33 protein-coding genes and 2 pseudogenes are annotated in these 42,297 nt (G+C 70.5%); 20 read left to right on the top strand and 15 right to left on the bottom strand.

Features of this window, described 5'->3' with window-relative positions:
• Window positions 1–95: 95 nt before the first annotated feature.
• From ACIRFL_RS38235 to ACIRFL_RS38215, 5 genes and pseudogenes are all read right to left on the bottom strand, one after another.
• Window positions 96–1,100, bottom strand: a pseudogene (locus ACIRFL_RS38235) (sugar-binding protein); the annotation flags it as partial.
• A gap of 966 nt (window positions 1,101–2,066) precedes the next feature.
• The gene (locus tag ACIRFL_RS38230) at window positions 2,067–2,933 is read right to left on the bottom strand and encodes an alpha/beta fold hydrolase (protein ID WP_404038537.1); all 867 of its coding nucleotides are present in this window, start codon (window positions 2,931–2,933) and stop codon (window positions 2,067–2,069) included.
• 166 nt (window positions 2,934–3,099) lie between these two features.
• The gene (locus ACIRFL_RS38225; protein WP_404038535.1) at window positions 3,100–4,104 is read right to left on the bottom strand and encodes an NADP-dependent oxidoreductase; all 1,005 of its coding nucleotides are present in this window, start codon (window positions 4,102–4,104) and stop codon (window positions 3,100–3,102) included.
• Between the two features lie 134 nt (window positions 4,105–4,238).
• Window positions 4,239–5,294 (bottom strand): aldo/keto reductase, encoded by a 1,056-nt coding sequence (locus ACIRFL_RS38220; protein ID WP_404038532.1) that lies wholly within the window; start codon window positions 5,292–5,294, stop codon window positions 4,239–4,241.
• 57 nt (window positions 5,295–5,351) lie between these two features.
• Entirely contained in the window at window positions 5,352–6,044 is a 693-nt protein-coding gene (locus ACIRFL_RS38215; protein ID WP_404038530.1) for an SDR family oxidoreductase, read from the bottom strand.
• A 114-nt stretch (window positions 6,045–6,158) separates the two neighbouring features.
• Here ACIRFL_RS38215 and ACIRFL_RS38210 point away from each other — a divergent pair, with 114 nt between their 5' ends.
• Window positions 6,159–6,719 (top strand): TetR/AcrR family transcriptional regulator, encoded by a 561-nt coding sequence (locus ACIRFL_RS38210; RefSeq protein WP_404038527.1) that lies wholly within the window; start codon window positions 6,159–6,161, stop codon window positions 6,717–6,719.
• Window positions 6,720–7,343: 624 nt separating this feature from the next.
• Window positions 7,344–8,834, top strand: a complete 1,491-nt coding sequence (locus tag ACIRFL_RS38205; protein WP_404038540.1) for an ATP-binding protein — start codon at window positions 7,344–7,346, stop codon at window positions 8,832–8,834.
• Window positions 8,835–9,152: 318 nt separating this feature from the next.
• Here the strand turns inward: ACIRFL_RS38205 and ACIRFL_RS38200 are convergent, their stop codons facing one another.
• Entirely contained in the window at window positions 9,153–9,785 is a 633-nt protein-coding gene (locus ACIRFL_RS38200; RefSeq protein WP_404038524.1) for a DUF4241 domain-containing protein, read from the bottom strand.
• Window positions 9,786–10,664: 879 nt separating this feature from the next.
• Between ACIRFL_RS38200 and ACIRFL_RS38195 the strand changes: the two genes are divergently transcribed.
• Genes ACIRFL_RS38195 through ACIRFL_RS38180 form a run of 4 tightly spaced genes read left to right on the top strand, consistent with a single transcriptional unit; the run spans window position 10,665 to window position 18,986 of the window.
• The gene (locus ACIRFL_RS38195; RefSeq protein ID WP_404038521.1) at window positions 10,665–12,218 is read left to right on the top strand and encodes a TIGR02677 family protein; all 1,554 of its coding nucleotides are present in this window, start codon (window positions 10,665–10,667) and stop codon (window positions 12,216–12,218) included.
• Window positions 12,215–13,561 (top strand): TIGR02678 family protein, encoded by a 1,347-nt coding sequence (locus tag ACIRFL_RS38190; protein ID WP_404038518.1) that lies wholly within the window; start codon window positions 12,215–12,217, stop codon window positions 13,559–13,561. The genes ACIRFL_RS38195 and ACIRFL_RS38190 overlap by 4 nt, the downstream gene beginning before the upstream one ends.
• Window positions 13,558–17,715 (top strand): TIGR02680 family protein, encoded by a 4,158-nt coding sequence (locus ACIRFL_RS38185; RefSeq protein ID WP_404038515.1) that lies wholly within the window; start codon window positions 13,558–13,560, stop codon window positions 17,713–17,715. Before ACIRFL_RS38190 ends, ACIRFL_RS38185 begins: the two co-directional genes overlap by 4 nt.
• Window positions 17,712–18,986: a TIGR02679 family protein gene (locus ACIRFL_RS38180; RefSeq protein ID WP_404038512.1), complete on the top strand. Its 1,275-nt coding sequence runs from the start codon at window positions 17,712–17,714 to the stop codon at window positions 18,984–18,986. The genes ACIRFL_RS38185 and ACIRFL_RS38180 overlap by 4 nt, the downstream gene beginning before the upstream one ends.
• A gap of 292 nt (window positions 18,987–19,278) precedes the next feature.
• On the opposite strand, the gene ACIRFL_RS38175 is transcribed toward ACIRFL_RS38180, so the two are convergent.
• The 3 genes from ACIRFL_RS38175 to ACIRFL_RS38165 all read right to left on the bottom strand — a co-directional run bounded on the left by ACIRFL_RS38175 (window position 19,279) and on the right by ACIRFL_RS38165 (window position 22,345).
• On the bottom strand, window positions 19,279–20,157 hold the full coding sequence (locus tag ACIRFL_RS38175) for a helix-turn-helix transcriptional regulator (RefSeq protein WP_404038509.1): 879 nt from the start codon (window positions 20,155–20,157) through the stop codon (window positions 19,279–19,281).
• Window positions 20,158–20,227: 70 nt separating this feature from the next.
• Complete coding sequence (locus ACIRFL_RS38170; RefSeq protein WP_404038506.1) at window positions 20,228–21,481, bottom strand: MFS transporter; 1,254 nt, start codon at window positions 21,479–21,481, stop codon at window positions 20,228–20,230.
• A gap of 177 nt (window positions 21,482–21,658) precedes the next feature.
• Window positions 21,659–22,345, bottom strand: coding sequence for an NADPH-dependent F420 reductase (locus tag ACIRFL_RS38165; RefSeq protein ID WP_404038503.1), 687 nt, complete (start codon window positions 22,343–22,345; stop codon window positions 21,659–21,661).
• Between the two features lie 496 nt (window positions 22,346–22,841).
• On the opposite strand from ACIRFL_RS38165, the pseudogene ACIRFL_RS38160 reads away from it, so the two are divergent.
• The 3 genes and pseudogenes from ACIRFL_RS38160 (at window position 22,842) to ACIRFL_RS38150 (ending at window position 24,521) form a co-directional block, all read left to right on the top strand.
• Window positions 22,842–23,637: pseudogene (locus ACIRFL_RS38160) on the top strand (zinc-binding dehydrogenase).
• 21 nt (window positions 23,638–23,658) lie between these two features.
• A complete protein-coding gene (locus ACIRFL_RS38155) occupies window positions 23,659–23,790 on the top strand; it encodes a hypothetical protein (RefSeq protein WP_404038500.1) in 132 nt (43 codons plus the stop codon).
• 236 nt (window positions 23,791–24,026) lie between these two features.
• A complete protein-coding gene (locus ACIRFL_RS38150; protein WP_404038497.1) occupies window positions 24,027–24,521 on the top strand; it encodes a hypothetical protein in 495 nt (164 codons plus the stop codon).
• Between the two features lie 94 nt (window positions 24,522–24,615).
• Here the strand turns inward: ACIRFL_RS38150 and ACIRFL_RS38145 are convergent, their stop codons facing one another.
• On the bottom strand, window positions 24,616–25,578 hold the full coding sequence (locus tag ACIRFL_RS38145) for an LLM class flavin-dependent oxidoreductase (protein WP_404038494.1): 963 nt from the start codon (window positions 25,576–25,578) through the stop codon (window positions 24,616–24,618).
• 154 nt (window positions 25,579–25,732) lie between these two features.
• Between ACIRFL_RS38145 and ACIRFL_RS38140 the strand changes: the two genes are divergently transcribed.
• The 6 genes from ACIRFL_RS38140 (at window position 25,733) to ACIRFL_RS38115 (ending at window position 32,216) form a co-directional block, all read left to right on the top strand.
• On the top strand, window positions 25,733–26,122 hold the full coding sequence (locus ACIRFL_RS38140; protein WP_404038491.1) for a hypothetical protein: 390 nt from the start codon (window positions 25,733–25,735) through the stop codon (window positions 26,120–26,122).
• Window positions 26,123–26,540: 418 nt separating this feature from the next.
• The gene (kdpF, locus tag ACIRFL_RS38135) at window positions 26,541–26,630 is read left to right on the top strand and encodes a K(+)-transporting ATPase subunit F (protein ID WP_009326374.1); all 90 of its coding nucleotides are present in this window, start codon (window positions 26,541–26,543) and stop codon (window positions 26,628–26,630) included.
• An 8-nt stretch (window positions 26,631–26,638) separates the two neighbouring features.
• On the top strand, window positions 26,639–28,300 hold the full coding sequence (gene kdpA / locus ACIRFL_RS38130; RefSeq protein WP_404038488.1) for a potassium-transporting ATPase subunit KdpA: 1,662 nt from the start codon (window positions 26,639–26,641) through the stop codon (window positions 28,298–28,300).
• A gap of 74 nt (window positions 28,301–28,374) precedes the next feature.
• Complete coding sequence (kdpB, locus tag ACIRFL_RS38125; RefSeq protein WP_404038485.1) at window positions 28,375–30,474, top strand: potassium-transporting ATPase subunit KdpB; 2,100 nt, start codon at window positions 28,375–28,377, stop codon at window positions 30,472–30,474.
• Between the two features lie 5 nt (window positions 30,475–30,479).
• Window positions 30,480–31,148: a potassium-transporting ATPase subunit C gene (locus tag ACIRFL_RS38120; protein ID WP_404038482.1), complete on the top strand. Its 669-nt coding sequence runs from the start codon at window positions 30,480–30,482 to the stop codon at window positions 31,146–31,148.
• 384 nt (window positions 31,149–31,532) lie between these two features.
• A complete protein-coding gene (locus ACIRFL_RS38115; RefSeq protein WP_404038480.1) occupies window positions 31,533–32,216 on the top strand; it encodes a response regulator in 684 nt (227 codons plus the stop codon).
• A gap of 21 nt (window positions 32,217–32,237) precedes the next feature.
• Here ACIRFL_RS38115 and ACIRFL_RS38110 read toward each other — a convergent pair whose 3' ends face one another.
• Together ACIRFL_RS38110 and ACIRFL_RS38105 are read right to left on the bottom strand one after the other, a co-directional pair.
• A complete protein-coding gene (locus tag ACIRFL_RS38110) occupies window positions 32,238–33,080 on the bottom strand; it encodes an FkbM family methyltransferase (protein ID WP_404038477.1) in 843 nt (280 codons plus the stop codon).
• Between the two features lie 130 nt (window positions 33,081–33,210).
• The gene (locus ACIRFL_RS38105; RefSeq protein WP_404038475.1) at window positions 33,211–33,639 is read right to left on the bottom strand and encodes a hypothetical protein; all 429 of its coding nucleotides are present in this window, start codon (window positions 33,637–33,639) and stop codon (window positions 33,211–33,213) included.
• Window positions 33,640–34,040: 401 nt separating this feature from the next.
• Between ACIRFL_RS38105 and ACIRFL_RS38100 the strand changes: the two genes are divergently transcribed.
• Window positions 34,041–34,760 carry an FAD binding domain-containing protein gene (locus ACIRFL_RS38100; RefSeq protein ID WP_404038472.1) on the top strand — a complete coding sequence of 240 codons (720 nt, stop codon included), beginning with the start codon at window positions 34,041–34,043 and terminating at the stop codon, window positions 34,758–34,760.
• Window positions 34,761–34,768: 8 nt separating this feature from the next.
• On the opposite strand, the gene ACIRFL_RS38095 is transcribed toward ACIRFL_RS38100, so the two are convergent.
• Window positions 34,769–35,851, bottom strand: coding sequence for a fatty acid desaturase family protein (locus tag ACIRFL_RS38095; RefSeq protein WP_404038469.1), 1,083 nt, complete (start codon window positions 35,849–35,851; stop codon window positions 34,769–34,771).
• Between the two features lie 216 nt (window positions 35,852–36,067).
• Here ACIRFL_RS38095 and ACIRFL_RS38090 point away from each other — a divergent pair, with 216 nt between their 5' ends.
• Together ACIRFL_RS38090 and ACIRFL_RS38085 are read left to right on the top strand one after the other, a co-directional pair.
• Complete coding sequence (locus ACIRFL_RS38090) at window positions 36,068–36,886, top strand: SAM-dependent methyltransferase (RefSeq protein ID WP_404038465.1); 819 nt, start codon at window positions 36,068–36,070, stop codon at window positions 36,884–36,886.
• A 660-nt stretch (window positions 36,887–37,546) separates the two neighbouring features.
• Entirely contained in the window at window positions 37,547–38,827 is a 1,281-nt protein-coding gene (locus tag ACIRFL_RS38085) for a cation:proton antiporter (protein WP_404038462.1), read from the top strand.
• A gap of 71 nt (window positions 38,828–38,898) precedes the next feature.
• Here the strand turns inward: ACIRFL_RS38085 and ACIRFL_RS38080 are convergent, their stop codons facing one another.
• Both ACIRFL_RS38080 and ACIRFL_RS38075 read right to left on the bottom strand, forming a co-directional pair.
• Window positions 38,899–39,558, bottom strand: a complete 660-nt coding sequence (locus tag ACIRFL_RS38080) for a response regulator (protein WP_404038459.1) — start codon at window positions 39,556–39,558, stop codon at window positions 38,899–38,901.
• A 3-nt stretch (window positions 39,559–39,561) separates the two neighbouring features.
• A complete protein-coding gene (locus ACIRFL_RS38075; protein ID WP_404038456.1) occupies window positions 39,562–40,509 on the bottom strand; it encodes a histidine kinase in 948 nt (315 codons plus the stop codon).
• Window positions 40,510–40,776: 267 nt separating this feature from the next.
• Here ACIRFL_RS38075 and ACIRFL_RS38070 point away from each other — a divergent pair, with 267 nt between their 5' ends.
• Both ACIRFL_RS38070 and ACIRFL_RS38065 read left to right on the top strand, forming a co-directional pair.
• Entirely contained in the window at window positions 40,777–41,058 is a 282-nt protein-coding gene (locus ACIRFL_RS38070; RefSeq protein WP_404038453.1) for a DUF3040 domain-containing protein, read from the top strand.
• Between the two features lie 494 nt (window positions 41,059–41,552).
• Window positions 41,553–42,297 (top strand): cation:proton antiporter (locus ACIRFL_RS38065; RefSeq protein WP_404038450.1); only part of this gene is annotated, 745 nt, incomplete at its 3' end.

Raw genomic sequence — 42,297 nt, 5'->3', positions numbered from 1 at the left:
ACTCTGGCGGATAGTGCTTCATGACCACGGGACATCCGTTCTCCTGGACTCAAGATCCAAGTCTCTCGGGTGTCCAAGATCCGGGGTCAAGCCCCCGGGGAGATCCGGGGGTTCCAGGTCTCCCGGAGCCGGCCCTCGGAGTCGTACAGGTACGAGGCGATGGACAGGACGTTAGAGCTGGTGGCCCCTGGTTCGGTGGCCCACAGGCGAATAGCTTTGACCTGGCCGACCACATCGCCGAACGACTGCGTGGTGGCGGTGGTGGACTGTGGGTACTGGAACTCAAGCACGCGGCAGCCCTTGGTGGCCGGATCCGCGGCGCAGTCGGCGGCGGTGGCAGCCGAGGTCGGGACGACGATCCACTTGGGGCGGGCGACGGACTCTCCGTTGTGGGTGGTCTTGGTGGAGATCACCTTCGTTTCGGTGTTCGTGAGGCCGTCCCTGAGAGTGGAGGACACCTGCCAGGTCGGCACGGCCGCATCGATCTTGGCGAAGCTGGTGACCGTGCCGACGTTGTCGGACAGGGTGAAGCTGGCAGTCACACTGCCGGTCAGCACCAGGTGCTCGGCGCCGGGCTCGGGAACCCACCCGCTCTGAGCTGCGTTCGCGGTGAAGCGGATCTCCTTGCCGTTGGCGTCGACGACGGTCACGGCGGTATCGGAGATCTTGCGGATGTGGGAGTAGTCCGACTGGGTCAACTCAGCCGTCGTGCCGGCGACCCACTCCTTGCCGAAGATCGGGGCCTGGCCTTCCTGCTGTGCGCCCAGGCCCGGAGTACGGGAGGATGCGGTGCGGGTGACGGCCAGGCCGAAGACCGTGGCGTCGGTGGCTGACAGGCCGAAGTCTCCGGTGAGAAGGTTGACCGAGCCCGGCCCGATGCCCTGGGTGGCCGCGCCGGTGGCGTTGCGGTCCACGACCACGGACAGCGGCTGCGTCGCTCCCGTCGCGGAGTTTGGGCCGGTGAAGTCTGCCTTGATCTGGACCGTGCCGTCCGGGTTGACAGTGTCGGTGGCGTTCCACACGAGCGCTGGGCTCTTGCCGCCGTTCAAGGCCACGGGCCAGGCAGGCAGCGGGGTGCCTGCTGCAGTGACGTCGCCAGCCGTTGTCGCCCACCGCATGGAGGAGCCCATGCTGACCCCACGGACGAGCAGCGCCGAGAGCGGCTTGCCCCCGGCTGGGCCCTGACCTGGCGGGTCTGGGCGCGGGCGTGGCTGAGGTAGTCCGGCATGAACACCTTGGCCTCGGGGGAGCCATCGCGCAGCCAGGTGGGAGGGGCGGGATGCTGGCTGGTGGACCAGTAGCCGAGGATCTATCCCGGACCGCCGGCTCACTGCCAGGCTCTGTCAAATAAGCGGCTCTGGCTGAACCGCCGACTTGTATGGGGGTATCGGGACGCGGTCGGGTTGGCCGCTCGTAGCGTGCCGTAGGACGTCGGGCCGGGTGACTCGTGAACCGTCTGCCGCTCTTCGGGGCTGGCTCTCCCGGGGTATGGCGGAGGTCGAAGTGCTGGTGTCCGTGTTCGTCTTTCCCCGGGCGGACGCCGATGTCGTGGATATCGAACGGCACGGCCTCGTAGTCGGGCCACGGTGCCACGGCCTGGGGTGGGAACCCCGGGGCTCCTCGTACAGCTCCCGCAACGTCGCCTCTGCCGGGAACTCGTCGGCGGAATGGGTGTGCCCGCCCCTGGGCCTGCTTCGTCTGCTTGTGCCCCTTTGGGGGCGTCAGCGCTGATTGGAAGGTGACCTTGGCGGCGCCGTCGATCTCCCGGTCCGCGGGGATCGACTTCTGCACCCCCGCCCGCCGCCGGTCACCGGCCCAGGGTGTGTTCGGCAAATTTGATCTGTCGGAGCTTCTCCGGACCGGGTGCGGCGGAAGCTCGCCCTGAGTGAGGTCCCTTCCAGTGGGCCATGCCGGTCTGGCGGGGCTGGTCGGTGCGCATCTTTAGCAGGATCGAGAAAGTGAGGCGCTTCCTCTGCATGTCAGCTGAGTGGCGGACGGTGAGGAGTTCGCGGTGCTGCTCCTCTCTTCGTGGTCACCGTACGCGTGGTTGCGGTGTTCGCCGCTGGTCAACGGGCGAGGAACTCGACCGCGAGGGGGGCGAACTGCTGGTGGTACTGGAAGATGCCGCCGTGACCGGCGTTGGGGAAGATGACCAGCTCGCTGTCCTTGATGCGTCGGTGCAGATCCTCGGAGAGGACCGAGGGCACCATGCGGTCGTTGTCGCCGTTGGCGATGAGGGTGGGCTGGGCGAGCTGCGACAGGTCGTCGGGGGAGGAGCGCCCCCACTTCTTGATCGCCTTCAGCTGCGTCCGGAATGCCCTGACCTTGATGTTCGTATCGCGGTCGGCAGTGCGCTCCTTGAGCCGGTTGACGAACGCGCGCGCGGCGGCCTTGCCGGTGGTGTTGCGGTTGAAGAACAGGAATTCCTTGGGGTCCGACCGGGTCAGGGTGGCGCGCAGCATGTCCCAGTACGTGGTGCCGGCGACCTTGTCGATGTCCTTACCGCCCCTGGGTCCGGTGCCGGTGAGGATGAGTTTGCGGACGAGCTCGGGGTGCTTGACCGCGAGGGCTTGGGCGATGAAGCCACCGAGGGAGAAGGAGAAGACGTCGATCTTGTCGAAGCCGAGGGCCGTGATGAAGGTGTAGGCGTCATCAGCCATGGCCTCGACACTGTCCGGCACCTGGCCCGTGGACGCCCCGACACCGCGCTGATCGAAGGCGATGACGTGGCGGCCCTTCGCGATGGGGTCGATGATGCGCGGGTCCCAGTTGTCCAGAGTGGCGGCGAGGTGCACGAAGAACACGACGGGGACGCCGCCCTGGGGCCCTAGCTCGCGAAAAGCGTAGGCAAAGCCGCCGGCGTTGACGGTGCGAGTCGGTGCATGGGCATACGAGGTGATGACGGGTTCGTTATGGGGGCGGGTGTCGCTCATGATGGTTTCTCCTGCTGGTTGCCCGCCGCGGGGTGGTGGCGGGTCTGCTGGGGCTGATGGAGACGGCCCTTCCGAACCCGGTCGCCTTGCCCGTGACCGAACGCATCACGTCTTGCTCGGCGCGGTTGGTGATCTTATGGACCTGGTCGATGCTGACGTGCCGGCCCTACATCATGGAGACGACGACCTTGCCGGCCTTCGCCCGTCCCTTCTCGACGTATTCCATGGCCTGGAGGGTCTCTTCGAACGGGAAGACGCGGTCGATGACGGGGCGGATCTTCCCGGTGTCGAAGAGGGGAGTGAGTTCGCGCAGTTGGTCGCCGCTGGCTTTCATGAACAGGAAGCAGTACGTAACTCCGAGGCGCTTGGCCTGGCGACGGGTCTTGAAGCTGAGCGCGGTCATGGCCAGGCGCAGGACCGGGTTGGCGCCGAGTTCGCGGGCGAAGGCCGGGTCGGGCGGGCCCGCGACGGAGATGGCCGTGCCGCCGGGCTTGAGGATGCGCAGGGACTTGGCGAGATTGTCGCCGCCGAGACTGTCCAGGACGACGTCGTAGTCGTCGAGGAGGGTCTCGAAGTCCTGCATGCGGTAGTCGATGACCTCGTCGGCGCCGAGTTCCTTGGCGAGGTCGACCTTGGCGGTGCTCACGGTGGTGGCCACGTGCGCGCCGAGCGCCTTCGCGAGCTGGACGGCGATGGAGCCGAGGCCGCCGGCGCCCGCGTGGATGAGGACATTCTGGCCGGGTTGTACGTGGGCTCGCTCGACCAGGGCCTGCCATGCGGTCAGGGCGACCAGAGGAAGGGAGGCGGCCTCGGTCATGGTGAGCGTGGCGGGCTTGGGTGCCAGGTCGTCTTGGTGGACGGCGATGAGTTCGGCGAAGGTGCCGATGCGGTCCTTGTCGGGCCGGGCGTAGACCTGGTCGCCCACCGCGAAGCGGGTGACGGACGGCCCGACCCGGACGACCGTTCCTGCGAGGTCGTTGCCCAGAACGAGCGGGAGACGGTAAGGCAGGAACGCCTTGAAGTCCCCGTTGCGGATCCTGACGTCCAGCGGGTTGACGCCCGCCGCGTGGATCTTGACCAGGACGTCGTCGACACCTACCTGGGGGTCGGGCATGTCGGCAGCACGCATCCCGGCCTGGTCGCCGTAGTGCTCGACGGTAAAAGCCCTCATCGTCGTCTCCGTTCGTTTTCCGTCCGTGAAAGGTCGGGCCTTTTGCTCGTCAGAGCTTCTCCCAGTACGAGACAGTTTGTGTCGCTCTCCTGGCTGGGGCGCGGGCGCACCACGTCCTCAGCCGCGTTCACCCGTCAGGCCACCGGCACGACCGGGGCGGCGACGCGGTCGGCGGCGCCTCCCTGGAGGCGGTCCAGGGAGGCGGCGATCCCCTCGTGGGGCATACCGAGCGGCACCGCGCTGACCTCGGTCAGGCGGGTGTACTGATCATCGGTCAGGTGGACTTCGAGGGCGCCGAGGTAGCTGTCGAGCTGGGAGAGGTTGCGCGGGCCGATGATCGGGACGAGCGTGGCCACGGAACGGGCGGCGCGCTCGCGCACCCAGGCCACCGCCACCTGGGCGGGCGTCACGCCGGTCTCCTCGGCGATCGCCAGGACGGTGTCGACGACGGCGGTCTTCTGGCCGGTGCTCTCGGTGTGGATGACCATGCCCAGGTCGCTCAGGCGTCCCTCGGTGGAGCTGCGGTATTTGCCGGTGAGCAGTCCGCCGCCGAGCGGGGACCACAGGGCGGCGCCGAGCCCGAAGCTCTCGGCCATGGGCAGGAGCTCACGGTCGGCGGTGCGCTCGACGAGGCTGTACTCGTGCTGGATGCCCACGATCGGGGCCCAGTTCTTCAGATCCGCGAGGGTTACCGCGCGCGAGACGCGCCAGGCGGGGAAGTTGGACAGCGCGGCGTGGTGGATCTTGCCGGCGCTCACCAGGTCGTCGAGTCCGCGTAGGAGTTCCTCCATCGGAGTGAGTTCGTCGGGAAAGTGCACCCATAGCAGGTCGATGTAGTCGGTGTCCAGGCGCTTCAGGCTGGCCTCTACGGAGGCGACCATGTTCTTGCGGCTGTTGCCGGTCTTGGAGATGTCCGGCTGCGGGGCGGCACCGAGGGTGAACTTCGTGGCCAGGACGAAGTGGTCGCGGTCGGCGGAGATCAGCTTTCCGGTCAGTTCCTCCGACTCGCCGAACTGGTAGCCGTCCGCGCTGTCGAGGAAGGTGCCGCCGGCCTCGGCGAATCGGTCGAAGATCCGGCGGGCCTCGTCCGGCTCGGCTCCGGCGCCCCAGCCGGTGCCGAAGTTGGCGGTGCCGAGCGCGTACTCGGACACGCGCAGTCCGGTCCGGTGTCCGAAGGTCGTGTAACGCATGAGATTTCCTTGCATGAGGGGCGGGAAGGCGGTCGCGTCGGGGTGGAGGGGTGAGCGTCAGCCCGCGGTCGGCTGGGGTGCCGCGGACAGGCTCTGCTTGACGTACCGGCTGGTCTCGTCGGCGAGGATCTCGGGCAGACCGGTCTCGATCCCGTCCAGGGCCTGGGCCGCGACGTCGGCGGCGGCGACCTTCTGATCGGCGGGCACGACGGCGGCCATGTCGGTGTCCATGTAACCGACGTGCAGCGCCGAGACGGTGATCCCGCGCGGCGCCAGCTCCTCACGGGTCGCGTCGCTCAGCGCCCAGGCGGCGGCCTTGGAGGCCGCGTAGGAGCCGAGGCCGGCCGGGTGGAACCAGGACAGGGCGGACAGGACGTTGAGTACGGCGCCTCCGCCGTTGCCCTCGATGACGGGGGCGAAGGCGCGGGTCGCGACGAGCGGGCCGAAGAAGTTGGTCTCCATCTCGCGACGTACCTCGTCCAGGCCGCCTCCGACCAGCGTCGCGCCGGTGGAGATGCCCGCGTTGTTGATCAGCAGTGTCGCGTCGGACGCCACGCGGGCGGCCTCCCGTATCGATGCCTCGTCCGTGACGTCCAGCCGCAGCGGGATGACGCCGGGCATGTCGACTGTCTCGGGGCGTCGGGCCGCCGCATAGACCTTCGCGCCGCGCTCGACGAGCTGGGCTGCCAGGTGTCGCCCGAGCCCCCGGTTGGCGCCGGTGACGACCGCGACCGCGTTCTTCAGTTCCATGCTCACTCCTGGTCGTGGCGGGTGCAGTCGGCACCCACAGGGGATTAGATTATGAAGTCAATCTAAACATGGGTCTATGGTAGATGTCAGTCGACATCCAAATGGGAAGTGGTCATGGGTCGCGTATCGCAGGCGCAGGCGGAGGAGAACCGCAGGCGGGTGGTGGACACCGCGTCCCGGCTGTTCCGGGAGCAGGGCATGCAGGTCAGCGTCGCCGACCTGATGAAGGCGGCCGGTCTGACTCACGGCGCCTTCTACAAGCAGTTCGCCTCCAAGGAAGCGCTCGTCGACGAGGCCACCGCTCACGCCTTCGCCGAGCTCGCCCAACGCCACAGCGCCGGGCTCGAGCGGTACGACGGGCAGCGCGCCGCCGCCCAGCAGGCGCTGATCGACACCTACCTCTCCGTCGAGCACCGCGATGCCCCGGCGGACGGCTGCCCGGTCGCCGCGCTCGCCACCGACATCGCGCGCGAGGGCGGGGGGCGCGAGGCCCGTCGCGTCTACGCGGAGGGGGTGGCCGACTTCGCCGATTTCCTGGCCAGTGACGACCAGGACGGCATCGTCCGGCTCTGCACGATGTTCGGTGCGCTGGTCCTGTCCCGTGCCACCAAGGGCTCCCCGCTTTCCGGGGAGATCCTCGCCGCCGCGCATGCAGCCTTGACTGGAGCAGGCTGATCAAGGGCAGCAGGCAGACCGTCCGCCTCGGGAGGACATCGATCGCGGAGGGCGGCCGAGTGGCCGGGACGGGGCGAATGACGGCGTCAGAGGGGCACGGCCGTGACGCTCATATGACGCTCCGGCCCGGGGCAGGCCGTTCCGATGCCCGGAAAAGGCCCCTCTCACCTGCGGCTTTCTCCAGCTGGGGAATCCGGACATGTTCCCGATGACGCACCATGTGGAGTGCGTGGCGATCCTTGAGCCCGCGGGGAAGAACCGCTGACCTGCAGTTCAGCAGGAGCGCCGGTGGGTCTCGACCTGTTTCGCGGTATCCGGCAGGTCAAACCCTTCGGGCCTGCCTCACCTGCGGATTTGTGTTGGAGTGACTGGTGGGAGCGGTTGCGTGATGTCCGATCGTCGGGACTCTTGACGCTCGGCTCTCGTCGGTGAGGCCGACCGAAGCAAGGTGTCGCGACGCACATGACGGCCTTTCGGGGGGAGCCGCTGACATGACTCCGCGGCGGTTAGCGAGTGATCCCTGCTGCCGGTCGTCAGGAAAGTCGGGCTGGACGGATTCTGTCTAAGTAGACTTAGACAGAATCGTGGTCGATCAGGCTGTGGGGAGTTCCGGTGGACGAAGGCATGCTTGCCAAACCCGAGGACGTGGTCGACCGTGATCGTGAGTGGGGTCTGCTCACCGAGTTCGTCACGGATCCGGATCCGGCGATGCGTCTGGGGATCGTGTCGGGGCGCAGGCGGCACGGGAAGTCGTATCTGCTGCAGGCGCTGTCGGAGCGGGTCGGGGGTCTGTACGTCACCGCGGTGCGGGAGGAAGGGCGGCGGCCGGCGATCCAGCGGTTCAGCGATGCCATCGCGGCCCACGCGGGTCTGCGGCCCGGCACGCTGCGGTTGACCGACTGGCGTGATGTCCTGTCCAACGCCCTTGACGTCACCGCGCGATCACAGACTCCGCTGCTGGTGATCGACGAGTTGCCGTATCTCCTCCAGCACTCTCCCGAGATCCCCGGCCTGCTCCAGCAGCTCTACGACGAGCGCCAGCGGGGCACCGGGGCCGGACCTGGAGCGCGGGTGATCCTGTGTGGGTCCGCGATGAGCGTCATGCACGAACTGCTGTCGGGAACGAAGCCGTTGCGCGGCCGTGCGGTGATCGATCTGAGGCTGGGAGCCTTCGACTACCGGGCCAGCCGCGTGTTCTGGCAGATCGACGACCCGCTGACCGCCCTGCAGGTGCACGCCGTTCTCGGTGGCGCTCCCGGCTACCGGCCGGTGGCGGCCCGCCCGCACCCGAACGACGGCTTCGCCTCCTGGCTGACGCGGACGCTCCTGGACCCGGGGCGGGCGGTGTACTCGCGCACGGAGACGGAGTATCTGCTGCGCGAGGATCCGCGGATCACCCAGCACACCCTGTACTACGACATCCTCACCGCGATCGCCCAGGGAGCTACCACCCCCACCAGGATCGGCGCGGCCCTGGAGCGCCAGCGCAACGCCGTTACCCACCCGCTCGACGTCCTGGAGTCCACGGGCTACGTCCAGCGCGAGCAGGACATCCTGCGTCCCCGCCACCCCGTCATCACGCTGGCCGACCCCGTCATCCGCTTCAACCAGCTGATCACCCTGCCGCAGGCGGCCACCGTCGAGCAGGGCTTCGCCGAACAGGCATGGCAGGCCGCCGCGCCGACCTTCAACTCCAAGATCCTCGGCCCCCACTTCGAGGACCTCGCCCGCGCCTTCACCCGTCGGTACGCCCACACCCTGCTTCCCGGCGGCCTGCCCGGCCCGGTCGGCACCACCGAGGTGGCCGACCCGGCGGCCCGCACCCAGCACGAGGTCGACGTCATCGCCCTGGCCCTGGGCGAACGCCCGCAAGCTCCGCGCGCCAGGATCGCCCTCATCGGCGAGGCCAAGGCCACCGCTGCTCGCCGGGGTACGGGTGACCTGCAGCGCCTGGAACACATCCGCGCCCTGCTCACCGACCAGGGCTACGACACCACGGGCACCACACTGGCCCTGTTCTCCCTGCACGGCTTCTACCCGGACTTGATGGAGTCCGCGGCCGACCGTGACGATCTGCTCCTGGTCGACCTGGTGACTCTCTACAGGATCGGCTAGCCACCAGTCCTGTCACGATGTCATCGGCAGCCCCAGCGACGCGATGGGGCGTGCCCGCGCACAGTGTCGGCGGAGGCGAATGGTCTGCCGCGGCCGGTTCAGGCAGTCGTGACGACGATGCCGATGTCGATGAACAGTCGGCCGGTCGTCAGCTTCCAGCGGTGGCGGGTCGTCGGGTGGGTGAGCAGTGCGCGGGACGGGGCGGGCGGACCGCGCGGAAGCCACGGAAGCCGGGGGATTTGGTGGCATGCCGCCTGTCGGCGAATGCGCCCGTACGTCCACGGTGTTGCATGGGGCGACGCCAGAGGTACGACGTGATCACCACGATCGAGACGAGTTCGCCGGTGCCGGAGCGGCCGAGCCATACCGGCCATGTCCCGTCGCCCCCGTGCAGAACGACACCAGGTCGCTTCCGGTCGCCACGTCGACGGCACGTATGCGGCCGTTGCCGATGGACTCGCATGCGCCGTCGTCCTGCTCCTCGTAGTGGCGCCCGACCTTTCCGGACAGCGTCTCCCAGGCCGCGGCGTCCGCGAAGCTGCCGGTCGCTGCGTCGGTGCTGAAGCCGTAGGCGTGGCCGTCGAGGAGCAGACGGGGGTCTTCGCTCTCACTCAGCGCCGACTCCCAGGCGACGGCGGGTTCGTCCCGGATCAACAGGCGCACGGCGGGCTCCTCTGTGACGGGGAACCGATCCTCGCCGTACTCGCCCTCGCCAGCGATCACGGCCGCCTCCAGCGCGTACTCGCCGGGGGGTATGCGCTCGGTGAGTTCCCGGGGCTTCTCGTCGAGAGGGTCCGAGACGGCCAGGCGCCCGCTGGGATGCGCACCATGGCGATGTGCCGCGGCTCGGCTGTCTCCGTCTCGTCCCAGGGCTCCACGGAGAAGGGGTTCCCCGGCTGAAAGAGGTCGTCGACGGGCAACTCCATACGCATGGGTTTCGACGGGCGCCACAACGATGCGGGTTCTTCGTCGCCCGCGAAAGCCACCTCCTGTGCTGTGGCGTCACCAGGCTCGGGCCCGTCCGACGGCCGGGACGAGTCGGCCGCCTGGACTCCGAACCCGCACCGGTCGTGCCACCGCCGCTCGTCCGGCACATCGGCCAGGGTGTGGAACGACCCGCCGTTCCGTCCATGTTCCTCCAGCACCTTGCTGCCTCGGCAACCGGGGAGGAGTTCCACCGTGAGCCGCCAGGCGTCGGGCGCCAGGTCCGGCTGTTCCGGTGAGGCGTACCGCTGTTCCACGCACTGCCGCAGGAACAGACGGTCGTCCTCCAGCAACCGGAGATCGACCTCGTGGGTTCGCCGTCCCAGCTCGTCATAGGCCCACTGCCCGACGAACGATCACGTCAGGCGACGAGGTGCACCTCTGCGGGGACCGCGCGCCCGGGGACCCGGTGCAACACCACATAGGGGTCCCCGGCTCCGTCCCGTTCCTCCGCCTCCGCCCGCGTCAGCGGTCCGAACGCACGGCGGGCGCCGGCGTCCAGCCCTCGGCGTAGGAAACCGTCACCGTGTCCCTGCCCATGCCCCGCCCTCCGGCCCGGTCCCGGCCACCCGAGGGTGAACCGCAACCTGCTGATCATTTTTCCGGGCAGCGTAATCCCTGCCCAGGACAGTGGCTCCGGACTGCAGTGACCAATCCGCACGTTGTGATGACGCGGGCCGATGGCCGGCAGCCATGCTGATCGGCTCATGGGCTGGTTTCCTGCTCCCGGGCCACCCGATTCTCACCGGTTGAATCCGCTGTTCCGTGACTCGCCCCTGAATGTCGGTGCCGCCCTCTACGGTGGAGATTCGGATGCCGCTGAGGCGGTGGGGAGGGGCGACAGGCGTGCGCAGGGTGCCACCGGAGATGTTCCGGTTCACGACGGTGGAGAGGTCCGATCTGTACGGGGCGGTACTGGACGCCTTCGGCGTGGCCGGTGAACACCTGGAGACGGCGCTGAGTCTCGACGCGGTGCGAGAGCGGCTGCGCGGGGTCGGCTGGGCGGCGGCGGTCGAGGATGAGGAACTGCATGAGGCGCTCAGGAAACTCGTGCAGTGGGAGCTCCTGGACGTGGTGCACAACCACGCGGAGAACTACCGTAGTGCCGAGGAGTACGAACGGCGCAACCTGCAGTATTCGCTGACCCGCCGGGGCGAGGCCGCTCTCGCCGGAGTGCGGCACGCGCTTGAGGTTCTCGCCTCCACGGGCGCGCTGCAGACGGCGGTGCTGGAGGCGATCGCCGACCGGCTCGACGAGCTGTGCCTGCTCTCCGGCGAACCCGCGTCGGCCGATCGACGGATCTTCAGCACGCTGAGGGAGCTGGAGGGACATCTGGACGCTCTGGTGGAGAACACCAAGGCGTTCAACGGCGAACTGCAGCGGCTCCTGCGCGCCGAGGGCGCGGATCTGGAGGTGTTCCGCGATGTCAAGGCCGCCACCGTCGCGTATCTTCAGGAGTTCCTGGTCAACCTCGACCGGCGCGGGCAGACAGTCGCCGCTGCCGTGGCCCGGGTGGAGGAGCGGGGCGCCGCCGTGCTGCGCGAGCGGGCCCTGCGTGGGGCCGAGCTGCCGCCGGTGGCCGGTGAGGATCCCGCGGCCGGCTGGCTGGAGAGCAGGCGGGCGCGCTGGGCGGGCCTGCGGGCATGGTTCCTGCCGGACGACGGGGCGCGGCCGCGTATCGAGCAGCTGCACGACATTGCCCGACGCGCCATCGTCTCGCTCCTGCAGGTTCTGGAGCGGATCAACGAGTCGCGGCGCCGCTCCTCCAGCGCCGTGCAGGACTTTCGGGAGCTGGCGCGCTGGTTCGCGGCGGCCCCCGCGGAAGAGGATCTGCACCGGTTGTGGTCGGCGGCCTTCGGCCTCGGCCCGGCACGCCACGCTCACCTCGCCCACTCCGACCCGGAGTTGATCCCGCCGTCCCAGTCCTGGTCCGAGGCCCCACCGGTGGAGGTGTCGGCGCTGCTGCGGACCAGCGGACGGACGGAGCGCTTCACTCGCACGGCCAAGGTGCGGGACGTCGCGGCAGTCAGGGCAGAGCGCGCCGAGCGGGCCCGCACGGAGCGGGCGGAACTCGCACTCGCCTGGCAGGTGCTGGAGACGGATGGACCCGTGCGTCTGTCCTCCTTCGGCACGTTGGATCCCGCTGTCTTCGACCGTTTGCTCGACCTGCTGGGCCGGGCCCTCTCCGCCCGGCCGGACGTGGGTGGCCTGAGGCGCACCACGACGGGAGACGGTCGGGTGGAGATCGCGCTGGCTCAGCCTCCCGACGAGCGCACCGCCGTACTGCATACCACGAAGGGCTCACTGACCGGACCGGACTACGTCGTCCACATCACAGCGGCGGGCGGAGCGAGCGTCCACTCGGCCCCCCGCGCCACGCCGCAGGAGGCTGCGGGATGAGCACCCTCGCCAACCAACTGGCCGCGGCGGAACGCGAGGAGGTCGCCCGAGCCATCCGTCTCCTCCTCGCCCGCCCTCTGCTGACCGAGTCCGCCGACCCGGCCGGCTTCGAACTGGTACGACGTCGTCGCGAGCCGCTGGCCCAGTGGTTCGACTACGCCTGCGGCTGGAGCCTGGTGGTGGAGCCTCGCCGCGGTTACGCCCGCCTCACCAAAGTCCGCGCCGACCCGGACGGTTCCCGCCCGGCTCGTAGGGCGCGCTCCGGCCGGGCCCCGTTCGACCGCCGGCGTTACGTGCTGCTGTGCGTGACTGCGGCCGAGTTGCTGTCGATACCGATGACGACCATCGGTATGCTCGCCGACCGTGTCGTGCAGGCCACGGCGGCCGACCGGGCACTGGCCGCGTTCGACCCGGTCCACCGGCCGGAGCGGATGGCGTTCGTCGACGTGCTCAAGCTGTTGGAATCGTACGACGTGCTGCGAGCGGTGGACGGGACGACCGAAACGTATGTCGAGTCCGCGGAGGCCAAGGTCCTCTACCGCGTCGACGCCACCCTGCTGATGAGGTTGCCCGCCGCACCCGTCGGCGCCTCCCGGCTCGCCGTACCCCCGGACGAGGTGCCCGCCCGGTTCGAGGAACTCCTCACGGGCCTTGTACGGGAGCGCCGCTACGGCGGCACGGTCGTCGACGGGACGGCCGGCGAGACGCACAACGAGAGCGCCGCCACTGATGCACAACGCAACCTGAGGCTGCGCCACTCGGTGCTGCGTCGCCTCTTCGACGACCCCGTGCTGTACCGGGCGGAGCTCGCCGAGGACGAACTGGCATACGTCATGTCCCTGACCGGACACCAGATCCTGCGTCGCTCGGTCGAACAGGCCGGCTTCCTCCTGGAGGAACGTGCAGAGGGCTTCCTGCTCGTGGACCCGGATGGGATCGCCACCGATGTCCGCTTCCCCGACGACACCTCCACTGCCAGGGTCGCCGCACTGCTCCTTCTGGAGCCACTCTGTGCCGCGCCTGCCGGAATGCTGCCCGAACAGCTCGCCGAGGCCGGAGCGGGTCTGCTGCGCCGCTTCCCGCGCTGGGCCAAGGCGTATCAGTCCGAGGATGGGGCGGCCCGGCTTTCCGACGACGCCGTACGCGTCCTGTGTGATGTCGGTCTCGTCCGCAGGGCCGGGGGCCGTGTCGTCGCATGCCCGGCCGCGTACCGCTATCGCCTGACGGAGGCGAAGAGTCCGGATCCGGATGACGAGCCCGGACCGGACTGGGGGACGGGCCCGCACAAGACGGCAGGCACCATGGTTTCCGGTGGTGTTGCGGCAGAAGGGGATCAGCAGTGAGCGTGACAGAGCTTCCCGTCCCGCGGCGGCCGGAGCCCACCGGGGCGCCCGCGACACCGGCAACCGCGGTGGACGCGGCCCACAGCCGCTGGCAGCCGCACCGCGCGGGCATCCTCAACGTCTGGCGCTACTACGACGAGATTTTCACCTTCCACCGGGGCCGCCTGCTGCTTCGCGGCCAGAACGGATCGGGCAAGTCCAAGGCCCTTGAGCTTCTGCTGCCCTTCCTCTTCGACGCCAGCCTGCGTCCCAACCGCCTGTCCACGTTCGGTGGTTCGGAACGCACCATGCACTGGAACCTGCTCGGCGAAGGCGCCTCCGGCAAGACCCGTGTCGGGTATGTGTGGATGGAGTTCCGCCGCGTTGGGGACGACGGCACCGAGCGGTGGTTCGGCTGCGGGGCGCGCCTGCAGGCGAGCGTGCACACCAGCGGGGTACACGCCGACTACTTCACCACCGGCTCCAGGATCGCCCACCCCGCCGGCGTGCTCCTCGTCAACGAGGCGGGACAGCCGCTGACTCGCGCAGCGCTTGCCGAGGCCCTTCGCGACCGCGGCGAGGTCCACGCATCGGCCGCCGACTACCGCACGGCCGTACGGCGTGAACTGTTCGCCGGCATGGGGGAGCAGCGTTACGAGTCGCTGTTGTCCGCCCTGCTCCAGTTGCGCCAGCCCAAACTGTCCGAACGACTCGATCCGTCCCTGCTCTCCACCCTGTTGTCCCGCGCCCTTCCCCCACTGGGCGAAGGCGAGATCGCTGAACTCGCCGAAGGCTTCGAACGGCTGGACCGCCAGCGCGAACACCTCAAACGGCTTGACGACGAGGTGACGGCGGCCGAGACCGTCGCATCCCGGCAGCGCGCCTACGCGCGACGGGTCCTGCGTGCCGGTTCGGCCGCGCTGATCTCGGCGACCACCGAGATGGACGACCTCACCCGCGCCGCTCGCCGGAGCGCCGAGGAACTCGAACAGGCGCTGGCGGAAAGGAAGTCTGCTCAGGCCCGGCACGAGGAACACGAGCTGCGCGCGCAGGCCCTGGACGAGACCGTCGAGGGGCTGCGCGAGAGTGACGCGTACAAGCAGGGTGAGGAACTCGACAGACTCCGGCGTCGTGCGGAAGAAGCGGCAGCCGTCGCCGGGCGACAGCACGCTACTGCCCTACCAACTCAGGTCAGGGCGGAGAAGGACCAGAGGCACGCCGATGAGGCGGCGGCCCAGGCCCGTACGTTCGACGAGCACGCGCGTGAAGCCGCCGAGGACGCACGCCGGTCGGCCCGAGCGGCGGGTATGGAATCCATCCATCACGAGGTGAAGGCGCTCCTCGACGCGGATTCCGCAGCGACCCCCGCCGACGGCCCGGGGCCTGAGGCGGGCGGCCGTCGACCCGAGGGCTCCGCCGGTGCACGCACGGCGGGCGAGGACGGGGCCCGACCGGCCCGTCGGCTGCTGCGGGGCGCAGTCACCGCCCGACGGCGGCAGGTCACCCTCATCACCGAGGCGATGGACGAGCACGATCGTTCGGTACGCGACCGGGGCACAGCCGAGAGCCTGCTGGAGGACGCCCGTACTCGGCTCGCGGAGGCGATCGCCCGGCGGGACGAGGCGTCCGACGCCTGGGACGGAGCCCTTGCCGCGCAGACGGAAAGGCTGCTCGCCTGGGCCGGCGACTGCACGGAACTGCGCATTGCCGACGCCGGTGAACTGGCGGCCAGAGCCGCGACCGAGGCCGAGGTGACCGCGCTGGTCACAGCCGCCGCACGCCCGCTGGAACAAGAGATCGCCACAGCGGAGGCCACCGCGCGAGCCGCACATGTGGGGCAGCGGGACGAGCGGAGCCGACTTGAGGAGGAGGTCCGGCGGCTGAGCGGTGAGACCGACCTGCCGCCTCCGCCCCCTCCCACCCGCACCACCGTCCGCACGGCGACGCAGGGAGCATCTCTGTGGCGGCTGATCGCCTTTCGCGAAGGTGTTCCGCTCCCGGTCCAGGCCGCGGTGGAGGCGGCACTGGAGGCATCGGGCCTCCTGGATGCCTGGGTCAGCTCCTACGACGGGATCATGCTGCCGGGTCATGACACCCGAGCACAGGCGGCCCTGGCCGTGACCGCCCCGGGGCCCAGTCTGCTGGAGGTGCTGAAGCCCGAGGAGGACATCCCCGTCCCGGTCGACACTGTGATCCGCATCCTCGCTGGTGTCGCGTATGGCACTTCACTGCCCGGCGGTCACCCCGCGGCCGTCTCCGCCGACGGTGCCTGGCGTCTCGCGATCGCCACCGGGACCTGGAGCAAGCCGGAACCGGCTTACATCGGCGTCCTCGCGCGGCAGCGGGCCCGGCAGCGCAAGATCGGTGAACTGACCGAGCGCATCAGCGAGATGAATGCCTCCCTCGCCGCGCTCGACGACCAACTGCGCGGTCTCGGCGCTCGCCGCGCACGACTGGACGCCGACCGCGCGGCTCGACCGGACTACCGGGAACTCGACACTCGTCGGCGTGACTGGGATCGAGCCGAGGAAAAAGTGGCTGCCAGGGACGATGCCGTGCGCGACGCGGCTGCGCATCTGGCCCGGTGTGAGACCGAGGTGGCGGGCGCTCTGCGCACGCTCAGCCGCCGGGCCGCAGAACACGGACTGCCCACCGACCGCGACCGGTTGCATCAACTCTCCACCGGCATCGACAGGTTCCGGGACACCGCCGACAGCTGGGTGGACGCCCGTCTCACCGCCACCGCCGCCGGTGACAGGGCTCGGCAGATGACCGCGCAGGCAGACCGCTCGCGCCGAGCCGCCGAGGAGCAGGCCGAGGGCGCCGCCGCCGCCGAAGCGGAGGCGGCGGGATTGAGGGCGCGCCTTGAGGCGGTGGAGGCCACCGTCGGCGAGGACTACCGACAGATCGTCGCACGCGTTGCCGAGGCGCGCGCCGAACTGCGGCGCTGCCGCGAGGAGGTCGGCCGGGCGGCCGATCTCCTTCTGCGTCTGGAAGGCCGTATCGGAGGATTGCGGGCCACCAGTGGTCAGGACGCGGAACGACGCGAGCAGGCCGTCGCCACCCGGGACCGCGCGGCGCACCGGTTCCGCCACCTGTGCCTGGTGGGGCTGGCGGAGGATGCCGGTATCACGCCGGAACTCGATGCCGGGGACGGCGCGAAAGCCACTCTGGAGGCCGCACGTGCCACGGCGGCGAAGTGGCCCGCCATCCCGCACGCCCCACGCAACCTGGGCGATGCCGCGACCCGCCTCTCCGAAGCGGTCCACGAAGCCCGCCAGCGCCTCGGTGCCCGTGCCGACCTGGACCTGGAACCCGACGACGACGTCCAACTGTTCACCGCCGCCCTGGACGGCCTACGCGTGGGGGCGACGGGCCTGCTCACCACGCTCACCCAGGAGCGCGACCGCAGTCGTGACGACATCACCGCCGCCGAGCGGCGCCTCTTCGACCAGATCCTCACCGGCGACATCCGCCGCCACCTCGCGGCACGCATTCGCCAGGCCGGCGAACTCGTCGACCGCATGAACGGGCACCTGGAGCGGGTTCGTACCGCCTCCAATGTCTCCGTCCAGCTTGTCTGGGACGTCCGACCGGATCTCCCGGACGGCACCCGCACCGCCCGTCAGCTACTGCTCAAGGACCCCGGCCGGGTCAACGAGACCGACCGGGAAGCCCTGCACGCGTTCTTCCGCGCCCGCATCGAGGAGGCCAAGGGCAGCGACACGGCCCCGAGCTGGGAGGAACAGCTCGGCGAGGTGCTCGACTACACCGCCTGGCATCGCTTCACCGTGCGCCTCGACCGGGCGAACGGAACCGGCTGGCAGCCGCTGACCAAGAAGCTGCACGGCGCGCTCTCCGGCGGAGAGAAGGCCATCGCACTGCACCTGCCCCTGTTCGCCGCCGTCGCCGCCCACTACGAGGCCGTGCCCCTGGCGCCCCGGCCCATCCTGCTCGACGAGGTCTTCGTCGGCGTGGACGCGGTCAACCGCGGGCAGGTCTTCGCCCTGCTCACCGCACTCGACCTTGATCTCATGGTCACCTCCGACCACGAGTGGTGCAGCTACCGCGAGTTGCCGGGCATCGCGGTCCACCAGCTCCTCACCGACGGGGACGACGACGCTGTCACCAGCGCCCGCTTCGTCTGGAATGGCGCCGACTGGGAGACGGAATGACCCACTCCGAACCGGTCCCGGGTGAACACACCCTGCGCCGTCCCGAACTCCGCCCGCTCTGGCACACGGTCCACAGCCGCCTCTCCTCCGGCCGCCCCGTCACACGGGTGCGCCTCGGCCCGCTCGACGATGCCCAACGCGAGTCCCTCGCCGACCTTCTCGGCCTGGACCGTCTGCCGGACCCTCGCCCCTCCGTCTCCCTGGCGCGCTTGGAAGAGGCTGTCACCGAACTGTCCGGCCGTACGGTGCGTGAAATCGTCACCGAACTCGTCGGCCCCCTCGACGACCGTGCAGGCGAACGACGCCGCAAGGAAGACGAACGTGCCGAGCTGTGGGCATGGTTGGACGGCCACGCCACCGTGCGGGCCCAGCCCGTGCTCGCCGGCTGGACCGCATCGTGCCGAGCCACCGGCCTGATCGGTGGCTCACCGGAACTCACCCGGACACTGCTCGCAGACGCGCTGACCGTACTCGCGGAACTCCCGGCTCAGGCCGAGCCCCTGCCCGTCTTCGCTGCCCGGGTCCTGGGGGGCGACTCTCACGCACTCGACGACGGTACTCGCTTGTCCACCCTCGTCCTCCGTGCTCTGGCGGCCCTCCACGACACCGCCGCACCGGAGTCCGCGGCGGACCGACGCGCCTTGTGGACTCGCGCGGGCGTCGCCGACGACGACCTGTCGGCCACCGTTCTCGTCGGTGGACTGCGTCCGGCCGGTGAAGGCCCGCTCGCCCGTGTGGCCCGAGTCTGTGCCGAGGCCGGTCAGGCCGCCAGCCCGACTCTCGCCCAACTGCGGGCCCCGGGCGAGTTCACCCTCGCATCCGACCCCGCACCCGTCGTCCACGCCGTTGAGAACCCCAGCATCCTGGCTCTGGCCATACGCCGCTTCGGCTCGGACTGTCCGCCGCTCGTGTGCACATCCGGCTGGCCCAACAGCGCGGCCATCCACCTCCTGCGCCTCCTCGCGGACCAGGGAGCCGTCCTCCGCTATCACGGCGACTTCGACGGCGAAGGCATCCGCATCGCCGCCTATCTCCTGGACAAGACCCCGGCCCGACCTTGGCGCATGACGGCGGCGGACTACCGTGCCGCAGCCGCCCGCACACCGCACGGACCTGAGCCCGGCCGCCTCACCGAGGCTCCCTGGGACCCCGAGCTGACCCGTGCCATGACCGAACACGGCACCGCCGTGGTCGAGGAACTGGTGGCTGACGTCCTGTTGGCAGACCTGGCCGAAGCGATCAGGTGCGAAAGCCGCTCCGGCCGGTCGTGACGCTCATTTGACGCTCCGAGTGCCCGAAGACCCCTCCGGCAGACCAGAAAGCAGCTGTTGACCTGCTGGTATTTCACGTCCCTCACTGAGTGACATCTTGCCGATGACGCATCACGTAGAGTGCGTCGCCATCCTCGAACCGGCCGAAAAGGGTCGCTGATCTGCGGTTTTCCGTGTTGCTCGGGCATGGCCGGGTGCGCTCGTCTCCGTCCCCATCTCCGCCCGTCCAAGGCCGATGGGGGGCGGGCACGACGTCGGTGTGTTCGAGCGGGGGAGGGCTGTGGGGCTGGTGCTACCGCTCGTCCGGTCGCACGGTTGTCTCTGCCTGGTTCTGGGTTGCTGCCCAGCTGGCCAGGAGCTGCAGGCCGTCCGCGGTAGGCGTACCGGGATCCGCGGTGTAGACGGTGATGGACAGACCGGCATCACCGGGCAGCTCAAGGGTTTCGTGGACCAGGTCCAGATCGCCCACCACCGGGTGCCGGAACCGTTTGGTTCCGTCCGTGTAGACGTGCACGTCGTGCGCGCCCCACATGGTGCGGAAGGCGTCGCTGCGGGTGGACAGCTCGCCGATCAGGTTCGACAGCTCTCGGTCATAGGGGTTCTTGGCGGCCTCGACCCGCAGCACCCCCACTCCGTCGCGGGCCACGCGCTCCCAGTCGCGGTAGAACAGGTGCGCCCGCGGATCCAGGAAGACGAACCGGCAGGGATTCGCCGGCTCCTGCTCGAACGCCTGGCACAGCAGGGCACGGGCCAGGGGATTGGCCGCGAGGATGTCCAGGCGGTTGTTGCGCACGTAGGCCGGCTGGTCGTGCAGGCCCTCGATGACGCGCAGCACGCTGGGCCGCACGGTCGGTTTCCTGTCAGGCCGCTGGCGGATGCGTGCCGGGGCGATGTTGGCCGCCCGTGCCAGGGCGTACAGGTGGTCGTGCTCGGTGTCGTCGAGCCGCAGGGCGTTGCACAGGGCGTCCAGGACGCTGTCGGAGACGCCGCTGAGGTTGCCGCGTTCCAGCCGGGTGTAGTACTCGACGCTCATGCCGGCCAACTGGGCCACCTCGCCGCGGCGCAGGCCGGGCACCCGGCGCTTTCCGTAGGACGGCAGCCCCGCCTGCTGGGGCGTGATCCGGTCGCGGCGCGATTTGAGGAATGCGCTGACTTCGGCCTGTTCGTCCATGCGTCCAGCCTAGGGATGGAGGGGATCGGGGTGGGAGTCTCTGTCACTACCCCCTTCGTCGGCGACCTGGTCAGCGGGAAGCGTCCGCCTGCTCAGCGTCCGCCTTCTCGGCGTGCGGCGCGGCAGCCACGGCGGAGGGACCCGCTTCCTTGAGCTTGCTGCGGGTGAACACCCACACGACGAGGGCGAGCAGGGTGACGGCCGAGGCGGCGGTCATGACCGCCGGCCAGCCGCCGGATGCCCACAGGGGGCCCGCTGCGGCCGAGCCGATGGCACCGCCCAGGAAGTTGCACACGACGAGGGCGGTGTTCAGCCGGCTGCGGGCGGAGCCGGGAAGGGCGAACAGCCGGGTCTGTCCGAGTACGGTGACGGACTGCGCGGCCACGTCGAGGACGATGACGACGACGACCAGCGCGATGATCGACGTGCCGACGGCCGAGCCGGCGACCAGTGACAGGGCCAGCACCGCCAGGGCGATACCGGTGGCCGGAGCGGACCAGCCGCGGTCGTGCAGGGCGCCGGCGCGCCGGGCGGCGAGGGCGCCGGCCACTCCGGCCAGGCCCAGCAGACCGATCTGGCCGGCGGAGTAGGAGAACGGCTCGGCGGTCAGCAGGTAGGTCAGGGACGTCCAGAACAGGGAGAACACCGCGAAGCTCGCCGCGCAGATCGCCAGGGTCGGGGGCGCTGCGCGATGACGGGCCACGGTGGTGCAGACCGAGCCGAGAAGACGCAGGTAGGGGACAGGTTCGCGGGCGTCGAGGTGCGGGATGACCTTGCGGAGCACGGCGGCGAGGAGGAGCGTCGCCGCGGCCGCGATCACGAAGATCGCCCGCCAGCCGAGCAGATCGGCGACGAACCCGCTGAGCGTGCGCGACAGCAGCACGCCGATGAGGACACCCGAGGCCACGGTGCCCACGACACGTCCACGGCGTTCGGGTTCGGCGAGCTCGCCGGCCAGCGGGGCCAGTATCTGCGCGCCGACCGCCGTCAGGCCGACACTGCCGAGCAGGGCGAGGAGCACCGGGAAGGTCGGAGCGAGCGCGGCGCCCAGGAGGGTCACGCCGGACAGGGTGAGGACGAGGGGGACGAGCCGTCGCCGGTCCAGGACGTCTCCCAGCGGCACGAGGAGGAAGATACCGAGGGCGTAGCCGATCTGGGTGACCGTCACCAGCGTCGCGGCGCTGGAGGAGGACACGTCCAGCGAGGCGGCGATGATCTCGATGAGGGGCTGGGCCCAGTAGAGGTTGCCGACGGCCAGGCCGGCGGCGATCGCGAATACGAGAGTGCGCGCCGGAGTCATCCGGCGGTCGGGCGCGGAGGCCACGGGAGTTCCTTTCACAGAGCAGGGGGCGCCGGGACACCGATCATCAGAGCGCTGCTCGCGGGCCGGGAGAAGGCCGTGGCCGGGCCGGCCGTCACAGGCGGCCCTCCCGCTCGGGAACGCGGAGGGCCTGTCCCTGCGCCGGCGGTCGGCCCCGGGCGCGGGGCCGGGCCGGTGCTGCTACTTGCGGACGATCGCGACGTTGAAGTCGTACGTGCCCAGCGCGTCCGAGACGGCGAAGAGCAGCGCAGAGTACATCTCGGTCCCGCGGGCGCCGCGGATCCCGCCCAGATCCAGAATCGCGTCCTCGGGCCAGCCGATCTCGCGCAGCAGACCCGTGACGGTCGCCTTGGCCTCGGCGTCGTCGCCGGCGACGAACACGTTGTGGTGGCCTGGGACGTGTGCCGGGTCGACCATGACGTCGGCGAGCATGGTGTTCAGCGACTTCACGACCCGGGCCTCGGGGACGGCCCGCTGGATCTGCTCGCCCAGGCTGTCGGTGTTCACCACCGACAGCAGCGGCGGCATCCCCTGCGACATGTCTAGGGGAAGCGCCGCATCCAGGAGCACCTTCCCGGCGAGGTTCGCGGCGCCGGCCGCCTCGACAGCGGCCAGGGACGCCGCACCCCGAGTCGCGTTGACGACGATCTCGCCGTACGCACCGGCATCGGCGAACGACACGAGCCGCACCGCCGGGTGTGTCTGCTGCCACTGGGCGAAGGGCTCGTTGCCCAGCCAGTCGGGCTCGGTGCGCGCGAGGGTCTGCTCGACGTCGCGGGTGCCGATCACCACGTCGTGGCCGAGCGTGCTCAGCCGGTGGGCGATGGCCCGGCCGACCATGCCGGTTCCCAGAACTGCGATCTTCATCAAGCTTCCTTGAGAGAATTCGGTGCCCTCGGCCCCAGGGGGCGTCGGGGCGGAGTACGGAAGGCAGAGCCCTGCGGTCCCAGGACCAGGGGGCCTGCGGGAGTCATGGGTCGGGGAGCTTGCTCACTTCAGCATCGAGACCTGGTGTCCGCCCCTGCCGGCCCCACTGACCATGCAAGGCGAAATGGCTCCGGACGTGGGAGTCTCCGCTGTGAGGGGTACTGGCAGAGACCCCCAGAGCCAACGGTTCGGCGTCGCAGTCGACGGTCGTGCCCAGACCTAAGCCCCGGGGGACGCTTGGGGTTTCTGGCAGTACCCGTCACAGCAAGGACTCCCACGACCGGGCGCTTTCCCCTCTCATGGTCAATGGCCCGTTTGTGCAGAGGCTGGACGGCGCGTGCGCGGAAGCGATCCGCCGCCGACCGTGCGGTCGGCCGTGCCGACAGCAGCAGCACGAGGGGCACCTTGAAAGCGACTTCCAGAAAGACGGCACCTCGTGCGCGCCACCTTCATGTACGGGCCCGGAGACGTCCGGGTCGAGAACGTGCCCGACCCGCAGATCATCGAGCCCACCGACGCCATCGTCCGCGTCACCTTGGCCTGCGTCTGTGGTTCCGACCTGCATGCCCCAGGCCGCCGGCACCCTGGTGAAGATCCCCTCTGACGTCGACGCGGCTCTGTTGCCCTCCCTGCTGACGCTGAGCGATGTGTATCTGACCGGCTACCACGCCGCCCACATGGGCCAGGTCACGCCGGGCAAGGCCGTCACCGTGATCGGCGACGGTGCCGTGGGTCTGTCCGCCGTACTGGCCTCCAAGCGCAGGGGAGCCGAAAGGATCATCCTCATGGGCCGGCACACCTCGCGTACCGACCTGGGCCGCGAGTGGGGAGCCGCCCACGTCATCGCCGAACGGGGCGAGGAAGGCATCGCCAAGGTCCTCGACCTCACTGGCGGCGAAGGCACCCACGTCGTGCTGGAAGCAGTTGGCCATATGCCGGCCTACGAGCAGGCAGTCGGCATCGTGCGCGCCGGCGGGATCATCTCCCGCGTCGGCCTGCCCCAGTACGAGGAAGCCCCGGTCGGCTTCGGCTCGCTGTTCCGCAAGAACGCCGGCCTTGCCGGCGGCCCCGCCCCGGTCCGCGCCTACATCGAGCAGGCCATCCCCGACGTGCTGGAGGGCCGCATCGACCCGGGCAAGGTGTTCGACGCCGAAGTCGCCCTCGACGACATCGCCGACGCCTACCAGGCGATGGACGACCGCAGCCGACTCAAGGTCCTCGTACACCCCTGACAACCGGCAAGGAAGCCCACGATGACCACTACGCACGAGCGCGAGCTGACCTCTGGGGTGCCCATTCCCCTGGTCGGCTTCGGATCGATCCGTATCGACGACGCCGACATGGAATACCTTCGCGGCCTGGACCGCGGACCCGGACTCGCCTGAGGGCCTTCCAGGGCCCATTCGGCAGGCGTCCAGGCGTCCAGGCGTCGTACTCGGCGTCGTCCGGTTGGCCGGCCTGTGCGCGCCGCAGAGGTTCGCTTCCTGAGTGGTGTCGGTCAGTTCGGTGAAGGGCGTTTCCCTGCGCATAGCGGTAAAGGGTGGTTGGTTCGGCCGGATTCCGCCCGTGGTGCCGACCGCGGTAGCCTCCACGGCACCCGGGGGCTCGGAGGAGAAACGCGATGGGTGTGCTGACCGACTACTTCCGTGCGGCGGACGCCGCGTCGGTGGTGCGGGTGCTGAAGCGGACGGACGGCGGTTCGCCGCTCTACGCGCAGCCCCCTGCGTTCGATGGAGTCGAAGCCAAGGGCGTGGATCCGGCCGTCATCCTGGCGCAGTTGATCGCTGCCGTCCAGCAGACCGAGTGGCGAGTGGACCTCGTGGAGGAGACGACCGTGTGGCCGACCTCCCCGGCACCCGGCCCGGACGGCCCCGGGGCCGAGGACGACCCATGGGTGACGGGGCCATGGGTGTCCGAACTCTGCCCCCGGACACGGGACACGCTGGCGGCAGTACGGGACTTCGAAGTACCGGCCGTCGTCGGCAGGTGGGTGCGGGCCGAGGAACTGCGGGGAGCCCGCGTCGAAGACATGCAGCCAGTGGCCGAAGAACTCGTCCGGCTTGACAGACGCGCTCGCGACGCCGGCGATCAGCTCTACTGCTGGATGTCGCTGTGAGACCTTCCGTCCCGGACCGCCCGCACCGGCCCTGACCGTGCGCCTGGCCCGCCCTCACGACCGGCGGGCCGGCGCGGCAGTTCCGGCGGAGCGCTCAGAGCACTGCCGCCAGCGCGTCCAGTGATGCCAGGTGGTCGGGGCCCAGGGGCGTGAGGACGGCGCTGGTGACGCCCGCCTCGAACAGGTCCGCCAGTCGGGACCGGGCCTGCTCCGGTGTGCCCGCCACGGCGAGTTGGCGGACCCATTCGTCCGGCAGCAAGCGGGCGAACTCCTGCGGGTCGGCGCAGCGCGAGCGTAGCGAGACCAGGTCGTCGTGGAAGGGGAGCGGGGCGATGTGGGGCCGCCAGTCCGGCTCTCCGACCACGTCCAGGGCGGGGCGCACGGCCGCCAGCGCGACGGCGGGGTCGTCGTCGATCGCCGCGATGTTGTAGGCGGCCAGCCGGTGCGGGCGGGCCGGGGCGATGTGCGTGAGGGCTTCTCGTACGTAGGCGGGTGTCACCGGTTCCGCGAGGATGGTGCCATCGGCCACGTCGCCGGACACCGCGAGGGATCTGGGGCCGCGCACACCGGCCAGGACGGCGGGGACCGCCGCCGGCAGGGCGCTCTCGTGGAGTTGCAGACCGTCGACGCGTACGTACTGACCGTCGTGGTGGACGGGCCGGCCGCTCAGCAGCGCCTTGAGGACGGTGATGTACTCGGTCAGCAGGGTGAGGGGGCTCTTGGGCCAAGCCCCGACACCGCGCATCCAGGCCGGCATGCCGTGGCCGACGGCGATGTCGATGCGGTGGGGATGCAGTTGGGCGAGGCCCGCGATGTCCATCGCGGCGAAGGCCACGTTGCGGGCGGCGGCCGGCAGCAGTCCCACGCCGACGCGGATCCGGGTCGTGGCGGCGAGGACGGTGGCCGCCTGGGTCAGTCCTCCCCGGTAGCCGAGGTCTTCCACCACCCACAGCTCGTCGAAGCCGTGTGTCTCCGCGCGCCGGGCGAACGGGACGATGTCCGGTGCCGGAATGTCGCGCGGCATGATGACGCCGATCGTGCCTTCGTGTCTCGTCATGGTGATCTCATCCCCAGCGGGTTCGGGTTCCATGACCATGGTCCCGGAGCATTGTCGTGGCCGGTGCGTCTCGGTCTGCCCGCGGCTGGTACTCGGGCGGAACTTGAGTACCTGCGCTCTGGGCGGGGGCGGGGGCGGCGGAGACGCTGGGGGCATGCGTCAAGGAATGCGGAAACCACTTCCCCAGGTGCTGTCGGTCCTCGTGCTCGCCGGGGTGTCGTCGGCGGTGTGGGCGGCCTGGCTGGGCTGGGACCAGGATCGTGATGTGCGAGCCGACGGGACGGCGACCGGGCCGTACGAGGCATGGCAGGTGATCGGGCTGGTGCTGACCCTGCTGGCGGCGGTGTACTGGGCGGCGTCACGGCGGCACGTCGTCGGTGCTGTGCTCGGCACCACGGCGGGGCTCACGGCTGCCGCCTACTACGACTGGTCGGACGACGCCAGTGGCCTGTTCGTGGTCGGGGTGGGGCTGGTCATGATGGGGAGCCTCGCGGCGACGGCGGTCGTTTCGGCGGTGATCGTTTCTGCGAGGCGGGACGCCTGACGGCGGCTGCCGCCGGGGGGAACCGGTGGGGGGTCGTCGGCTGTCTCCGGCTGCGTTGTGGCTGGGTGCGCGGTTCCTCGCGCCCCTTCGGGGCCCTCCTGTGGTGGCGTTGTGCTGGGTGGGGGGTTGCTCGGGTCTCTTGGGGTGTGTGCGGGTGCGTTGTGGCTGGGTGCGTGGTTCCTCGCGCCCCTTCGGGGCGCGCCTGTGGGTGGCGTAAGAGGGGCGTCAAGGGTGTGCTGGGGGCCGTATGGGGGCCGTCAACGCACGGTCCTTTTCGGTCGGAGACGCGCTTTCCTCGATCTGTCCGATTCTGTCGAACCTCACTCCAGGAGTTCGCGATGGCCGATGTGGCCTTCGTCGTCACCACGATCGCGGTGTTCGCGCTGGTGGCCCTTGTCGCCCGGGGGGTGACGAAGCTGTGACCGCCGAGAACGTCGTAGGCCTGGTCGTGGCCGTCGCCCTGCTGGGTTATCTCGTCCTCGCCCTCATCTTCCCGGAGAGGTTCTGAGCCGCGCGATGGGTCCCCAACTCGCTGCTGTCCTGCAGCTGCTGGCGCTCATGGGCGCGCTCGCGCTGGTCCACGTCCCCCTGGGCACCTACATGGTCCGGGTCTACTCCTCCGACAAGCATCTGCGCGTCGAGAAGTGGATCTACAAGGGGATCGGCGCCCACCCCGACACCCAGATGCGCTGGCCCGCGTATCTGCGGAGCCTGCTGGCCTTCTCCGCGGTCGGTGTCCTCTTCCTCTACCTGCTGCAACGCCTCCAGGGCGTGCTGCCCGGCTCGCTCGGCTTCTCCTCCGTCAGCCCGGCGCAGTCGTTCAACACGGCCGCCTCCTTCGTGACGAACACGAACTGGCAGTCGTACTACGGCGAGCAGACGATGGGCCATGTCGTGCAGACGGCGGGTCTCGCGGTGCAGAACTTCGTCTCCGCCGCCGTCGGCATCGCCGTCGCGGTGGCGCTGGTGCGCGGCTTCGCCCGTGCGCGCACCGGCGAGCTGGGCAACTTCTGGGCCGACCTGGTGCGGGGCACGGTGCGCATCCTGGTGCCGCTCGCCGCCGTCGCCGCGGTGGTGCTGGTCGCCTGCGGGGCGATCCAGAACTTCTCCGGCATTCACGAGGTCGGCCAGTTCATGGGCGGCTCCCAGCAGTGGAACGGCGGCGCGGTCGCCTCCCAGGAGGCGATCAAGGAGCTGGGCACCAACGGCGGCGGCTACTTCAACGCCAACAGCGCGCACCCCTTCGAGAACCCCACCCCCTTCACCAACCTCTTCGAGATCTTCCTCATTCTGGCGATCCCGTTCTCGCTGACCCGCACCTTCGGTGTGATGGTCGGTTCGGTGCGGCAGGGGTACGCGATCCTCGCCACCATGGCCACCATCTGGGTCGGCTTCGTCGCCCTGATGATGTGCACGGAGTTCGCCCACCACGGTCCGGCGCTCCAGGCGGCGGGCGCGTCGCTGGAGGGCAAGGAGGTCCGGTTCGGGGTCGGCGGCTCGTCGATCTTCGCGGTGTCGACCACCCTGACGTCGACCGGCGCGGTGGACTCCTTCCACTCCTCGTTCACCGGCCTCGGCGGCGGTATCACCATGCTCGGCATGATGCTGGGCGAGATCGCGCCCGGTGGTGTCGGCTCCGGGCTGTACGGCATGCTGATCATGGCCGTGATCGCGGTGTTCATCGCGGGTCTGATGGTCGGCCGTACCCCCGAGTACCTGGGCAAGAAGATCGGCTCGCGCGAGATCAAACTGGCCGCCGTCTACATCCTGATCACTCCGGCCCTGGTGCTCGTCTTCTCGGCGGCCTCCATGGCGCTGCCGACGCCACCGCACTCGATGCTCAACTCGGGCGCGCACGGATTCTCCGAGGTCCTGTACGCCTTCACCTCCGCCGCGAACAACAACGGCTCCGCCTTCGCCGGCCTGAACGCGAACACGGACTGGTACAACACCATGACCGGGCTCGCGATGCTGCTCGGCCGCTTCCTGCCGATGGTGTTCGTGCTGGCGCTGGCCGGCTCGCTCGCCCAGCAGCAGCCCGTTCCGGCCACCGCGGGCACCCTGCGCACCGAGAAACCCCTGTTCACCAGCCTGCTGGTGGGCGCGATCCTGATCATCACCGGTCTGACCTACTTCCCGGCCCTGGCGCTGGGTCCGCTCGCCGAGGGGCTGGCGTGAGGACCGCCCGTAGAGACGTGAAGCGCGCCCGCAGAGACGTGAAGACCACCCGTAGAGAGAAGTCAGAGGACGTCATGTCCACAGCCACTCCGACCAGGGCGCCGCACAGCGACGTGCCCACCGGGCGCAAGTCGGCCGAGGGCCGTGTCGGCGCGGGTCTCTTCGATCCCAAGCAACTCATCAGGTCCCTGCCGGACGCCTTCCGCAAGCTCGATCCACGGGTGATGGTCAAGTCTCCCGTGATGTTCGTGGTGTGGATCGGGTCCGTCCTCACCACCGTGTTCTCCTTCACGGATCCCGGGGACTGGTTCGGCTGGGCGATCAGCGCCTGGCTGTGGCTGACCGTGGTCTTCGCCAATCTCGCGGAGGCGGTCGCGGAGGGCCGGGGCAAGGCGCAGGCGGACACCCTGCGCCGCGCGAAGACCGACACGGTCGCCCGCAGGCTGAGCGCGGGCCGCGAGGAGCGGGTGCCGGGCACCGGGTTGCAGATCGGCGACCTGGTGGTGTGCGAGGCCGGTGACGTCATCCCCGGTGACGGGGATGTGATCGAGGGCGTCGCCTCGGTCGACGAGTCGGCGATCACGGGGGAGTCGGCCCCGGTGATCCGTGAGTCGGGCGGTGACCGGTCGGCGGTCACGGGCGGTACGAAGGTGCTGTCGGACCGGATCGTCATCAAGATCACGACGAGGCCGGGTGAGACGTTCATCGACCGGATGATCCGCCTGGTCGAGGGCGCGGCCCGGCAGAAGACGCCGAACGAGATCGCCCTGAACATCCTGCTGGCGTCGCTGACGATCGTGTTCCTGCTGGCCTGTGCGACGCTGCCGCCGTTCGCCGCCTACGCGGGCACGCATCTGTCGATGGTGGTGCTGGTGGCGCTGCTGGTGTGCCTGATTCCGACGACCATCGGTGCCCTGCTGTCCGCGATCGGCATCGCGGGCATGGACCGGCTGGTGCAGCGCAATGTGCTGGCCATGTCGGGCCGTGCGGTCGAGGCCGCCGGTGACGTCTCCACGCTGCTGCTGGACAAGACCGGCACCATCACCCTCGGCAACCGGCAGGCCGCCGAGTTCGTGCCGGTGCACGGCACCACCGCGGCCGAACTCGCCGACGCGGCCCAGCTCTCCTCGCTGGCGGACGAGACGCCGGAGGGCCGCTCGGTCGTGGTGCTGGCGAAGGAGCGGTACGGGCTGCGGGAGCGGCACCAGGGCGAGCTGGCGCAGGCCGAGTGGATCGCCTTCACCGCGCAGACCCGGATGTCGGGCGTGGACGTCGACGGCCGGATGATCCGCAAGGGCGCGGCCGGCTCGGTCACCGCCTGGGTCGAAGGACGCGGCGGCACGGTCGCCGAGGACGCGGGCGCGACCGCCGACCGGATAGCCGAGGCCGGCGGTACCCCGCTGCTGGTGGCGGTCCACGACGACAACGGCGCCCGCGTCCTCGGCGTCATCCACCTCAAGGACGTGGTCAAGGACGGGATGCGGGAGCGGTTCGAGGAACTGCGCCGCATGGGCATCAAGACGGTCATGATCACGGGTGACAACCCGCTGACCGCGCGGGCGATCGCCGAGGAGGCCGGGGTCGACGACTTCCTCGCGGAGGCCACGCCCGAGGACAAGATGGCGCTGATCAAGCGGGAGCAGGCGGGCGGGAAGCTGGTCGCGATGACGGGCGACGGCACCAATGACGCGCCCGCGCTGGCCCAGGCGGACGTCGGGGTGGCGATGAACACCGGTACGTCGGCCGCCAAGGAGGCCGGCAACATGGTCGACCTCGACTCCAACCCGACCAAGCTGATCGAGGTCGTCGAGATCGGCAAGCAGCTGCTGATCACGCGGGGCGCGCTGACCACGTTCTCCATCGCCAACGACGTGGCGAAGTACTTCGCGATCATCCCCGCGCTGTTCGCGGCGGTCTACCCGGGCCTGGACCGGCTGAACATCATGCAGCTGTCCTCGCCCGACTCCGCGATCCTGTCCGCGGTCGTCTTCAACGCGCTGATCATCATCGCGCTGGTGCCGCTGTCCCTGAAGGGTGTGCGGTACCGGCCGGTGAGCGCCGACCGGATGCTGCGCCGCAACCTCGGGATCTACGGCATCGGCGGGCTGATCGCCCCCTTCATCGGCATCAAGATCATCGACCTGCTTCTCTCCCTCATTCCCGGAATCGGCTGATCGCCATGAACAACTCCGTAACGAACACGGCCCGGTTGCTCGGGGCGGGCCTGCGTGCCCTCCTCGTGCTCACCCTGGTGACCGGGGTCCTCTATCCGCTGGCCGTCACCGGCATCGCCCAGGGGCTGTTCCGCGACCAGGCGAACGGCTCGCAGATCACGGCGAACGGCGCGGTCGTCGGCTCCTCCCTGATCGGGCAGTCGTACCGTCTGCCGCTGAAGAAGGGCCAGCAGACCCCGGAGGCCGACCTGAAGTGGTTCCAGGGCCGGCCGGCCAACGGCCTCGGCAGCAACAGCCTCAACACGCAGTACAAGCTGATCCTGTCCGGTGCCACCAACCTCTCCGCAGACAGCAAGGTCCTGATCAAGCAGGTGCGGGACGCCAAGGCCGCGGTCGTCAAGGACAACTCGGTGCCCGGCCACACGGTGCGTCCGGCGGACGTCCCCGCCGACGCCGTCACCTCCTCCGGCTCCGGCCTCGACCCGGACATCTCCCCGGCCTACGCCGAACTCCAGGTCCACCGGGTCGCCGCGAAGAACGGCCTTCCGGTCGCCCAGGTCGACAGGCTCGTCGAGGACCACACCAGCGGCCGCACCCTCGGCTTCATCGGCGAGCCGCGGGTGAACGTCCTCGAACTCAACGTCGCGCTCAAGGGCCTTGTGGCGAAGCACTGATGGGGTTACGCGACACGCACGGATGCCGGCGGCCCAGGGAGCACCCCGGGCCGTCGGCTCCCGCTGTCCCGAAGCCCGCCGCCTCGCGTCCGGCCGCCTTACCGGCAGCCGCGGGACGGTCGGTGCCGTGCCGGTCGTCGGTCTGGCCGTGGTCGGCACGGCCTGGGTGGTTCGTGTCCGGCCCGGTCCGTGGTGTCGGCGTGCTGCGCGGTGGCTGCACGCGGCCCCTGACGGTCGGCCGATCGCCGCGCGGCCCGCTCGGTGGGGATCCGACGGGCGGCCGCCATCTGCCCCGCGCCGGGGCGCGCGCCACCCGATGACACTCGGCGTCCGGAGCGCGGGGACGACTGCCCGGCCCGGCGACGACAGGAAAGGCACACGCCCATGACCAGGGTGCTGGTGGCGGAGGACGACCCGCAGCTCGTACGGGCCCTCGTCATCAATCTGGAAGCACGCCACTACGGCGTGGACGCCGCCCCCGACGGGACCACGGCCCTGCGGCTCGCCGCCGCGAGACAGCCCGACGTGGTGCTGCTGGACCTCGGGCTGCCCGACATGGACGGCGTGGACGTCATCAGGGCCCTGCGCGGCTGGACCCGTGTGCCGATCCTGGTCCTGTCCGCACGGCAGGCATCCGAGGAGAAGGTCGCCGCGCTCGACGCCGGCGCCGACGACTACGTGACCAAACCGTTCGGCATGGACGAGTTGCTGGCCCGGCTGCGGGCCGCCGCCCGCCGCGGTGAGGGCACGCCGTACGTCCCCGAGACGACCCTCGTCGAAACGGAGCACTTCAGCATCGACCTGCTCGCCAGACGGGCCGTACGGGACGGGCGGGACGTGCGGCTGACGCCGACCGAGTGGCAGCTGCTGGAGATCCTGGTGACGCACCCCGGCCGGCTGGTCACGCAGAAGCATCTCCTCCAGGAGGTCTGGGGCCTCTCGCAGCACAACAAGACCCATTACCTACGGGTCTACATGGCGCAGTTGCGCCGGAAACTGGAGGCGGACCCCTCCCACCCGCGCTATCTGATCACCGAGCCCGGCATGGGCTACCGCTTCGAGGGATGACAGGAGCCGCGGCAGGCTCCGTCAGTGCTGCGGGGTGAACAGGAGGTTCCGGGTTCCGGGCGGCCTGGGCGCGTACGAGGGTACGAGGGTGCCGCCGTCCTCGGTGACCCAGTGGGAGTCGTAGCCGAGCGGTTCGAACTCGGCGAGGAGCGGGGTCAGCGGCGCGTCCACCAGCGCCTCCAGGATCACCGTCGGCCGGTCGCGCTTCAGCACCTGCCGGGCCCCGCGCAGCACCGACATCTCATGGCCCTCCACGTCGATCTTGACGAGGTCCAGCCTGGCGTCGGCGAACACCTCGTCCAGCGCGCGGAGCCGGACGCGCTTGAGCTGCGCGTCGGCGGCGGCGTGCTCCAGCGTGGAGCCGGTCGACAGAAGGTTCCCGGAGAAGCGGACGCTGATGTCGGCCCAGCCCGGCTCGCTGGACACCCCCGCCTGGTAGAGCCGTACGTTCTGGACGTTGTTCGAGCGGAGGTTCACCGAGAGCCGGGCGTGGATCATGTCCACCGGCTCGAAGGAGTGGATCTTCGCCTTCGGGTTGGCGAGCGCGGCGATCAGCGAGAAGTATCCGACGTGCGCGCCGACATCGGCGATCGTCGTGCTGTCCGCCGCCAGCCGGGACCAGGTGGCGAGGCTGCCCGGTTCATAGCCGAACCGCCCGTTCCACAGGGTGTCCAGGGCGACCGCGTCGTCGTTCACGCAGAACATGACGAACGGCGCGCAGTACGGGGAGTCGATCTCGACATATCCCCGGTAAGGGTGTTTCTTGCGATGGGTACGGATGATGTCGCCCGTGGAGACCGGCCGGACGGATGGTGCGTGGGCCAGCATGCGGGCATTGGCTTCTTGGAGCTGGGCGATACGCATTGCGCGATGGTAACGCTTTGGCCGGAACATTTCGCCGGCTTGGCAGAAGACGAAAAGGCCGGCTCGGGTACGGGTGTGAGCCGGCCTTTCGCGGGTGCACCGACGAATTCGCCTGGAATTAACCCGGCGCTCAGACGGTCCGGCGCGGTCGGCCGTGCAGCGTCAGGTAGAACAGCTGCAGTGAATCCCTGGGGGAGCCCACCTCGTAGCGGTTGAGGACCTTGCCCAGCGGGTTCCAGATGCGGCCGTCCGGCATGCGGACGCCGACGTCCTGCCCGAAGTAGGCGCGCTGCTCGGCGTCGAGGTCCACCCACACCGCCCCCGCCCGGCGCACCAGCACCTCCCCGACGTAGGCGCCGAGCCCGAGCAGCGTCTCGCGGTTGCGCTCCCGCGGAGCGCCGCCCTTGCGCAGGCCGTCGAGCAGGAAGTCGACGATGCGCAGGCTTCGTTCCGAGTAGTCCAGCGGCAGGCGGCTGCGGGCCGTGACGCGGGCGACGAACTCCGCCGCGCGGGGACGCATTCCCGTCGCGTCCAGCGTGCGCTCGTGCAACTCACCCATTCAAACCCACCCCTTCATCCCCGTGAGCCCCGTGGCGGGCCCCCCGGGGTAACCAGCGGATCCCGGCCCCGGATCATCACGGGCCCCTGGATGTGCGGCTCACCACACGAACGGGACGGCCGCGGTGTCTCCGCTCGGTGTATTCGGCGATCAGGGTATTTCGCGGGATTTCCCCGGGTTTCCCGCCGAACTCGGCGCCCGTAAATTCGGGCCGTGTTCCATTGCGCGGAAGCCGGCTGATCCGCTCCTTTTCTGAGGGGCCGTCAGTTTTCCTGGTCATGCTCATGTGAGCCCTGTACGCGCCCCCCGCTGTGCGGCGAAGATGCGCCGTGCCGGCGGGGCGAAGGACGATCCCTCGCCCCTGCCGCCTTCACCTCCCCACGAAAGGCAGGTCGGTCGCCGTGCTGCTGCGGTTCCCCCTCTCCGTGTCCGAAGCCCAGGAGTGCCTGGCGGAGGAGGCCGTCCCGATCGGCGGGGCGACACTGGTGTGGGCCACCTGGCAACGCGACGGCTTCCCCCAACGGGCCATGTCCCTGCGCGACCTGCCGGAGGCCAACGTCATCGGGCGTGAATCCCTCGGCGGCGCCGTCGTCCTGAACCGGGTGGACGAGCGGGTGCCGGACGTGCTGCGCCTGGCCGCCGCCACCATCGGCACCGGCGCCGTACGCCGGACGGCGACCGTCGGCGGCAACATCGTCGGCAGCGCCCTGCGGTGCCTGCTGCCCGCGGCCCTCGTCCTGGACGCCCGCGCCCGGGTCCTGGAAGCCGACGGCATCCACGAGACCGACCTGGCCGAGGTCACCGCCAAACGCCCGCTGCTGCTCAGCCTCCACTGGCGCGCACCGCTCGCCAGCGCCTACCGCAAGCTGCCGGGCGAGGCCGGCGGGCCGCCGCCGCTGGTCGTCGCGGCGGCCCTGCACGCGGACGCCGACGGCCGCAACCGGCTCCGGGTCGCCGTCCGCGACGGCTACGACGTGCTCAGCGGCAGCGCGGCGTGCGCGGCCGACACCGACGCCGAACAGGTGCTGCGCGCACTGCGGCGGCAGCACCTCGGCGACCTCCCGGACGAGGCGTGGCCCACGATCACCGACCAGGTCTGTGACCTCCTCGGCCACGGCTGACCGCGCCGTCAGGACGCCCTGCGCTGCCGTCTGATCGGTTCTCCGACGCGGTGCATATGGGTCAGGGCCTCGCGGTACGAGCGGATCAGCCCGGTCTCGTGGTAGGGCACGCCGATCTCCGCGCAGTACGCGCGCACGATGACCTGGGCCCGTCGCAGATGGGGCGTGGGCATGCTCGGGAAGAGATGGTGCTCGATCTGGTAGTTGAGGCCGCCGAGCATCACATCGGTGAGCGGGCCGCCGGTCACATTGCGGGAGGTGAGCACCTGGCGGCGCAGGAAGTCGGGCCGCTCGTCCCCGCGGAAGGTGGGCATGCCCTTGTGGTTGGGTGCGAAGGTGCAGCCGAGGTACACGCCGAAGAGGCACTGGTGCACGGCGAGGAACGCCACCGCCTTGCCCGGTGAGAGCACCAGGAACAGCGCGGACAGATAGCCCGCGATGTGCAGGAAGAGCAGGGCTCCCTCCAGGAGGCGGTTCTTCATCGACGGCGAGCGCAGCGCCCGCGCGCTCGCCACGTGCAGGTTGAAACCCTCCAGCGTCAGCAGCGGGAAGAACAGCAGGGCCTGGTGGCCGCCGATGAGCCGGGCCAGGCCGCGGCTGTGCCGGGCCTGCTCGGTGGACCACACCAGGATGTCGGGGGCGACATCGGGGTCGAGTTCCTCGTGGTTGGGGTTGGCGTGGTGGCGGGTGTGCTTGTTCATCCACCAGCCGTAGCTCATGCCGATGCCCAGGTTGCCGAACAGACGGCCCCACAGCTCGCTCGGCCGGCGCCGCCGGAAGACCTGCCGGTGCGCCAAGTCATGGGCGACGAGGGCGACCTGACCGAACGTCAGCGCCATGAAGGCGGCGACCGCGAGCTGCCACCAGGTGTCACCGAGCGCGAAGAACACCCCCCAGCCCGTCGCCAGCAGCGCGATCACCAGGCCGAGCCGTGCCGTGTAGTAGCCGGGCCGCCGTGCCAGCAGGCCCGCGTCCGTGATCCGCTGGGAGAGTCTGGCGAAGTCGCTGCCCGCCGCGGAGCCGGAGCCGGGCGCCCGGCGGCGGGGGGCGGGCGTTCCGGCCGCGACGGAGGTGTCCGTGGAGATCGTCATGCTGTCGAGTCTCGGGACGGGCGACCGGCCGGGACAGCCTGCCAGGCACCCGAAGCGGCCGGGGGCTGTCCCCAGCAACCCCAGGGGGCTGCCACCACCCCGGGGCGCCGACCTGGGTCTTCCCGTCCCGAACTGGCCCTGCCTCAGGACACATTGATGATCAGAACGTGGGTTAGTGTGCTCGCGTCGGCACACGCGAGCGAGTAGGACCGGACGATGAGCGACAGACTGACCGGCGGCATGGCACCCTTCAACTCTTCGGTGGCGCACCCCGCGCGCGTCTACAACGCGTGGCTCGGTGGCAAGGACAACTACCCGGCGGACGAGGAGGCGGCCCGCCTCGCGGCCACGGCGAACCCGCAGATCATCCCGGCCGTCCGGGCCAACCGGGCGTTCCTCGGCCGGGCCGTTCGCGAGCTGAGCCGCGCCGGCATCCGGCAGTTCCTCGACATCGGCACCGGCATCCCCGCCGCCGACAACACCCATGAGGTGGCGCAGCGGGCCGACCCGGGCGCGCGGGTCGTCTACGTCGACAACGACCCGGTCGTGCTCGCCCATGCCCAAGCGCTGCTGGTCAGCACGCCGGAGGGCGCCACCGACTACCTCCAGGCGGACCTGCGGGACGTCGACCGCATCCTCGCGCAGGCGCGCGACACCCTCGACCTGTCCCGGCCGGTGGGCCTGATGCTGGTGGCGATCCTCCAGTACATCCCGGACGCGGACGACCCGTACGCGATCGCGCGGCGGCTCGTTGACGCCCTCCCGGCCGGCAGCTACCTGGTCCTGTCCCACCCGGCATCGGACATCGGGGCCGACGAGGTCTCGGAGTCCATGCGCGTCTACAACGAGCGGGCCGCCGAACAGGCGGCGCCGCGCACGCATGCCCAGGTGTCCCGGTTCTTCGAGGGCACGCGGATCCTCGACCCCGGGGTGGTCGAACTACCGCAGTGGCGCCCCGACACCGACACCATCTCCGAGGGCACCCCCCTCCCGATGTGGTGCGGCGTGGGCTACAAGCCCCCCACCAACCAGTGACCCGCCCCAGCCCCAAAGGAGCGCAGGCAACGGCGCGACCAGCCACAACGACTGCCGCGGACGAAGGCCGCCCTGGCGCCCGTAAGGGGCGCAGGCAACGGCGCGACCAGCCACAACGACTGCCGCGGACGAAGGCCGGCGTGGCGCCCGTAAGGGGCGCGGGGAACGGCGCGACCAGCCACGACGGCTGCCGCGGTCGAAGGCTGGCGTGCCGCCCGATAGGGGCGCGGGGAACGGCGCGATCGACCACGACGGCTGCCGCGGTCGAAGGCCGGCGTGGCGCCCGTAAGGGGCGCGGGGAACGGCGCGATCGACCACGACGGCTGCCGCGGTCGAAGGCCGGCGTGGCGCCCGTAAGGGGCGCGGGGAACGGCGCGACCAGCCACGACGACTGCCGCAGCCGAAAGACGGCCCGGCGCTGACAGGCGCGCCGCAGCCGAAAGACGGCATCGTGGCGTCCCCGGCCCGGCAGGGCGTCGGCAGGGCGTTGGCAGGGCCGGGATGGGGGTCGGCCCGAGCCTGAATTGGGGGTCGGCACCGATGGCCGCTTCGCGGTTGGCCCTGTGAGGGTGGGGTGTGCCGCAGCGCAGGCGCGAGACGTGGCGCCGCCGCGGCAGACCGGATCCCGTCCCGAGACCGTGGTGTGGAAGGCGGTGGCCCGTGGGACATGCCGACACACTGCTCGCCATGGGCGGCGCCTTCGTGGGCGCCGCGCTGCTCGCCCGGCTCGGCGGCCGGATCGGGCTCCCCACGATTCCGCTGTTCATGCTCGCCGGCATCCTGCTAGGCCCGCACACCCCCGGACCGGTCCTCGTCGAGGACGCCCACGACTTCGCCATGCTCTCCGCGCTCGGACTGGTCCTGCTGCTGTTCTGCCTGGGGCTCGAATTCCACCTGGACGACCTCAGGAACGGGGGCCGGCGGCTGCTGACCGCCGGCGGTGTCTATCTGCTGCTGAACGTCGGCGCGGGCCTGGCCTTCGGCTTCGCGCTGGGCTGGGGGGTGCGGGAAGCGCTGGTGCTCGCCGGTGTGCTGGGCATCTCGTCGTCCGCGATCGTCACGAAGATCCTCATTGACCAGGGCCGGCTGGGCCACCCGGAGACCCGGCTGATCCTGGGCGTCATCGTGGTCGAGGACATCTTCCTGGCGCTGTACCTGGCCGCGCTCCAGCCGGTCGTCGGCGGCGCGCAGGGCATCGGGGACGCGGTGGCACAGGGCGCGAAGGCGTTCGGATTCCTGCTGGTGCTGGCCGCCGCCGCCCGCTACGGCACCCGGCTCGTCGGCCGTCTGATCGTGACCCGGGACAACGAACTGCTGGTCATCAGCTTCCTGGGTGCCGCGGTCCTGATCGCCGGTGTCTCCGAACTCCTCGGCGTGGCCGACGCCATCGGGGCCTTCATGGTCGGCCTCATCCTGGCCGGCACCCCCTCCGGCCCGCGCATCCGTGCGCTGGTGCATCCGCTGCGCGACGCCTTCGCCGCGATCTTCTTCTTCGCCTTCGGGCTCGCCATCGACCCCGGGGACCTTGCCTCCGTGGCCGTACCGGTGGCCGTCGCCGCCGCGCTGACCCTCGTCATGAACGTCGCCGCGGGCCTGTTCGTCGCCCGCATCTACCGGTACGGTCCGGAGCCCGCCGCGGCGATCGCCACCACCCTCGTGGCCCGCGGGGAGTTCGCGCTGATCCTGGCGTCCATGGCGGCCGGCGCACGCCTGGACGGCCGTCTCGCCCCGTTCATCGCCGGGTATGTGCTCGTCCTCGCGGTCCTCGGCCCCGTCGTGGCCGGACACGCGCGGCTGTTCGCCCGCGTCCTGCGCCCCGGGCACCGTCCGCCCGCCGCCGCGTCCGGATCCCCCGCCGCGTCCGAAACCCTCGCCGCGTCCGAATCCCCCGGCACCCCCCGCCGCTCCCCGTCCGCGGTGTCCGCCGAAGCCGAACGGTAGTCCCGCCCGGCAGGCGCCCGGCCGGTGCTCCGCCGCCGCGCACCGCACGCTCGGGCCGGGCCATGGCCCGGTCAGGCTTCGATCAGACCGACGCGGATCGCGTACCGGGTGAGTTCCAGCCGGTCCTTCAGGCCCAGCTTCTGCAGCAGGTTGGCGCGGTGGCGCTCCACCGTCTTCGGGCTGATGACGAGCAGGTCGGCGATCTCCTGCGAGGTGTGCCCCTCGGCGACGAGCTTGAGGATCTCCTCCTCGCGGTCCGTGATGGCCCGCGCGGGCAGCGCCCGGCCCTCCCGGGCCAGATCCAGATAGGTGCGTACGAGGGCGTTGACGGCCCCCGGGTAGAGGAACGGTTCGCCGCGCATGGTGGCGCGGCACGCCTCGACCAGGTCGCGGTCGGCGACGGACTTGAGGACGTAGCCGGAGGCGCCGGCGCCCAGCGCCTCGAAGAAGTACTGCTCGTTGTCGTACATCGTCAGGATGAGGATCCGCAGGTCCGGCTCCGTGCGGGAAAGCTCACGCGCGGCCTGCAGACCGGTCAGCCGGGGCATGGCTATGTCGAGGATGGCCAGGTCCGGGTGGTGGGCGCGGGCCTGCGCGACCGCTTCGGCGCCGTTGTCGGCCTCGGCGACGACGGTCAGATCGGGCTCGCTCTCCAGGATGAGCCGGACCCCGCGGCGGACCAGGGCGTGGTCGTCGGCGAGCAGGATGCGGGTGGGTGAGGGCTGGGGCATGGTTCAGGGATTCCGGTCGGGTACGGGGACGGCCAGACGTACTTCGGTGCCTCCGCCGGGCCCGGGGCCCACCCCGAGATCGGCGCCGATGAGCAGGGCGCGTTCGCGCATGCCGTGGATGCCGGCGCCCTCGGGCGCACCGCCGATGCCGCGGCCGTCGTCGCGGATGCGCAGCTCCACTCCGGTGGCCGTGCTCCGGAGGCTGACCTCGGCGCGGCGCGCCTGGGCGTGCCGGGCGGTGTTGGTCAGCCCCTCCTGGGCGACACGGTAGACGACCAGCTCGGACGCGCGGGCCAGCGGCGGCAGCTCCGGGGCGAGCCGGGACCGCACGGACAGGGCGGGCCCGGTGAACTCGGCCGTCAGCGCCTTGAGTGCGCGGGTCAGGCCCAGCTCGTCGAGGACGCCGGGGCGCAGCCGGCGGGCGATGCGGCGGATCTCGTCCAGGCTCGCCCGGGTGGTCTCCTGCACCTCGTGCAGCTCAGCACGGAGTTCGGACGGGGCGTGCCGGGCGACCCGCTCCAGTTCCAGCAGGACGGCGGTCAGCGTCTGTCCGACCTCGTCATGCAGCTCGCGGGCGATGCGATGGCGTTCGGACTCCTGGGCGGAGAGCGCGCGGGCGCTGCTGGTCGCCCGCTCGTCCTCAAGCCGGTCGAGCATGGTGTTGAACGCCGTGATCAGCTCGGCCACCTCGCCGTGCCCGCCGACCGGCGGGCGCCGCCCCGGCCGCAGCAGGTCGGCCGTGGTCATCGCGCGGGTGAGGCGTTGCAGCGGGGCCAGGGCGACGCGCAGCAGCAGGGCGTTGGCGACGAGCATGGCGGCCAGGCCCACGGCGAGGATCGCGGCCTCGGTGAGCAGCACGGGAGTGGACACGGTGACCGGGCCGAGCAGCAGAGCGGTGGCCACGACCAGCACGACGGCGTTCAGCAGGAAGATCCGCCAGTACAGGGGCACCGCGTTCCGCCTCCTCGACATGGACTCCGCTGCCACCAGGGTGGTGGGGTTCCGGCCGGTGCGCCATCCGTGGCAGCACCCATCTTCCGGGCCGTACGCCCGGTATGCGTGACCGCTTCCGTGTGGGGCAACCACCAGGAAAGATGAGGGCCGCACCTGATGGCGGCAGGCCGCGGGCGGGGGAGAGCCTGGAGGTCCGGCGGACCGGTTGCGTCGTATGCGACGGGCCGGCTCCGTGACGGTGTCAGGTTCGGGAGGGATGGAGCCGTGACCCAGTTCGACGACGAACGCCTGGTCGACCTCGCCGCACGGCTGGAGCGGGACGATCCCCGCTTCGCCCGCGCCCTCGGATCCGGGCGTCCCGCGCGGCCCCGCGAGTACCGGCGTACCGGCGCCTGGTGGGGGCTGGCCGGCGGTGGCGCCGCGCTCGCCCTGGGCGTCTTCCTGCCCCACGGGCTGCTGATCGCCGCCGGCCTCGTTGTCATGGGCATCGCCGTGCAGCTCCTCGACCCCGACCGGGCCCGGCGGCGGTCCGGGTCGTCGCGGTGAGGTACCCGCGCGCCAACGTGGACTTTCTGACGTTCTCCTGAGGGGCCGTTCCGGCATGCGATAGACTTCTTTACCGAGTGCTTACGCTCTGTTGAGCGTAAGCATGCTCAGTCGTTGGTGGTCGCCGGTTTCCGGCCGACGTGATGGGGGGGCGTGACATGGACCGATCCGTCCGCGCGCGTGCCGCCGTCCGGGTCCGCGTCGGCAACACCGCCCGCGACAGCGTTCCTGATACCGACAGCGCCGTCTTGAGCGACCACCGCTCCCGCTGACGCCCCGGATCCACCGCCGATCCGGTCCCTCTTCCACCGCGGGAGCCGCCCGACGGCACCCGCACTCACCGCCCGGCACCCTCCCGCCGTGGGACGGCATCAGACCGCCGGGCCGGCCAACGGACATGCGCACGCGCAACGGCACGGACAACGCGTCCGACGCCCGGTACCCGCGAAGGCACAGACGCCGCCACCGAACCGATCGACGGAGGTCAGACGCCCGTGCACGACACCACCGCCATGCTCATCGAACTCGGGGCGATCATTCTCGTCCTGGGCCTGCTGGGCCGCATCGCCGGGCGGGTGGGCTTCTCGCCCATACCTCTGTATCTGCTCGCCGGGCTCGCCTTCGGACAGGGCGGCATCCTGCCCCTGACGGCCAGTGAGGAGTTCGTCGCCACCGGCGCCGAGATCGGGGTGATCCTGCTGCTGGTCATGCTCGGCCTGGAGTACAGCGCCTCCGAACTCGTCACCACCCTGCAGACCCAGTTCCCCTCCGGGGCCGTCGACTTCGTCCTCAACGCGGTCCCCGGCGCCCTGGCGGCGCTGCTGCTCGGCTGGGGCCCGGTCGCCGCCGTGGCGCTCGCCGGGGTGACCTGGATCTCCTCGTCCGGGGTGATCGCCAAGGTGCTCGGCGACCTGCGCAGGATCGGCAACCGCGAGACCCCCGTCGTCCTCGGGGTGCTCGTCCTCGAAGACCTGGCCATGGCGGTCTACCTGCCGATCCTCACCGCCCTGCTCGCCGGGGTGAGCCTGGCCGGCGGGACCGTCACCCTGCTGATCTCGCTGGGCACGGTCGGCGCCGTCCTGTACGTGGCGCTGCGGCACGGCCGCCTGGTCAGCCGCGCGGTCTCCTCCGACAACGCCGAGATGCTGTTGCTTGTGGTGCTGGGGCTGACCCTGCTGGTCGCCGGGGTCGCACAGCAACTCCAGGTCTCCGCCGCGGTCGGCGCGTTCCTCGTCGGTA

This window comes from Streptomyces sp. NPDC102462, from assembly GCF_044765425.1.
Lineage (GTDB): Bacteria > Actinomycetota > Actinomycetes > Streptomycetales > Streptomycetaceae > Streptomyces.
This window is presented reverse-complemented; position numbering and strand designations above follow the sequence as displayed.

Bases quoted from the DNA above. Each gene is read 5' to 3' on its own strand.
- ACIRFL_RS38165 (WP_404038503.1), bottom strand. From the start codon at position 22,345: ATGAAGATCGCAGTTCTGGGAACCGGCATGGTCGGCCGGGCCATCGCC.
- ACIRFL_RS38175 (WP_404038509.1), bottom strand. From the start codon at position 20,157: ATGGACGAACAGGCCGAAGTCAGCGCATTCCTCAAATCGCGCCGCGAC.
- ACIRFL_RS38230 (WP_404038537.1), bottom strand. From the start codon at position 2,933: ATGAGCGACACCCGCCCCCATAACGAACCCGTCATCACCTCGTATGCC.
- ACIRFL_RS38225 (WP_404038535.1), bottom strand. From the start codon at position 4,104: ATGAGGGCTTTTACCGTCGAGCACTACGGCGACCAGGCCGGGATGCGT.
- ACIRFL_RS38090 (WP_404038465.1), top strand. From the start codon at position 36,068: ATGAGCGACAGACTGACCGGCGGCATGGCACCCTTCAACTCTTCGGTG.
- kdpB (WP_404038485.1), top strand. From the start codon at position 28,375: ATGTCCACAGCCACTCCGACCAGGGCGCCGCACAGCGACGTGCCCACC.
- ACIRFL_RS38095 (WP_404038469.1), bottom strand. From the start codon at position 35,851: ATGACGATCTCCACGGACACCTCCGTCGCGGCCGGAACGCCCGCCCCC.
- ACIRFL_RS38080 (WP_404038459.1), bottom strand. From the start codon at position 39,558: ATGCCCCAGCCCTCACCCACCCGCATCCTGCTCGCCGACGACCACGCC.
- ACIRFL_RS38180 (WP_404038512.1), top strand. From the start codon at position 17,712: ATGACCCACTCCGAACCGGTCCCGGGTGAACACACCCTGCGCCGTCCC.
- ACIRFL_RS38155 (WP_404038500.1), top strand. From the start codon at position 23,659: ATGACCACTACGCACGAGCGCGAGCTGACCTCTGGGGTGCCCATTCCC.
- ACIRFL_RS38140 (WP_404038491.1), top strand. From the start codon at position 25,733: ATGCGTCAAGGAATGCGGAAACCACTTCCCCAGGTGCTGTCGGTCCTC.
- ACIRFL_RS38150 (WP_404038497.1), top strand. From the start codon at position 24,027: ATGGGTGTGCTGACCGACTACTTCCGTGCGGCGGACGCCGCGTCGGTG.
- ACIRFL_RS38115 (WP_404038480.1), top strand. From the start codon at position 31,533: ATGACCAGGGTGCTGGTGGCGGAGGACGACCCGCAGCTCGTACGGGCC.
- ACIRFL_RS38145 (WP_404038494.1), bottom strand. From the start codon at position 25,578: ATGACGAGACACGAAGGCACGATCGGCGTCATCATGCCGCGCGACATT.
- ACIRFL_RS38220 (WP_404038532.1), bottom strand. From the start codon at position 5,294: ATGCGTTACACGACCTTCGGACACCGGACCGGACTGCGCGTGTCCGAG.
- ACIRFL_RS38215 (WP_404038530.1), bottom strand. From the start codon at position 6,044: ATGGAACTGAAGAACGCGGTCGCGGTCGTCACCGGCGCCAACCGGGGG.
- kdpA (WP_404038488.1), top strand. From the start codon at position 26,639: ATGGGTCCCCAACTCGCTGCTGTCCTGCAGCTGCTGGCGCTCATGGGC.
- ACIRFL_RS38190 (WP_404038518.1), top strand. From the start codon at position 12,215: ATGAGCACCCTCGCCAACCAACTGGCCGCGGCGGAACGCGAGGAGGTC.
- ACIRFL_RS38210 (WP_404038527.1), top strand. From the start codon at position 6,159: ATGGGTCGCGTATCGCAGGCGCAGGCGGAGGAGAACCGCAGGCGGGTG.
- ACIRFL_RS38205 (WP_404038540.1), top strand. From the start codon at position 7,344: ATGCTTGCCAAACCCGAGGACGTGGTCGACCGTGATCGTGAGTGGGGT.
- ACIRFL_RS38110 (WP_404038477.1), bottom strand. From the start codon at position 33,080: ATGCGTATCGCCCAGCTCCAAGAAGCCAATGCCCGCATGCTGGCCCAC.
- ACIRFL_RS38120 (WP_404038482.1), top strand. From the start codon at position 30,480: ATGAACAACTCCGTAACGAACACGGCCCGGTTGCTCGGGGCGGGCCTG.
- ACIRFL_RS38105 (WP_404038475.1), bottom strand. From the start codon at position 33,639: ATGGGTGAGTTGCACGAGCGCACGCTGGACGCGACGGGAATGCGTCCC.